Here is a 55,776-nt window from a genome sequence, read left to right as displayed (position 1 = left end):
GCTCACGACCGGCATCGAGGTCAGCGTGAAGCCCGCGGGCAAGAAGATCGAGCGGCTCTCGCTGCTCTCGGGCGGTGAGCGCTCGCTCGCCGCGGTCGCCCTGCTCATCGCGATCTTCAAGGCCCGCCCGAGCCCCTTCTACATCATGGACGAGGTCGAGGCAGCGCTCGACGACGCGAACCTCGGTCGCCTGCTGACGACCATGGAGTCCCTGCGCGAGGACTCCCAGCTCATCGTCATCACGCACCAGAAGCGCACCATGGAGATCGCCGACGCCCTCTACGGCGTCTCGATGCGGCAAGACGGGGTCTCGGCGGTCGTCGGGCAGCGCGTGCGCGAGGAGCGCGAGGCGAAGGCCAGCTGAGCCAGCGCCGGGTTTCCGAGCCGAGCGGATGCCGCGGCATCCGCTTCAGGTGAGGCGACGGTCTTCGGAGTCGACGATGCGGAACCAGCGGTAGCCGTACGCTCCGATCTCGATCTCGGTGCGGCCGTCGGCGTCGATCGGCACGACCGGCACGTCGAAGAGGTCGGAGAGCCGAGCCTCGTCGGCGACCTCGCCGAGCGAGAGTCGCACGGTCGCCGGCGTCGGAGCGAAGTTGTGCAGCGCGATGAAGCTGCCGAAGTCGGCCACCATGCGGTGCGCGAGCACCGCCGGCTCGTCGTGCTGCAGCAGCTCGAACGCGCCCCAGCCGATCTCGGGCGAGCTGCGGTAGCGGTGGGCGAAGCTGCGGATCGTGGAGAGCAGGGAATCCGGATCGTGCATCTGCGCCTCGACGTTGACATGCTCGGGCGCGTAGCCGTCGGTCGGGGGCTTGGCGACGAGGCGGCGCTTCGATGCGCGTGAAAAGCCGCCGTTCGCCTCATCCGACCACTGCATCGGCGTGCGCACCGTCATGCGCCCGCCGCGCTCGCGGTTCTCGCCCATGCCGATCTCCTCGCCGTAGAAGAGCACGGGGGTGCCCGGCAGCGAGAACATGAGGCTGTAGACCATGCGCACACGGCGCGGGTCGCCGTCGACCATCGGTGGCAACCGGCGTGCGATGCCGCGCCCGTAGACCCGCATCCACTCCTCGGGCGCGAGGGCGTCGAAGACCTCCTGGCGCTCCTCCTCGCTCAGCTGGTCGAGGGTGAGCTCGTCGTGGTTGCGCACGAAGTTCGCCCATTGCGCCTCGATGCGCAGCTCGGGCCGCGAGGCGAGCATCTCGGCGAGCGGGCTGGCGTCCTCCCGCACGAGCGAGAGGTACATGCGCTGCATCGCGGCGAAGTCGAACTGCATGGTGAGCTCGGAGGGCCGGTCGGGGTGGCCGAAGAACTCCAGCTGCTGCTCGTACGGGAGGTTCACCTCGCCGAGCAGGATCGCCTCGCTCGAGCGGCGCTGCAGGAACCGTCGCAGGTCGCGGAGGAACTCGTGCGGGTCGCCGACGTCGACGCCGTCGGGCGGCGTGATGAGGAACGGCACCGCGTCGACCCTGAACCCCGAGACGCCGAGCTCGAGCCAGAATCCGAGGGTCTTCGCGATCTCGTCGCGAACCTCGGGGTTCGCGACGTTCAGGTCGGGCTGATGCCGGTAGAACGAGTGCAGGTAGTACTGCCCGGATCGTTCGTCGAGCTCCCACGCGCTCGTCTCCTCGCCCGGGAAGACCAGCTGCTGCTGCTTCCTCGGCGGCCGGTCGCGCCAGACGTAGAAGTCGCGGAACTCGGAGTCGCGGCTGCGCCGGGCCGACCGGAACCACGGGTGCCGATCGGAGGTGTGGTTCATGACGAAGTCGATGATCACCCGCATGCCGCGATCGCGGGCCATGCGGATGAACTCGACGAAGTCGCCGAGTGTGCCGAGCCGCGGATCGATCGCCTGGAAGTCGGTGATGTCGTAGCCGTCGTCGAGGTTGGGAGTGGGCTGGAAGGGCATGAGCCACAGGCAGCTGACGCCGAGTTCGGCGAGGTGGTCGAGGCGGTGGGCGAGACCCTCGAAGTCACCGGAGCCGTCGTCGTTCCAGTCCATGTAGGTCTCGACGTCGAGGCAGTAGACGACCGCGGTCTTCCACCAGAGGTCGCCGCGCGCGGTGATCTTCATGCGGCGCTCCGCAGCTCGGGCAGCACGTGCTCGCCGAAGGCGTCGATGAACGCGTCCTGTTCCCGGCCGACGTGGTGCAGGAAGATCCGGTCGAATCCCAGGTCGACCAGGTCGCGGAGACGCTCGAGGTGTCGCCCGGTGTCGGCCGAGATCTGCACCGAGCGAGCCACGTCGTCGGCCGTGGCATCCGCGGTCCGTTCGTCGAATGACTCGGGGGAGTCGAGGTCCCAGGCGAGCGGTGGTGGCACCGTGCCGCTGCGCCACTGGTCGAGGGCGATCGCCCGCGCCTCGTCGTCGTCGGCCGCCCAGCTGAGGTGCACCTGCACGGCGAGCGGCCCGCGCCCGCCGGCATCCCGATACGCGTCGATGACGGCGCGCAGGGTCGCGCGCGGCTGATCGACCGTGATGAGTCCGTCGGCCCAAGCTGCACCCGAAGTCGCGGTCTCGGCGCTCACGGCTGCGGCGATCAGCGGGGGCGGCACCGCGGGCAGGCTCCAGATCCGTGCCCGATCGACGACGATGTCGCCGCGGATGCTGACCTCCTCGCCGGCGAGCAGCCGGCGCATGGCGTCGACCGATTCGAGCAGGCGCCCATCGCGAGCCTCCTTCGGCGGCCACGGGTCGCCCGTGATGTGCTCGTTGACGGCCTCGCCGCTGCCGAGGGCCGCCCAGAACCGGCCGGGGTACATCGACTCGAGCGTGGCGATCGCCTGCGCGCTCACGGCCGGGTGGTAACGCTGGACCGGAGCCGTGACGACGCCGAACGGCAGCCGGGTGGCCTGCAGGGCCGCACCGAGCCAGCTCCAGGCGAAGCCCGACTCGCCCTGCCGAACGCTCCACGGCGCGAAGTGGTCGCTGCACATCGCGGCGTCGAAGCCGGCCTCCTCGGCGCGCTGCACGTCGCGCAGCAGCACCTGCGGGGGGATCTGCTCGTGCGAGGCGTGGAATCCCACGGTCGTCATCCGCACTCCTTCCGTCTTCTCCGAGCTGTCGTTTCCGAGACTCGGCGCTCGGCAGCGCGCCGGCAACCCCTTGCGGGCCCCGACTGGATCGGTGTAGTCGACTCGCGCTCTAGGCTGGAGGCATGGCAGAACGCGCATCCTGGTCGCTCGGCGCGGCCCTCCGCGGGGTCTTCGGCGCGAAGACGATCGACGAGGACACGTGGGACGACCTCGAGTCCGCACTCATCAGGGCCGACTTCGGCCCCTCGGTCACCGAGGAGATCGTCGCGCAGATCCGCGCGCAGGTCGAGCGGTTCAAGACCACAGACCCGAAAGACGTGCAGCGGATGCTCCGCGAGATCGTCGAGGAGCGGCTCTCGAAGTACGACCCCACGCTGAAGCTCACCGAACGCCCGGCCGTCGTGCTGGTCGTCGGCGTCAACGGCGTCGGCAAGACGACGACGATCGGCAAGTTCGCACGGTTCCTCCGCACCTTCGACCGTTCGGTCGTGGTCGGTGCCGCCGACACGTTCCGCGCTGCCGCGGTCGACCAGCTCGCGACTTGGGCCGAACGCGCCGGTGTCGGCATCGTCCGCCCCGAGCGCGAGGGTCAAGATCCTGCGTCCGTCGCCTTCCAGACGGTCGAGCAGGCCAAGCGCGACGGCACCGAGATCGTGATCATCGACACCGCGGGCCGCCTGCACACCAAGGGCGGGCTCATGGACGAGCTCGGCAAGATCAAGCGCGTCGTCGAGAAGCAGGCGCCGATCAGCGAGGTGCTGCTCGTGCTCGACGCGACGACGGGGCAGAACGGCCTCGCGCAGGCCGAGGCGTTCATCGAACACGGCGGGGTCACCGGCCTCGTGCTCACGAAGCTCGACGGCAGCGCCAAGGGCGGCTTCGTGCTCGCGGTGCAGGAGAAGACGGGCCTGCCCATCAAGCTCATCGGACAGGGCGAGGGCATCGGCGACCTCACCGGATTCACGCCCCACGTCTTCGCGCAGAAGCTCGTCGGCTGAGAAGGAGAACGACATGGCGATCGAGCACGACTACTTCGGCCTCATCGGCGACTACTGGGCCGAGCGCAAGGAATACGGCGATCAAGACGTCGAGGTCGTGCTCGACGCCGACACCGACGACGTCTCGACCGCGTCGCTCGACGCGGCGGCGACGATGGTCGGCGAGCTCGAGCTCATCGACGACGAGTTGCGCGGCGTCTTCGTCGGCCAGCTCGACTCGGGCGGCAGCCCCGTCTCGCTGTTCCTCCGCTCCGTGCTGAACGGCGAAGAAGCGGATGCCGCGGGCGACGCGATCACGCGCGACTCGGGCGACCGCGACATCGACGCCCTGCGCTCGCTGAGCCTCGTGCGCGTCGACCTGAGGCCCGACGCCGACGGCGACGGCGAGACCTTCGCCGAGTTCGAGTTCGGCCTCGCGCCCGAAGACATCGACTCGCGCCTCGTCGCGTCGATCGACATCAACCGCGACCTGGTCGACCTCCGCTTCGACGCCTGAGCCCGGTCGCCGCCTGCGTTCCGGGCAAGGCGCGGAGGCGGCATCCGCTGTCGCTTAGAATCGAAGGCACCATGGCTACCTTCGGAAACCTGTCTGACCGCCTCGCCGAGACCTTCAAGAATCTCCGCACCAAGGGCAAGCTCTCCGCGTCCGACGTCGACGGCACGGTTCGCGAGATCCGTCGCGCGCTGCTCGACGCCGACGTCTCGCTCGACGTCGTCAAGGAGTTCACGGCGCACGTGCGCGAGCGCGCGCTCGGCGACGAGGTCAACAAGGCGCTGAATCCGGCGCAGCAGGTCGTGCAGATCGTCAACGAGGAGCTCATCCGCATCCTCGGCGGCGAGCAGCGGCGCCTGCAGTTCGCGAAGAACCCGCCGACGGTCATCATGCTCGCGGGCCTCCAGGGCGCCGGTAAGACCACCCTCGCGGGCAAGCTCGCGAAGTGGCTCGCGAAAGAGGGGCACACGCCCCTCCTCGTCGCGGCCGACCTCCAGCGCCCGAACGCCGTGAACCAGCTTCAGGTCGTGGGCGGCCAGGCCGGCGTGCCGGTCTTCGCCCCCGAGCCCGGCAACGGCGCAGGCGACCCCGTGAAGGTCGCGAAGGACGCCGTGAAGCACGCCGAGCGCGCGCTGCACGATGTCGTCATCATCGACACCGCGGGCCGCCTCGGTGTCGACGCCGAGCTCATGAAGCAGGCGTCGAACATCCGCAAGGCCACGAACCCCGACGAGGTGCTCTTCGTCATCGACGCGATGATCGGTCAAGACGCCGTCAACACCGCGAAGGCCTTCCAGGAGGGCGTCGACTTCACCGGTGTCGTGCTCACCAAGCTCGACGGCGACGCGCGCGGCGGCGCCGCGCTCAGCGTGGCATCCGTCACCGGTCGCCCCATCATCTTCGCGTCGACCGGTGAGAACCTCGACGACTTCGAGCCCTTCCACCCCGACCGCATGGCGAGCCGCATCCTCGACCTCGGTGACATCCTCACCCTGATCGAGCAGGCGCAGTCGGCGTTCGACGAAGAAGAGGCGATGAAGGTCGCCGAGAAGTTCGCGACCGACACGTTCACGCTGAACGACTTCCTCGGCCAGATGCAGCAACTGCGCGGTGCCGGCTCGATCAAGAAGATGCTCGGCATGCTGCCGGGCGCGGGTGGCATGAAGCAGCAGCTCGAGAACTTCGACGAGCGCGAGATCGTGCGCACCGAGGCGATCATCCAGTCGATGACCCCCGCCGAGCGCGAGAACACCAAGCTCCTGAACGGCTCGCGGCGCCTGCGCATCGCGAAGGGCTCGGGCATGACCGTCACCGACGTGAACCAGCTCGTCGCGCGGTTCGAGCAGGCCGCGAAGATGATGAAGACCGTCGCGCGCGGCGGCGTGCCGCAGATCCCCGGCATGGGGCCCCTGCCCGGCGGCGGCAGCCACGGCGGCGGCAAGCGCCAGGCAGCGAAGGGCAAGAAGAAGTCGGGCTCGCGCTCGGGCAACCCCGCGAAGCGGGCGACCGAGAACGCGGCGATCGCCTCTGGCGTGACGCCGGGCGCGGAGAGCGCACCGACCGGTTCGGGCTTCGGCCTGGGCGGCGGCGGCGCGAAGGCCGCGCCGAGCGAGGAAGAGCTCGCGGCGCTGCAGAAGATGCTGCGCCGGTAGCTCCGGCTCTTGGTCCAGGAGAAGCGCTACCCCGAGCGCCAGCGCTGCAGGAAGTGCGCGCAGAAGCTCGGCGGCCCCGGAGTTCCGGTCTACCAAGGTCTGTACTGCACGCCTCGGTGCGCGGGCATGGCAGAGCTGGTGCTCGACGCTGCGAGCGCGCCGCGCGAGTGCAAGACCGAGCGGGGCGGTCGATGGGAGTTCAAGCGCAGGTATCGGAGCGAGACCGAGATTCCGGGCAAGCTCCGCGAGGACCCGTCGACGAGCTGGTACACCTGCCAGCACTGCGGCCACCTCCACATCGGCCACAGCCGCATCGACCTCGCGACCGAGACGCATCGCGTCCTCGGTGACCGCGCGGCGCTGGCGGACTTCCTCGTCAAGAGCCGCGGCGCTGCGACGCACAAGCAGATCGCCGAGGTCGCGAAGATCCGTCCGATCCGGCTCAAGGAGCTCGAGGATCCGACCTCCGACAAGGTCGACCTGAACGCGTTCTTCGCAGTGCTCGCGGTCTACCGGATCAAGCTCGCAGCAGTGCTTCGCGAGGACCGGTCGACGCGATCGTCCCGCTGAGCGGCGAAGGCCGGGCCGGCGTGACGTGGATCGTCGAGCCGGTGCGCTCCGGTGCGTCGCGCGTACCTACTGGTGGTCGTGGCGCACAGTTCCGGCGAGCTCCTCGAGGGCCGGTCCGTCGACGACGGTCGCTCCGGTCGCGACCGAAAGCGGGTCGGTCGAGAGCCACTGCGCGATCGATTCCGGGTCGAGCGGATGCCGCGACGCCACGATGATCGTGTTGCCGGGCGCTACTCGCCGGAGCACGGCCTCCGAGCCGATCACGAGCGCACGAGGCAGCAGGTCGAGCACCGCAGCGAGGGTGTCGCTCGTCACCTGGGGTTCGGCGCCGTTCAGGCAGTTGACGATCAGCACGCCGCCTGGCGAGAGGAGCGTGACGAGTTCGGTGAAGAACTCGATGGTCGTGACGTGGCGCGGCACGAGGCCGCCCGAGAAGACGTCGACGAGCACGAGGTCCCACTGGTCGTCACCGTCGCCGGCGAGTCGTTGCACTTCGTCGCGGGCGTCGCCGATCGCGAGCTCGATCGTCGCGTCCGCCGGCAGCGGCACGTACCGCGTGACGTACGCGAGCAGGTCGGGGTGCAGTTCGACGACGCGCTGGCGGCTCGTCGGGTGCACGGCGTGCACATAGCGGGGAAGGGTGAGCGCGCCCGCACCCAGGTGCAGTACCGAGGGCGACTCGCCGGGAAGCGTGGCGAGCACGGCGGCGATGCGGCGCACGTACGGGAGCTGCAGGTCGCGCGGATCGTCGGGGTTGACGTGCGACTGGGTGACGTCGTCGATGACGAGGGAGTAGCCGCCGTTGGTTCCCCGCTCGGGCTGGAGCTCCGCTCGGAATGCGGCGGTCTCGAGGATCGGCGGAGTCTCCATTCCTCGACCCTAGGCGATGACGGAGGGCCGGATCCCGCCCGCGATACAGTGAGAGCGCAGCATCCCACCCGCGAGGACTGGAGCACTGACGATGGCGACCGACACGCCCGACTACCGCGACACGGGGCTCGAATTCGGTGAGGACTTCCTCTTCGGTTCCGCGACGGCGTCGTACCAGATCGAGGGTGCTGTGAACGAAGACGGAAGAGGGCCGTCGATCTGGGACACGTTCAGTCACACGCCCGGCAAGGTCTGGAACGGCGACACGGGCGATACGGCGTGCGATCACTACCACCGGCTCGATGAAGACCTCGACCTCATGCAGCGCCTCGGTCTCGAGGCCTACCGGTTCTCGATCGCGTGGCCGCGCATCCAGCCGACCGGCCGGGGAGAGGCCAACGCGGCGGGCCTCGCGTTCTACGAACGCCTCGTCGACGGGCTCATCGCCCGCGGCATCCGCCCGATCGCGACGCTGTACCACTGGGACCTGCCGCAGGCGCTCGAAGACGAGGGCGGCTGGGTGAGCCGCGACACCGCGTACGCCTTCGCCGATTACGCCCGCCTCGTCGGCGAACGGCTCGGCGACCGCGTCGCCGTGTGGACGACGCTCAACGAGCCGTGGTGCAGCGCGTACCTCGGCTACGGCTCGGGGGCGCACGCTCCGGGGCTCATGGACGGCGCGAAGGCGCTCGCCGCGGTGCACCACCTGAACCTCGCCCACGGCCTCGCGATCGAGGCGCTGCGCGGCGTCGTGACGAACGACCCCGGCTACTCGATCACCCTGAACCTCCACGTGATCCGGCCGTCGGGAGACGGCGGCGCCGAGGCCGCCCGCCGCATCGACGGCCTCGCGAACCGCGTGTTCCTCGGGCCGCTCCTCGGCGACGGCTACCCGGCCGACGTCATCGCCGACACGGCGTCGGTCACCGACTGGTCGTTCGTCGAGTCCGGCGACACCGAGATCATCGCCCAGCCGCTCGACCTGCTCGGCGTGAACTACTACTCCACGGTGACGGTCGACCTGTGGGACGGCGTCTCGCCGCGCGCGAACGCCGACGGACACAAGGACATGGGCGGCACGCCGTGGCCGGGATCTGAGCACGTCGAGTTTCTCGCGCAGCCGGGGCCGTACACCGACATGGGCTGGAACATCGACCCGTCGGGCCTCGAAGACCTGCTCGTCTCGCTCAGCGAACGCTACCCCGAACTACCGCTCATGGTCACCGAGAACGGCGCCGCGTTCGCCGACGTCGTCGTCGACGGCCCCGAGGGGCCAGCCGTTCACGATGTCGATCGCATCGACTACCTTCAGCGGCACTTCACGGCGGCGCATCGCGCCATGGCGCGCGGCGTCGACCTGCGCGGCTACCAGGTCTGGTCGTTCATGGACAACTTCGAGTGGGGCTACGGCTACTCGAAGCGCTTCGGCATCGTGCGCGTCGACTACGACACCTTCGAGCGGCTGCCGAAAGACAGCGCGCTCTGGTACGCCGAGCTGATCCGCACGCGTCGCCTGCCGGGGTGACCTGAGTCAACCGGCGACGGATGCCGCGGGCGGCCCGCTCTCGATGCCGTCGCGCAGCTCGCGGGCGAGGTGGGCGACCACCGCCGTGAGGTCGCCGCCCGCGGCGTCTGCGACGCGCAACTGCCGGGCGTAGCTCGCTCCGGAGTCGAGCATCGCGCGCACCTGCTGCAACTCGACGCCGCAGCCGAGGCGATCGGCGATCGGCGCCAAGGTGGTCAGGAGCTCCCGCAGGTCGTCGGCGACCGGGCGCTCGGTGCCCGCGACATCCGTGATCACCAATGCCTCGAGGCCGTAGCGCGCCGCCCGCCACTTGTTCTCGCGCACGTACCAGGGCTGCAGCACGGCGAGGGTGCCGCCTTCGTCGAGCCGGGTGCTCATCCACTCCACGAGGCACTGCACGAGGGCGCCGATCGCGGCGATCTCGGCGGCGGTGGAGAGCCCGTCGCAGACCCTCACCTCGACCGTGCCCCACTTCGGCGACGGGCGGATGTCCCACCGCACCTCGCTGTGATCCTCGATGACACCCGTGCGCACGAGATCGCCGACGTAGCGTTCGTAGGCCGGCCAGTCGGCGAGCGGATAGGGGAGTCCGGCGGTCGGCAGCTGCTGGAACATGAGCGCGCGGTTCGAGGCGTAGCCCGTGTCGACGCCCGCCCAGAACGGGCTCGAGGCCGAGAGCGCCTGCAGGTGCGGGAGGTAGGCGAGGAGGCCGTCGAGGATCGGCAGCGCCTTGTCGCGGTCCTCGATGCCGACGTGCACGTGCACGCCCCAGATCATCATGTTGCGACCCCACCAGCGGGTGCGCTCGATGAGCTTGTGGTACCTCGGCTTGTCGGTGAGGTGCTGGTCGTACCACTGGCTGAACGGGTGGGATCCGGCGCAGATCAGGTCGTACTCGCCGATCTCGTCGATGACGGCGCGCACCTCGGCGAGCTGGTGCTCGAGGTCGGCGACCGCGCCGCCGACCGTCTCGTGCACGTCGCTGACGAGTTCGACGGTGTTGGTCAGCAGTTCCGAGGTGATGAACGGATGATGCTCGCCCTCGCTGCCCGCATCGAGCGCGTCGAGCACCTGGCCGGCGACGGACGCGAGTTCACCGGTGCCGCGATCGACGATCGCGATCTCCCACTCGAGCCCCACCGTGGAACGCGCAGATCGTGCGAACTCGATCGCCATGCGGCACCCCCGTTCCGCGCCTGCGGGCGCACGGACATCATGACATGAGGGGCCGGATGCAGCGTGGCGCGCGGGTCACGGAGCGCCATCTCACGATGTGCGCGCGACTACGCTGTGGTGCATGACGTACCAGGGAGCCCGCATGAGTGACTCGTCGCCGCTGGCGCAGGTCGTGAGCCTGCGAGAGCAGGTGGAGCGCGCGATGTCCTCGCGCATCGTGGCGGGCGAGTACGAGCCCGGCGCGGTGCTCACGGTTCCCACGATGGCCGCCGAGTTCGGCGTCAGCGCCACACCGGTGCGCGAGGCCATGCTGAACCTCGCCCGGCGCGGATTCCTGGCCCCGATGCGCAATCGCGGGTTCCGGGTGACCGAGGTGTCGCTCGATGAACTCCGGCAGCTGCGCGAGGTGCGACTGCTGCTCGAGGTGCCGCCCATGCGCCAGCTCGCGGGGCAGGTCTCGGCGGAGGCGGCGGGGCGGCTCCGCGAACTCGCCGCCGAGATCGTGCGCGCCGGTGACGAGGGCCGGTTCCAGGACTACCTCGAGGCCGACACGGCCTTCCACCTGACGCTGCTCGGGCTGACCGGCAACCAGTTCCTGGTGTCGCTCGTCGGCGAGCTGCGCCAGCAGACGCGGCTGACCGGCCTCGTCGAGCTCGCCGAGCAGGGCGCCCTGACCGAGTCCGCGCTCGAGCACGCCGAGCTCGTGCAGCTCCTGCTCGACGGCGAGGCCGACGCGGCGACCGCGCTGATGCGTCGCCACATCGGGCACGTGGGCGGCATCTGGAGCGGCGAGCACGAGGACTGATCGGCGTTCGGCGATTCGTGCCGAGCCGACTTGCGCGCAGCGTCGCCGCAAGTAATATGTCACATATCGCCGCTCGGCGATTGAGGCACGGTACTCGAAGGAGAGTCACATGCAGTTCGGATCTCGGCGCCGCAAGCGCCTGCTCCACATCGCCGCCGCAGCCGGCGTGCTCGCACTGACCGCGGGCTGCTCGGGCGGCCTCGCCGGCGGAGGGTCGGAGGCGGCCACCGACGGCCCCATCAAGATCGGCATGCTCGCCCCCTTCTCGGGCAGCGAGTCGGCGTTCGGCGAGTACATGCAGAACGGCGCCCAGCTCGCCGTCAACGAGATCAACGCCGACGGCGGCGTGCTCGGCCGTGACCTCGAACTGCTCGTCGAAGACGACGCGTGCGACGCGACGACCGCGGTCTCGGGCGCCAACAAGCTCGTCACCGACGGCATCGTCGCCTCGGTCGGCGGCTACTGCTCGGGTGCGACGCTCCCGACGCTGCCGATCTTCGACGAGGCCGGCATCCCGATGGTGATCCCGGCGGCGAACTCGAACGAGCTCGTCGACCAGGGCCTGCCCGGCGTCTTCCTCATCAACGGCACCGGCGACCAGCAGGCCGAGGCTGCCGTGACCTACGCGACGCAGATCGGCGCGACGAACGTCGCGGTCGTCGACGACGCGACGAGCTACTCGGCCGACCTCGCCGGTGCGTTCACCGAGCAGGCCACCGCCGCCGGGCTCGACGTCGTCATGAGCGAGACCATCACCCCCGGTGAGAACGACTACTCCGCCGTCGCCACGGCGCTCGCAGCCCAGCAGCCCGCGCTCGTCTACTGGACCGGCTACTACCAGGAGGGCGGACTCATCGCCCGCCAGTCGCAGGACGCCGGATTCGAGGGCGTGTTCCTCGTCGCCGACGGATCGGTCGACGCCAAGTTCGCCGAGATCGCGGGCGAGGGCTACATCGACAACGTCGTGGGCACCTTCACGCAGACGCCCGACATGATCGAGGGCGCCGACCAGTGGATCGCCGACTACGAGGAGCTCGCCGGCGGCGCGCCCGGGCCCTACTCGACCCAGGCGTACGACGCGGTCCGCGTCATGGCGCAGGCCATCGAAGACGCCGGCGACACCGAGTTCGACAACGTGGTGGCCGGCCTCGAGGGGCTCTCGGACTTCGACACCTTCGCAGGACCGCTCACGTTCACCGACACCCGCACCCTGTCGGGCGGCGGCTTCGTGATCGTCTCCATCGACCCAGCGACCGGCGCGTTCGTCCTCGAGGACGACCTGCAGGGTTGACGCAGCGGGGCGGGGCCGAGGCCCCGCCCCGACTCGTCGGAAGGACTCCTCTGCAATGATGCAGCTCATCTGGAACGGTCTCATCGTCGGATCGTTCTACGCCCTCGTCGCGCTCGGCTACAGCATGGTCTACGGGATCATCAAGCTCCTGAACTTCGCGCACGGCGACATCTACATGCTCGGCGCGTTCGTCGGCTTCTTCACGCTCTCGGCGTTCGGCATCTCGAACGAGACCTCGATCCCGCTGCTGCTCGTGGTGCTCCTGCTCTCGATGGTCACCACCGGCCTCATCGGCGTCGGCATCGAGCGCATCGCCTACCGGCCGCTCCGCCGGAGCCCGCGGCTCGCGGTGCTGATCACGGCGATCGGCGTCTCGTTCACCCTGGAATACGGCGTGCGCCAGATCTTCGGCCCGAACCCCGAGGCGTTCCCCATCCGCCTGGAGTCGAGCGGGTTCGACGTGCTCGGCATGCGCGTCACCGCCTCGCAGATCGTGCTCGTCGTCATCGCCGCCGTGCTCATGCTCGTGCTCGCCCACATCGTGGAGCGCACACGGCAGGGCCGGGCGATGCGGGCCATCGCCCTCGACCCGACGGGTGCGCAGCTCATGGGCGTCAATGTCGACCGCGTCATCGCGATGGTGTTCTTCATCGGGTCGGCGCTCGCGGGGGCCGCCGGCGTCATGGCCGGCGCCTACTACGGGTCCATCGACTTCCTCATGGGCTTCATCATCGGCCTGAAGGCCTTCACCGCCGCTGTCATCGGCGGCATCGGCAACCTGTACGGCGCCATGCTCGGCGGGGTGCTGCTCGGCATGCTCGAGTCGTTCGGCTCGGCATGGTTCGGCGGCGAATGGCGGGATGTGTTCGCCTTCGGGTTCCTCATCCTCTTCCTGACGCTGAAACCCACGGGCCTGCTCGGCGCCCGCGTCGTGGAGAGGATGTGACATGGCGCGCGATCTGGATCACGCCCTGAAGCACGTGCCGTTGCGTGCCCCCGCACCGCTCTACGAGCGGCCGCAGCCGCCCAAGGGCGTCTTCACCTCCCAGCGCGGCTTCATGCGTGCGCTCGGCCTGGTGGCGGTGCTGCTGGTCGCGGTGCTGCCGTTCATGGACGCCTCCCGCTACACGATGTCGATCGCGACGAGCGCCCTCATCTACGTGATGCTCTGCATGGGCCTGAACGTCGTCGTCGGCTACGCGGGCCTCCTCGACCTCGGCTACATCGCCTTCTTCGCCGTCGGCGCCTACGTCTCGGGCATCTTCACGACCGTGCTCGGCTGGCCGATGTGGGCCGCGCTCATCGCGACGATCGTCGCGTGCATCACGGCGGGCATCATCATCGGGGCGCCGACGCTGCGCCTGCGCAGCGACTACCTCGCGATCGTGACCCTCGGGTTCGGCGAGATCATCCGCATCACCGCCAACAACCTGAAGATCACGGGCGGCCCGTCGGGCATCCACGGCATCCCGACCTGGAGCTTCGGCCCGTGGAGCTTCGACGACGGGTTCAGCCTGCTCGGCATCGACTTCCCCGAGCGCGTGGTGTTCTACTACTTCGTCGCAGCCGTGGTGATCGTCGTCGGCGTGATCGGTGCGGGGCGCCTTGCGAAGGGGCGGCTCGGGCGTGCGTGGAAGGCCGTGCGCGACGACGAGGACGCCGCCGAGGCGATGGGCATCAACACCTACATCGCCAAGATCTCGGCGTACATCATCGGCGCCGTGTGGGCCGGCATGGCCGGTCAGCTGATGGCCACCCACCTCTCGGCGATCAGCCCGAACAGCTTCCAGTTCCTGTACTCGGCGCTCATCCTCATGGCCGTAGTGCTCGGCGGCATGGGCTCGACGCCGGGCGTCATCATCGGCGCGCTGTTCGTATCGCTCGCCCCCGAGCTGCTGCGCGACTTCGCCGAGTGGCGCTACCTCATCTTCGGCGTGCTGCTCGTCGTCGTCATGCTGTTCCGCCCCTCGGGGCTCTGGCCCGCAACGGCCGTGCTGCCGTGGCTTCGGCGCAACCGCCCGACGCCGCCGGCCTTCACCGAGGCGACCGCCGTGCCGGCGAGCGTCATGGAATCGGTCGACGGCACCCCGACGCCCGACCCGCACGAAGGAGATCGCGCATGAGCGCCCTGCTCGAGGTCAGCGACCTCCGGCTGCAGTTCGGCGGCGTGACCGCCGTCGACGGCCTCAGCTTCGAGGTTCGAGAGGGCGAGATCCTCGCCGTCATCGGCCCGAACGGTGCCGGCAAGACGAGTGCGTTCAACTGCATCTCGGGCTTCTACCTGCCGACCGCGGGGTCGGTAGTCTTCGACGGCAAGGCGATCGTGCGGTCGGTGCCCGCGATCTGGCGCCGGCTCGGGCTCGTGAACCTGCTGCAGAGCTTCGGCTTCTACCGGGTGCTCCCGTCACGGGTGACGAAGTGGGGGATGGCACGCACCTTCCAGAACCTCCGGTTGTTCCGCGAGCTCTCGGTGCTCGAGAACGTCACCACCGCGATGCACGCGAACCTTCGAGAGGGCTTCTGGGCGACGCTGCTGCACACGCCCGGCTACCGCCGAGCCGAGGCGGCGTGCGTCCGCGAGGCGCGGGGCTGGCTCGACTTCGTCGGCTTCGAGGATGACGAGGCGCTCTACGTCACGCAGTTGCCGTACGGCGAGCAGCGCCGGGTCGAGATCGCGAGGGCGCTCGCCACGAGCCCCAAGCTTCTGCTGCTCGACGAACCCGCCGCAGGGCTGAACTTCAACGAGAAGCAGACGCTCATGCGGCTCATCCGCAAGATCAGGGGCCTCGGCGTCGCCGTGGTGCTCATCGAACACGACATGGGGCTCGTCATGGAACTCGCGGAGCGCATCGTGGTGCTGAACTACGGCAAGGAGATCGCCGACGGCTCCCCGGAGGACGTGAAGCGCAACCCGGCCGTGATCGAGGCCTACCTCGGCGTCGACGAGAGCGAGGACGCATCATGACGATGCTCGAGGTGAAGGACGCCGACGTCGTCTACGGCCGGGTGCATGCGCTCCGCGAGCTGAGCTTCACCGTCGGTGACGGCGAGATCGTGTGCCTGCTCGGCAACAACGGGGCGGGCAAGTCGACGACGATGAACATGCTCTCGGGGCTCGTGCGCCCGCGATCGGGCTCGGTGACCTGGCAGGGGATGGACCTCACGACGGCGAAGCCCTGGGACATCGTCGCGGCGGGGCTCATCCACGTGCCCGAGGGTCGGCGGATCTTCTCGACCATGACGGTGCACGAGAACCTGCTGCTCGGCGGCTACACGGTGCGAGACCAGAAGGCGATCGCGTCGCGCCTCGACGAGGTCTACGCCATGATGCCGCGGCTCGCGGAGCGGCGGACGCAGCAGGGTGGCACCCTCTCGGGCGGTGAGCAGCAGATGGTCGCGATCGGCCGGGCCCTCATCGGCGGGCCCAAGCTGCTGCTGCTCGACGAGCCCTCGATGGGGCTCGCGCCGCTCATCGTGAAGCAGGTCATGGAGATCGTCGCCGCGGTGAACGCGGCGGGTACGACGGTGCTGCTCGTCGAGCAGAACGCCCGTGCGGCGCTGAAGATCGCGCACCGCGCGTACGTCGTCGAGACCGGCAGTGCGACGCTCGAGGGGCCGGCGGCGGATCTCGCGAAGGATCCGCGGGTCATCGAGGCGTACCTCGGTGGTTGACTTGCGGCGAGGAGGTGCATCGTGCGCGTCGCGGTGATCGGTTCGGGCATCGTGGGTGCCGCGTGCGCGCTGGCGCTCGTCGAGGGCGGCGCCGAGGTCGTCGTGATCGACCGGGTCGGCGTGGCCGGCGAGACATCCAGTCGCTGCGAAGGCAACCTGCTCGTCAGCGACAAGGCACCCGGTGCGGAGGCCGACCTCGCGGTCGCCTCGAATGCGATGTGGCGGGTGCTCGCCGCACGGCTCGACGCCGAGCGGCCCGCCGGCCAGCCGGCGACGGAGTTCGAGGCCAAGGGCGGCATCGTCGTCGCGTTCGGCGGTGGTGAGGCCGCGCTCGAGCGGTTCGCCGAGGTGCAGCGGGCCACGGGCATCCGCGCCGAGGCGATGGATGTCGCGTCGCTCGCCGCCGCCGAGCCCTACCTGTCGCGCGAGGTCGTGCATGCCGTGCACTATCCGGATGACGCGCAGATCCAGCCCTCGGCGGCCACGCAGGCCCTGCTCGACACGGCGATCCGCTCGGGCGCCCGGCTCGTGATCGGCGACGTGACCGGGCCGCTCGACCGATCGGGCCGAGCTGACCGGTCGGGCCGTCTCGCGGGCGTGATGACGACCGCCGGGCCGATCGAGGCCGACGCGGTCGTGAACTGCGCGGGGCCGTGGGCCGGCGAAGTCGCGGCACGGCTCGGTGCCCGTCTCGACATCCGGCCGCGACGCGGGGTGATCCTCGTCACGACGCCGATGCCGCAGCGCGTCTTCCACAAGGTGTACGACAGCGACTACGTCGGCGCCGTGGGTTCCGGCGACGCTGCCCTGCAGACCTCGACGGTCGTCGAATCGACCCCGGGCGGCACGGTGCTGATCGGTTCGAGTCGTGAGCGGGTCGGTTTCGACGACCGGCCCGGCGTCGCCCCGGCGGCGGCGATCGCGGCGAAGGCGGTGCGCCTGTTCCCGTTCCTCGAGGAGACGTTGCTGCTGCGGAGCTACTTCGGGTTCCGTCCGTACGCGCCCGACCATCTGCCCGTGATCGGCGCCGACCCCGAGATCGCGGGGCTCGTGCACGCGACCGGCCACGAGGGGGCGGGCATCGGACTCGCACCCGCCACCGCCCAGCTTGTCGCGCACGCCGTGCTCGGCGCACCCACCGCCCTCGACCCGGCCCCGTTCCTTCCGGGCCGGGCCGGCCTGCAGGAGACCGCATGATCCGCATCACCGTCGACGACGAGGCCATCGAGGGGCGTGCCGGCCAGACCATCGCCGGCGTACTCATCGGCGCCGGCCGCACCGCGTGGCGCACGGCGCAGACCGGCGAGCGCGGCGTGTTCTGCGGCATCGGCGTCTGCCACGACTGCCTCGTGACCGTCAACGACGTCGAAGGGGTGCGCGCCTGCCAGCGCGAGGCCGTCGACGGCGACCGCGTCGAGCGCGAGGTGCGCGCATGACGGGCGTGACCGTGGCGACGGGCGTCACTGACACGACCCGGGCGCGCGGCGCACGTCGCGTTGCGATCCTCGGCGGCGGCCCCGCCGGGCTCGCCGCGGCGCAGGCCGCGCTCGCCGCCGGAGCCGACGTCACGCTCCTCGACGAGGGCGGCCGGCTCGGCGGCCAGTACTGGCGGCATCACGAGCAGCTCACCGACCGACGACTCCAGCACGGCTGGGGGCGGTTCGAGCGGCTTCGGGGTGTACTCGATCGCGCCGAGGTGCACTCCGGTGCGAGCGTCTGGTCCGCCGAGGCATCCGATGGCCTCGTTCGCCTGAGGGCCGTCGTCGGCGCTGCGGATGCCGCGGGGCGCACCGCCCTCGACATCGAGGCCGATGCCGTGGTCGTCGCGACGGGAGCCCACGACCTCGCCCTGCCCATGCCCGGCTGGACGCTCCCGGGCGTCACGACCGCCGGCGCCGCCCAGGCGCTCGCGAAGCGCGACGGCGTCACGGTCGGCCGGCGCACGGTCGTGAGCGGCGCCGGCCCCTTCCTGCTGCCGGTCGCCCAATCGCTCGCCATCGCGGGCTCCGAGGTCGTCGGCGTGCACGAGGCATCCCGTCTCACCGGTCTCGCGGCGGGCTGGCTGCCGCGGCCCTGGCAGCTCGCGGGCAAGGCGGGCGAACTCGTCGAGTACGTCGGCGCTCTCGCCCGGCACCGCATCCCGTACCGGATCGGCAGCGGAGTGGTTCGCGTGCTCGGGGCCGACCGGGTCGAAGGCGTCGTCATCGCCGCGCTCGACGCGCAGTGGCGGCCGATTCCGGGCACCGAGCGCGAGGTCGCGTGCGACTCGGTAGCGCTCGGGCACGGGTTCACGCCGCGCCTCGAGGTGGCGGTCGCACTGGGAGCGGTGGTCGAGGGGGATCGCCGAGGCCGATTCGTCGCCGTCGACGAGGCGCAGCGCACGAGCGTCGACGGCGTCTTCGCGGCCGGCGAGGTCACGGGCATCGGCGGTGCCGACGCCGCGCTCGCCGAGGGCGCCGTGGCCGGCTTCATGGCCGCGGGCGGCTCACTCGACGACGACCGCATGCGCGGCCCGCTCGCCGTGCGGCGGCGCATGCGCGCCTTCGCGGTGCGACTCGAGCGCGCCCACGGAATCCAGCCGGGATGGACGTCATGGCTCTCCGACGACACGGTCGTGTGTCGATGCGAGAACGTCACGCGCGCGACGATCGCCGATCGGGCCGATGTGCCGATGCGCGCCATGAAGCTGGCCACGCGAGCCGGCCTCGGCGCATGCCAGGGGCGCACGTGCGGCCGCGCAGTAGAGGCGATCGTCGCAGACGCCGGCGGTGCACCCGAGGGGTTCGATCGACGCCCGGTGCTGGCGCCCGTGCGGCTCGGTGAGGTCGCAGCGCTCGCGCCCGACCTCCACGCCCTCCACACTGGATCGACGGTTGCCGCTGCAGGACCAGAGCAGTAATATGTCACATATTACCGATCCGCCAACAGCGGACCAGAGAACGGAAGATCAGATGACCAGCACCATGGACCTCGGCGGCGTCGTCGTCGCCACGACGCTCGCCTTCACCGAAGACGACTCGGCGCCTGCCGGGCTCGCGGTGGACTACGACAAGTTCGCCGAGCACGTCGACTTCCTCATGAGCAACGGATGCCGCGGCGTCGGCCCCAACGGCTCGCTCGGCGAGTACTCGTCGCTGACCGACGAGGAGCGGCGCAAGGTGATCCAGGTCGCCGTCGAGGCCGTCGACGGCCGCGGCATCGTCATCGCCGGTGCGCACGGGGTCGGTAGCCACCAGGCCCGCATGTGGGCCGAGTGGGCCCGTGAAGACGGCGCCGACGGCGTGCTGCTGCTGCCGCCCACGCTCTACCGCGCGAACGAGGGCGAGGTCATCGCGCACTACGAGGAGGTCGCCAAGGTCGGCCTGCCGATCATGGCCTACAACAACCCCTTCGACACGAAGGTCGACCTCGTGCCGTCGCTCGTCGCGAAGCTCGCCGAGATCCCAGAGGTCGTCGCGATCAAGGAATTCACGGGCGACGTGCGCCGGGTCTACGAGATCAAGGAGCTCTGCGACATCGACATCATCGCCGGTGCCGACGACGTGCTCTTCGAGCTCATGGTCAACGGCGCCGTCGGCTGGTTCGCCGGCTACCCGAACGCCTTCCCGAAGGAGGCGGTCGAGCTCTACAACCTCCTCGTCGAGGGCAAGTGGCACGAGGCTCGTGACCTCTACACGCAGCTCGTCGCCGTCTTCCGCTGGGACTCGCGCACCGAGTTCGTGCAGGCGATCAAGCTCTCGATGGACATCTGCGGCAACTCCTACGGCGGACCCACCCGTCCGCCCCGCGGCCCGCTGAGCGACGAGCAGCGCGCCCAGGTCACGGTCGACACCGAGCGGGCGCTCGCCGCGCTGGCGACCCGGTCGGCGGCGGTCGCCTGATGCGTGCGCGCCGGGTGCTGTCCGCCGTCGACTCGCACACCGAGGGCATGCCGACGCGCGTCGTCACCGGCGGCGTCGGCCGGATCCCCGGCGCCACCATGAACGATCGGCGCCGGTACGCCATGGAGCACCTCGACGGGCTGCGCGGCCTCCTCATGAACGAGCCGCGCGGCCACGCCTCGATGTCGGGTGCCCTCCTGCAGCCGCCCGCGCGCGACGACGCCGACTGGGGTGTCGTCTTCATCGAGGCGAGCGGGTTCCTGCCCATGTGCGGCCACGGCACGATCGGCGTCGCGACGGTGCTCGTCGAGACGGGCATGGTCGAGGTCGTCGAACCCGTGACCGAGATCCGCCTCGATGTGCCCGCCGGGCTCGTCATCGCCCGCGTCGCGGTCGAAGGCGGCCGCGCCGTGCACGTCACGATCGAGAACGTGCCGAGCTTCGTCGAGCGACTGGATGCCTCGATCGAGGTGCCCGGCTACGGCACCGTGCCCTACTCGGTCGCCTTCGGCGGCAACTTCTACGCGCTCGTCGAGCTCGACGACGTCGGACTGCCGTTCGATCGCGCCCGGAAAGACGACATCGTCGCCGCCGGGCTCGCGATCATGGAGGCGATCAACAGGGAGGCTCCGCCGCGGCATCCGGAGCTCGACGGTGCGAACCACGTGCATCACGTGGAGTTCATCGCGCCCGGCTCCGACGCCGTGCGCTCGCAGCACGCGATGGCGATCCATCCGGGGTGGTTCGACCGTTCGCCGTGCGGCACGGGCACCTCGGCCCGCATGGCCGAGTTGCACGCCCGCGGCGAGCTCGCGCTCGACACCGACTTCGTCAACGAGTCGTTCATCGGCACCGAGTTCACGGGGCGGCTGCTCCGTGAGACGACCGTCGGCGGTGTGCCCGCCGTCGTGCCCACCATCACGGGGCGCGCGTGGGTGACGGGGCTCGGCCAGTACTTCCTCGACGACGACGACCCGTTCCCCGAGGGCTTCGTCTTCTGACCACCGTGACCGACGCCAGCAGAGAGCGGACCGACCCATGACGACCCCCACCGAAACCCAATCCGGATCCGAACCCGACCTCGACCGCGTCGCGCAACGGGCCGCCGCCGTCGCCCGCGACTTCGCCGCGACCGAACCGCGCGCCCGGGCGACGGCCCTCGTCGCCGTCGCCGACGCCCTCGACCGCAACGCGGCAGAACTCATCGCGATCGCGATGCGCGAGACCGGGCTCGCGGCGCCCCGCCTCATCGGCGAGGTGCGGCGCACCTCGAACCAGCTCCGCCTCTTCGCCGAGGCGATCGTCGACGGCGCCTACCTCGACGCCCGCATCGACGCAGCCGACCCCGAGTACGTCATCGGCCCGCGGCCCGACGTGCGCCGCGTGCTCGAGCCAGTCGGGCCCGTGCTGAACTTCGCGGCGTCGAACTTCCCGTTCGCCTTCTCGGTCGCAGGCGGCGACTCGGCCGCGGCGCTCGCCGCCGGCTGCCCGGTCGTCGTCAAGGCGCATTCGGGGCACCTCGAGCTCTCCCGCCGCACCGCCGAGATCGTCATCGACGCACTCGCCGGCGCCGGCATGCCCGCCGGCGTCTTCCAGCTCATCGCGGGGCAGCAGAATGGCGTCGCCCTCCTGAAGGACGACCGCATCCGCGCCGGAGCGTTCACCGGGTCGACGCACGTCGGCCGCCTGCTCGCCGACATCGCGGCGTCCCGGCCACGGCCGATCCCGTTCTACGGCGAGCTCGGCAGCGTGAACCCCGTCTACGCGACGCCCGGTGCCGTCGCGACCGAGCCCGAGCTGCTCCAAGGATTCCTGGCCTCGGTCGCGGGCTCGGCCGGCCAGCTCTGCACGAAGCCGGGCTTCCTCTTCGTGCCCGAGGGTGCCGAACTCGGCGCGATCACCGAGGGTGCGGCAACGGTCGGCGAGCACCGGCTGCTGAACCCCGGCATCGGCCGGGCGTTCGAGGAGCGCCGCAGCGCCGTCCTCGGCGCCGAAGGCGTCACGGTGCTCGCCGAGGGCGAGGTGCGCGTCGACGACGACGGCCAGCGGTTCGCGACGCCGACGGTCGTCGAGGTGTCGGTCGAGCAGCTGCGGGCACAGCCCGATGCGCTCCTCGAAGAGTCCTTCGGCCCGCTGTCGGTCATCGTGCGGTACTCGGATGCCGCCGCACTTCCCGAGCTCCATCGCGAGCTGTTCCCCGGCAACCTGACCTCCACGGTGCACGCCACCGATGCCGAGGCGGTGCAGCTCGGCGAACTCGTCGAGGCACTTGCCGAGACGAGCGGCCGCGTGCTCTTCGGGGGCTGGCCCACGGGCGTCTCGGTGACCGCCGCGATGCAGCACGGCGGCCCCTTCCCGGCCACGACCACCGATGCCACGAGCGTCGGCACGGCGGCGATCTCGCGGTTCCTCCGCGGCGTCGCCTACCAGAACGCACCTGAGGCCCTGCTGCCGCCTGCGCTGCGCGACGACAACCCCTGGGGTGTCCCGCAGCGTCGCAGCGCGGCAGGCCGGTCGAAGGGCTGGGGGAGCCTCACGGGCGAGTTCTGAGCGAGCGGATGTCGCGTGGCCGGTGACGCGCCGGCCACGCGGCATCCGTCAGCGCCCGCGTCGCGCGTGCAGAAGTTCGGAACGGAGAGCGGAAACGCCGCCCTGCGCCATCAGCGCGGCGCGGCGCCCTTTCGTTCCGAACTTGTGTGCGCGAGCAGCGCGGCCTGGATCTCGCTGATGACCGATCCGAGCGTTCCTGACGCGAGGAGCCCTGGGCCGAGGGGGCCGGCGGCGTCCTCGCCGACCGGCGGCAACTTCCGAAGCGCCGTCCGCGTTCGTTCGTCCATCTGCGCGAGCTGCCAGGCGACTTCGTCGTGGACGGCGCCGGGGCGCTCAGGAGCGGCGAGGCCGGCGGCCTTCGCGGCGTAGGCGGCGGCGCCGAGCGCGTGCGCACCCATGTGGGCGACGCCGGCAGCCTGTGCGGCGGCCTTGGCGGCGGCCACGGCCGCGGGGGATTCCACTGCCTTCGCAGCACGCCCGGCGACGAATCGTCGACGGATCTCTCCTGCGGCGTCGAGTTCACCGCGAGCGAAGGCACGGGTTCGCGCGATTGCGTCCCGTGGCCGGTCATCCGTCGGGGCCTCGGACTCGAAGACGGCCAGCACTCGCTCGGCGCAGTCCGCCGCCCACATTGCGACGAGACGGCGGTCGGTTTCACTCAGCGACTGCGGAGAAGGCACACCATCAGCCTCGCACGCAGGTCTGGAACTCTCCAGGCGCCTCGCATCGCGTGCACAACTTCGGATCTCTGGGCCGACACGCCGGCGAGAGGCCTCGTCGGCACGGCGTGGCGCACGTCCGGTCCGGAGTTGTGCACGCGATGGTCGACCCTCAGCGCAGGCTGAAGCCCTCGGCGAGCGGGTCGGAGGGGTCGAGCTCGAACTCGCAGGCGCCCACGCGGTACGCCTGGCCCGTGACCTCGGGCACGACGCCGCCCTCGACGCGCTCGGCGATCCGCGCGAGGAAGCGCGTGCCGATGATCGAGTCGTGCGTGAGCACCTCACCGTCGGCGAGTTCGCCGGTATGGGCGAGCAGGGCGACGCGGGCGGCCGTGCCGGAGCCGCACGGGCTGCGGTCGACCTCGCCGTCGGCGAAGACGGTGACGTTGCGCTGCCACGGGCCGTCGTCGTTGCGGCCGAGGTCGTCGACGAGGATCGTGCCGTATACCCCCGAGAGACGCTCGTCAGCGAGCTGCGCGGCCGGGTGGTCGTTCAGCGCCCACTTGATCTCGCGGCCGAGCCGGATGAGCTCGGTCGTGTCGGCCGGATCCACCGTGAGGCCGAGCGAGGCGGCGGGCAAGGTCGCGTAGGCGGCACCGCCGAACACGAGGTCGACGACGACGTCGCCGCGGCTCGTCGTGAGCGGGATGCCGGTCGCGAGCACCTGCGACGGGACGTTGCGGAACACGACTCCGGTCGTCCGCCCGGCGCTCCGCTGCACGCGGGCCTGCACGCGGCCGCTCGGCACGTCGATCGTGACGAGGGCCTCGCCGTCGTCGGGTGCTGCGACCCGGCCCGTGTGCACCGCCCAGGCGCCGAGCGCCATGGTGCCGTGCCCGCAGGCGGTCGAGAAGCCGTCCTTGTGCCAGAACAGCACGCCGAAGTCGGCGCGGTCGTCGTCGGGCGGGGTGATGAATCCGCCGTACATGTCGTCGTGTCCGCGCGGTTCGAGGCAGAGGAACCGGCGCACGGCATCGGCCTCACCGGTCATCGCCGCGACCCGGCGGGCGGCGACGGTGTCGCCCTCGGTCGGCACGTCGAGCACGATGCGGAAGGGCTCGCCCGCGGTGTGCCAGTCTTCGGTCGTCCAGTGCATCATGCGTTCCGTTCGTTCGTCAGAGGGAGTCGTCCGCGAGGGCGAGTTGGGCGACGGCGAGATCCTGCCAGCCCATGCCGCAGGTCTTGATCACGACGGGCCGAGCGGATGCCTCGAGCCCGCCGCCCTCGAACAGCCGCGCCATGGGGATGAGGGCTTCGGGGGAGAGGTGCCCCTCGGCGACGGCGAGGATGACGTCGCCGGCCTCGGCGAGGGCCACTCGCCGCGACTCGACGAGCACCCGTGCGCGGCCGAGGAGCTCGCCCGGCAGCTCGCGGGCATCGGGTTCGTGCGAGCCGACGGCGACGACCGCTGCGCGATCGCGCACGAGCGCGGCGTCGAAGAGCGGTTCGCGAGCGGTCGTGGCGCAGACGACGAGGTCGGCGTCCGCGACATCCGCTGCACTGCCGACGGCCACGTCGAGGCCGCTGCCGGCGACCGAGGCGACCGCCTGCTCGGCCCTCGCGCGGTCGCGGCCGACGAACCGCACGCGTTCGATGGGGCGGATGGCGCGCATCGCCTCGACGTGCCGTACGCCCTGCGGGCCGGTGCCGAAGACGACGAGCGATACCGCGTCGGGCGCGGCGACGACGTCGGCGGCGGCGGCCGACACGGCCGGCGTGCGCAGGCTCGTCAGCTCCGTGCCGTCGAGGAGGGCGACCGGCGAGAGGGTCTCGGCATCGAGCACGACGTAGATCGCCTGGATGCGTTCGAGACCGCGTGCGGGGTTCGCCGGCGCCACGGTCGCGAGCTTCTGGCCGGCGCAGGCGCCGAGGTCCGACGGCATGAGCAGGAGCTGGCCGTGCCGTACGTCGACGATCGCGCGTGCCGGGTCGTCGTCGGGGTCGAAGCCGCCGCGGAGGGCCTGCTGCAGGGCGTCGATGGCCTGGCGCATGGTGATGCGCCGGGCGATGGCGGGGCCGTCGAGCAGCTGGAGCGAATCGAAGATACCGGGCATGGACACATCGTACGGGTGATGCGTAATATGTCACACATTGCATAATGTCCTCGATCTTGGACTTCATGCGGACCCGCCGCCACGAGCGACGGAATCCGCTGCAGCGTTCGAGCACGGCAATGCGCGCGTCGTCCGACGTGCGGACACAGCGAATGACTCAAAGGTGACTCATGGCTCGATCCACTTCTCGCGTCGCGGCGGTGCTCGCCGTCTCGACGGCACTCATGCTGACCGCGTGCACGACCTCACCCGGTACCGAATCGAACGACGGCGAACCGCAATCCGGCGGCACGCTCAAGGTGCTCGCGAACGGCGACGTCGACCACCTCGACCCGCAGCTCGTCGCCTACGTGCCGACCTACAGCGTCATGCGCTCGGTCTCGCGGTCGCTGCTCAGCTACGCGGCGAGCGACGACGCGGCCGAGCGCATCGTGCTCCAGCCCGACCTCGTCGAGGAGGTGCCGACGCCGAGCGCCGACGGCCTCACGTACACCGTGACGCTCCGCGACGGTGTCACCTGGGGTGCACCCGACGGCGCGCGACCGATCGTCGCGGGCGATGTCTCCCGCGGCATCGAGCGCCTCTGCAACCCGCACATCTCGGGCGCACTCGCCGGCTACTTCCAGGGCCTCATCGTCGGCATGGAGGAGTTCTGCACCGGCTTCGCGGCCGTCGCGCCCGAGGTCGGCCCGATGAAGGACTACATCGAGGGCAACGACATCGCGGGCATCGCCACGCCCGACGACACGACGATCGAGTTCACGCTCGTCGAGCCGGCGAGCGACTTCCCGTTCATGCTCTCGCTCGACGCGGCCGACCCCGCACCGATCGAGGCGCTCGACGCGCTGCCCGACTCGCCCGAGTACCGTCGCGGCTTCGTGTCGTCCGGCCCCTACCAGGTGGCCGAGTACACGCCCGACGCGAAGCTCGTGCTCGAGCGCAACCCCGCGTGGGATCCCGAGAGCGACCCGCTCCGCAAGGCCTACGTCGACGGTATCGAGATGACGATGGGCGTCGAGGGCGACGCCGCCATGCAGCAGTTGCAGGCCGGATCGGCCGACATGCTCTTCGACCTCACGCCGAGCCCGGCGAACATCCAGCAGCTCAAGGCGACCGGCGACGAGAAGTTCTCGACCATGGAGAACGGCGGCGTCGACCAGTTCATGTGGATGAACACGGCCTCGACGAACAACGGCGGTGCGCTCGCGAAGCTCGAGGTCCGCCAGGCCCTCCAGTACGCGGTCGACAAGGCGGCCGTCGTGCAGACGATGGGCGGATCCGAGCTGGCCGGCGTCACGAACGGCATCTTCGGTCCCGGCATCCTCGGTTACGAGGAGTCCGACGAGTACGCGACCGACGGCGGCAAGGGCGACCCTGAGAAGGCGAAGCAACTCCTCGCCGCGGCAGGCTACCCCGACGGCCTCACCCTGAAGCTGCCGTACCGCAACGTCGGCACCCAGCCCGACATCGCCCAGACCGTGCAGGCGAGCCTCGAGCGCGCCGGCATCACCGTCGAGCTCACGCCCGTGCCGCCGACCGACTACTACGCGAACTTCATGACGAACCCCGACAACGCGACCTCCGGCGCCTGGGACATCGCGCTCGTCGGCTGGTCGCCCGACTGGCAGGGCGGCGCGGCGCGCAGCGTCTTCCAGCCGCAGTTCGTCTTCGACGGCACGCACCAGACGTACAACTACGTGGACTTCAACAGCGATGCCGCGAACGAGCTCGCCGCCGAGGCGCTCGCCGCCGCGACGCCCGAGGAGGCCGCGGATCTCTGGCACCAGGTCGACGAGGCCGTCATGGCCGACGCGCCGATCGTCAGCATCGCGTACCGCCTGAAGCCGAACTACCACTCGGCCCGCGTGGGCGGCTTCGAGCCGTACGCCCAGAGCCAGAACGGCGACTGGACGAACGTCTGGCTCACGAAGTAGCCCTTCGCCCCGTTCGCACACCCGCAACCGACATACCCGGTGGCCGGCCTCGGCCGGCCACCGGGTCAGATCGAGGGACCCCTATGACGATCCTCCTCGACGTGCGCGACCTCGCCGTCGACATTCCAACGGAAGACGGCACCGTGCACGCGGTGCAGCACGTCTCCTTCTCCGTCCACGAGGGCGAGTTCTTCGGCGTCGTCGGCGAATCCGGCTCCGGCAAGTCCGTGATGGTGCAGTCGATCATGGGCCTCGTGCCCGGTGCGCGCACGAGCGGCTCCGTGCTGTTCCGAGACCGCGACCTGCTCTCGCTCGCGCCCGAGCAGCTCCGTTCGGTGCGCGGGCGCGAGATCAGCATGATCTTCCAGGACCCGCTGTCGAGCCTGCATCCCCAGTACACGGTGGGCTGGCAGATCGTCGAGCAGATCCAGGCGCACGAGAAGGTCAGCGCGAAGGCCGCGAAGGCGCGCGCGATCGACCTGCTCGATCGAGTGCGCATTCCGGATGCCGCGGCGCGCTTCGATGCCTACCCGCACCAGTTCTCGGGGGGCATGCGACAGCGCGTGATGATCGCGATGGGCCTCTCGCTCGGCCCGGCGCTCATCATCGCCGATGAGCCGACCACGGCGCTCGACTCGACCGTGCAGGCGCAGATCCTCGACCTCCTCGGCGAGATGCGCAGCGAGTTCGGCACGACCGTGCTCATGATCAGCCACGACCTCGGCGTGCTCTCGCGCGTCGCCGACCGGGTCATGGTCATGTACGGCGGCCGGCGCATGGAACTCGGGGCTGCCGATGCGGTGCTGTGCGGCCCTGCGCACCCCTACACCGCCGGGCTCTTGCGGTCGTCGTCGTTCAACCGGGAGCCGGGCACGCCGCTCGTGCCCATCGGCGGGCGCCCGCCGAGCCTGCTCGCACCGCCCGCGGGCTGCGCGTTCCGCGACCGCTGCCCCGACGCGATGGCGATCTGCGGCACGACGCCGCCGGTCCGTCGCTACGACGACGGCACCGAGGCCGCCTGCTGGCTCGAGTCGACCCCGGTCGAGCCGGATCCACCGGTGCTCCCGCCGCCGAGTCTCCTCGCGAGCCCCGACGACCCCATCGTGACGATCGACGCCCTGCGGCTGGCCTTCCCGCAGCGCCGCGGCGAACCGCGTGTCGTGCTCGACGACATCTCACTCGAGGTGCGGCGGGGCGAGACGCTCGGTCTCGTCGGCGAGAGCGGGTGCGGCAAGACCACGCTCGCGCGAGCGATCGCCGGCCTCGTGGCGCCGACCGCGGGCAGCGTCGAGTTCGATGGTGCGCCGACGGCGAACCTCGACCGCGCGCAGTGGCGCGACCTCCGGCGGCGCGTGCAGCTCGTCTTCCAAGACCCGTTCGGCTCGCTGAACCCGCGGCGCCGCGTCGGCTCGATCATCGGCGACCCGTTCCGCATCCACCGGCTCGCGCGCGGCACCGAGCGACAGGCGAAGGTGCAGGAGCTCATGGAGCTCGTCGGGCTGAACCCCGAGCACTACAACCGCTTCCCCTCGCAGTTCTCGGGCGGGCAGCGCCAGCGCATCGGCATCGCCCGGGCGCTCGCCCTGAATCCCGAGCTCGTGATCCTCGACGAGCCGGTCTCGGCGCTCGACGTGTCGATCCAGGCGCAGGTGCTGAACCTCCTCGACGAGCTGCAGCGCCGGCTCGGCCTCACCTACCTGTTCATCTCGCACGACCTCGCGGTCGTGCGCCACGTCTGCGACCGCATCGCCGTCATGGAGGGCGGGCGCATCGTCGAGCTCGGCACCGCCGATCAGGTCTGGAACGATCCGCAGCAGCCGTTCACCCGGCGCCTCCTGGCCGCAGCCGCCCCCGAGATCCCGCGGGAGCCGCGCGATCGGGTGCTGCTGTCCCAGACGATCGCCCCCGGTGCCGACGATCAGCGCAGCACCGACCGCCTCGCCGTGGAGGTCGCCTCGTGAGCATCCTGCCGAAGACTCCGGCCGCGGCGGCGCGCGCCTCGACCGAGGTGCAGGCGCGCGGCTCCGGCCGGCTCACGCTCACCCGGCTCTTGCGCGATCCGGCGAGCATCGCCTCCCTGATCGCGATCCTCCTGATCATCGCGTTCGCGCTCTGCGCCCCGCTCATCGCCGCCTGGACCGGCCACGGCCCGACCGAGCAGTTCCGCGAGACCGGGCTCACGCCCGAGGGCATCCCGGTGGGCCCGAACTCCGAGTTCCTGCTCGGCACCGATCAGCTCGGCCGCGACGTGCTCGTGCGCCTCGCCTACGGCGCGCAGGTCTCGCTCCTCGTGGGCGTGTTCGCCTCGATCGTGGCCTCGGTGATCGGCATCGCGATCGGCACCGTCGCCGGGTTCTCGGGCGGGGTCGTCGACACGGTGCTCAGCCGCACCATGGACCTCGTGATGAGCGTGCCGTTTCTGCTCTGCGCGATCGCCCTCGTCTCGGTGCTCGGTCCGAGCCTCAGCCTGTCGATCGCCGTGATCGTGTTCTTCAGCTGGACGGGACTCGCCCGCGTCATCCGCGGTCAGGTGCTCGCGCTCCGCCACCGGGAGTTCGTCGAAGCGGCCCGTTCGCTCGGCGCGTCGCGCACCTCGATCATGTTCCGCGACATCCTGCCCAACCTGGTGGTGCCGATCATCGTCTACACGACCCTCATGATCCCGGCGGCGATCGTGTTCGAGGCGACGCTCTCGTTCCTCGGGCTCGGCATCGTGCCGCCGACGCCGAGCTGGGGCAACATGCTCGCGGATGCCGCGAACGGCTCGCTCTACCTCGTGGCGTGGTGGATGGTCGTCGTGCCGGGCGGCGCGCTGCTCGCGCTGACCCTCGCGTTCAACCTGCTGGGCGACGGACTCCGCGACGCCCTCGATCCCGCCGCCGTCTCGAAGGGCAAGCGCGCATGACCCGGTTCATCCTCTCCCGCATCGCGTTCAGCGTGCTCGTGCTCTTCCTCCTCAGCGTCTTCGTGTTCATGCTCTTCTACGTCTCGCCGTCGGACCCGGCCCGCATCATCGCGGGCGACAAGGCGACCGAGGAGCTCATGGCGCAGATCCGCTCGAACCTGGGGCTCGACCGGCCGATCACCGAGCAGTACGTGGCCTTCATCGGCAACCTGCTGCAGGGCGACCTCGGCTATTCGTACCGCTCGAGCATGCCGGTCTCCGAGCTTGTCGTCTCCCGCATCCCGGTGACGATGTCGCTCGTCTTCGGCGGCATGGTGTTCTGGCTCGCGATCGGCATCCCGATCGGCATCGTCTCGGCGAAGCATCCGGGCTCGGTGCGCGACCGGCTCGGACAGGGGTTCGCGATCGTCGGCATCAGCTTCCCGACCTTCGTGCTCGGCATGCTCGCGCTCTATCTGCTGTACTTCGTGCCGACGAAGCTCGGGTTCATGCTGTTCCCGCCGAGCGGCTACGTGCCGTTCGGCGAGAGCCCGCTGCAGTGGGCCTGGCATCTCCTCCTGCCGTGGCTCACGCTCGCCCTCGTCGTCGCGGCCGTCTACGCGCGGCTCACCCGCGGGCAGATGCTCGAGGTGCTCGGGCAGGACTACATCCGCACGGCACGCGCCAAGGGGGTCGACGAGCGGCGGGTCACCTACGTGCACGCGTTCCGCAGCGCGATGCCGCCGCTCGTCACGCAGCTCGGCATCGACATCGGGCTCATGCTCGGCGGCGTGATCGTCATCGAGCAGGTCTTCGGCCTGCTCGGCGTCGGCAGCCTCGCGGTGACCGCGGTCGCCATGCAGGATAGACCGGTGGTGATCGCGATCGTACTGCTCGGCGGCGTCTTCGTCGTCGTCTCGAACCTCATCGTCGACACGACGTACGCGCTGCTCGACTCGCGGGTGCGGACGGCGGCCCGATGAGCGCGCGCTGGTATCCGATCGGCCCGGATGTCGCGGCACGCGAGCTGTGGCTCGACGTGCCGCTCGACTGGGCCGATCCCGACGGCTCGACGATCCGCGTGTTCGCCCGCGAGCTCGTCGACGCCGCCCGTCGTGACGAAGACCTGCCGGTGCTCGTCTACCTGCAGGGCGGACCTGGCGGCAAGGCGCCGAGGCCGCTCGGCCGCGACGGCTTCCTCGACGAGGCGCTCGCGCGGTTCCGGGTGGTGCTGCCCGACCAGCGCGGCACCGGCCGCTCCACCCCGGTCGAGGGGCGGCAGCTCGAGGGGCTCGGCGCCGACGAGTCGGCGAGAATCCTCGAGCTGCACCGCGCCGATTCGATCGTGCGCGACCTCGAGGCACTGCGGCACGCGCACTACGACGGCCGGCCGTGGTGGACCCTCGGTCAGAGTTACGGCGGGTTCCTCACGCTGCACTACCTCTCGGTGGCGCCCGAGGCGATCACGGCCTCGGCGATCACCGGCGGACTGCCGAGCCTCGATCCGTCGGCCGACGAGGTGTACGCCCGCACGTTCCCGCGCGTGCGGGCGAAGAACCTCCGGTTCGCCGAGCGGCTGCCGCATCTCGGGGAGCGCATCGCACGCGTCGCCGACCTGCTCGACGCGGCCGACGTGCGCCTGCCCGACGGCGACCGGCTGACCGTGCGGCGCCTGCAGACCCTCGGCTTCGATTTCGGCATGGCACCGGGGTTCGACCGGGTGCACTGGCTGTTCGACGAGGCCTTCGCCGACGTCGACGAGACCGTGCTCGGCGAGACCTTCCTCTCGAGCGTCGGCGCCCTCACGGCCTTCGATCGCAACCCGCTCTTCATCGCGCTGCAGGAGAGCATCTACGGCTCCGGCCCCACGGCCTGGGCGGCCGAGTGGGCCCGAGGTGCGAACCCCGACTTCGCCCCAGACGCCCGCCCGTTGCGCTTCACGGGCGAGATGGTCTTTCCATGGATGTTCGAGGAGCTGCGGGCCCTCCGCGGATTCCGGGCGGGCGTCGAGCGGCTCGCCGAGACGGAGCGGCCGATCGAGCTCTACGACCACGCACGGCTCGCGGCGAACGCCGTGCCGATCGAGGCCGCCGTCTACCTCGACGACATGTACGTCGATGCCGCCCTCTCGCTCGAGACCGTCGACCGCGTCGCCGGTCTCGAAGCCTGGACCACCAACGAGTTCGAGCACGACGGGCTGCACACCGGAAAGGTCGCCGGACGCCTGTTCGACGCACTCGACCGGCGCGTCGCCGGCTCGGAACATGCACCGCGCGCTCGGACGCGCGCCCGAAAGGACCCCGAATGACCGAACAGACCCATGCACACACGCACACGCACCAGAGTGCGCCCGGCGGGAGGGCGGCCGCCTCGATGCCCGCTCCCGACGAGCGAGACCCGCGGATGCCGCGGCTCGCGCTGTCGCCGGGCTTCAACGAGTCCATGCGCTCCGGCTGGGGCACGCCCATTCGCACGCCCGTGATCCCGTCGGGCGCCGCGCTCGCCGCACACCACCACCGCGCGCGGCTCGCCGAGGCGCTGCCCGGCCGCACGATCGCCGTCTCGGCCGGCCGTGCCCCGGTGCGTGCGAACGACACGAGCTTCGAGTTCCGCGCCGACAGCGACTTCCTCTGGCTTCTCGGCTGCGGCATCGAAGACGCGGTGCTCGTGATCGAGGCGGTGCCTGGCGGCCACGACGCCACGCTGTACCTGCCTGCACCGTTCCGGCCGGGCGACGACGGCTTCCACGCCGACCCGCTCCGCGGCGAACTCTGGGTCGGGCCGATGCCCGGCCTCGCCGAGTACGCCGAGGCGCTCGATGTGCGCACGCGCCGCATCGAGGAGCTGGCACTCGGTGACGACGCCCTCGTCGCGGGTGCGCCGACACCCGCCGGACCGGCCGCAGCCGCGCTCGCGGCGGTTCCGCACTCGGCCGAACTGCGCCGCGTGCTCGCCGAGCTCCGCATGATCAAGGACGAGTGGGAGCTCGCCGAGCTCTCGGCCGCGGTCGCCTCGACCGAGCACGGGTTCGCCGCGATGGCGCGCGAGCTCTCGTCGGCCATCGAGTGGGGCGGCGAGCGGTGGCTGCAGGGCACCTTCGATCGCTACGCGCGCACCGTCGGCAACGGCCCGGGCTACGCGTCGATCGTGGGCTCGGGCGCCCATGCGCCGATCCTGCATTGGGTGCGCGCCGACGGCGGCATCAGCCCCGACGAACTGCTGCTGCTCGACGTCGGCGTCGAACGCCGGTCGGGGTTCACGGCCGACGTGACCCGTACGATCCCGGCCGGCGGCACGTTCACCTCGGCGCAGCGGGCCGTGCACGATCTCGTCGAGGCGTCGCACCGGGCCGGCCTCGCCGCGGTCGCCCCCGGCCGACCGTGGTCGGACTTCCACACGGCGAGCATGGAGGTCATCGCACGAGGTCTCCACGACTGGGGGCTGCTGCCCGTCTCGGTGGACGAGGCGCTCGCTCCCGACGGACAGCAGCACCGCCGCTACCTCGTGTGCGGCGTCGGCCACCACCTCGGCCTCGACGTGCACGACTGCGCCGGGTCGAGCTACGCCGCCTACCAGGGCGCCGTGATGCAGCCCGGCATGGCGCTCACGGTCGAGCCCGGCCTCTACTTCCACGCCTTCGACGAGACGGTGCCGCCCGAGCTCCGCGGCCTCGGAGTGCGCATCGAAGACGACCTCGTCGTGACGGCGACCGGCCACGAGGTGCTCTCGAGCGGGCTTCCGATCGATGCGGCGGGCCTCGAGGCCTGGCTGGCAGCGGTCCGCTCGGAGCGTCCCGCGCCGACCGCGGCGGAGGCGGCACCGGCCCGCTGACCGCACGGAGACCCCGTCGCGCACCGACTCCGGGACGCCCGGCACGGTTCGATTCTCGTTTCGGCGCGGAATCTGCAAGAATGATCAGTCGAGTTCTGTATCGCCCGACCCTCTATCAGGCGCGCAGAACCCCTTTGAGCTTCCGCCGAGTGTGCACCCCACGCTCACGGCTGTCAGTTCGCCAACTCACAACATTTCAGGAGAATTGTGGCTGTCAAGATTCGTCTCAAGCGTCTCGGCAAGATCCGTGCGCCGTACTACCGCATCGTCGTCGCCGACTCGCGCACCAAGCGCGACGGTCGCGTGATCGAGGAGATCGGCAAGTACCACCCCACCCAGAACCCCTCGTTCATCGAGGTCGACTCCGACCGTGCGCAGTACTGGCTCTCCGTCGGCGCGCAGCCGACCGAGCAGGTCGCGGCGATCCTCAAGCTCACGGGCGACTGGGGCAAGTTCAAGGGTGACAAGAACGCCGTCTCGACCGTCAAGGTCGCAGAGCCGAAGGCCGCCTTCGTCGCCGACGAGAAGAAGAAGCCGGTGCTGAAGCCCAAGGCCGAGAAGCCCGCGGCCAAGGTCGAAGAGGCTCCCGCCGAGACCGCGACGGACGAGGCGTAAGCCTTGCTCCAGTCCGCGCTCGAACACCTCGTCAAGGGGATCGTCGATCACCCTGACGAAGTGAAGGTCGTCTCCGCGTCGAGCGCACGTGGCGAGGTCCTCGAGGTTCACGTGAACCCCGAGGACCTCGGTCGCGTGATCGGCCGTGCCGGCCGCACCGCGAAGGCGCTCCGCACGCTCGTCACCGCCCTCGCCGACGGTCGCCGCGTTCGCGTCGACGTCGTCGACACCGACGACTGACGTGGCCGACACTTCCGGTACACAGCTCCGGGTCGGGCGCCTGCTGAAGGCGCACGGCCTGAAGGGCGCCATCAAGATCGAGCTCTACACCGACGACCCCGACCGGCGCTTCGTGCCCGGAGCCGAGTTCTCGCTGCAGGTGCCGGGCGATTCGCCGTGGCACGGCAAGAGCCTCACGCTCCGTGAGCTCCGCTGGTACAACGGGCACGCCGTCGGCTTCTTCGAGGGCGTCGACGACCGCACCGAGGCCGAGGGCCTCGCGAAGGCGATCCTCTGGGTCTCGCACGTCGAGGAAGAGGCGCCTGAAGACGACGCCTGGTACGACCACCAGCTCATCGGCCTCGCGGTCGTGCGCAACGGCGAGCGGGTCGGAGAGGTCTCGCACGTCGAGCACTTCCCCGCGCAAGACCTGCTGATCGTCAAGACCGGCAGCGGCGAGGTCATGGTGCCGTTCGTGTCGGCAATCGTGCCCGAGGTCGACCTCGCGGCGGGCACGGTCACCGTGACCCCGCCTCCGGGACTCTTCGAAGAGCTTCCCGAGGTCGAGGCGACGCCGGCAGCAGCGTCCGACGCCGCGCCGTCCGAGGCCGCGGCCGAGACGGCCGAGACCACTCCGGTCGAGACCGCCGAGACGGATGCCGCGGCGCCCGCCGAGGCCGACCGCGACGAGTAATCCGCCGATGCGCGTCGACATCGTCACGATCTTCCCCGAGTTCTTCTCGGTGCTCGACTTGTCACTGCTCGGCAAGGCGCGCCAGTCGGGCCTCATCGAGGTGACCGCGCACGACCTGCGCGACTCCACGCACGACCGTCACCGCACCGTCGACGACACGCCGTACGGCGGCGGCGCGGGCATGGTCATGAAGCCCGAGCCGTGGGGCGAGGCGATCGACGGCATCGTGGGCGACGGGGCATCCGATGCCCTGCTCATCGTGCCGTCGCCCGCCGGCGAGCCCTTCACGCAGCAGATCGCCCGGGAACTGGCCCTGGAGCAGCACCTCGTGTTCGCCTGCGGCCGCTACGAGGGCATCGACCAGCGCGTCGTCGACCACTACGCGACGCGCATGCGCGTGCGGCTCATCAGCCTCGGCGACTACGTGCTGAACGGCGGCGAGGTCGCCGTCATGGCGATGATCGAGGCCGCCGGGAGGCTCGTGCCCGGCGTCGTCGGCAATCCCGAGAGCCTCGTCGAGGAGTCCCACGAGGACGGCCTCCTCGAGTACCCGAGCTACACCAAGCCGGCATCCTGGCGCGGGCTCGAGGTGCCGCCCGTGCTGCTCTCGGGCAACCACGGGGCGATCGCCACATGGCGGCGCGAGCAGCAGATCGAGCGCACCCGGCGCGTGCGCCCCGAGCTGCTCGGCGAGTAGCCGGTCCGTACCCCCGGCTGCGCGGCGTGAGCCGTTCTTCACCTGCCCGAAACACGTGGGTGCGGTCCGCGAAACACGCCCTCCCTAGCGTCGAATCGGCGGGTGAGACCGGTTCCCGCCGGAGAGCGCGGGTCAGCAGATGGTCGGGTCGAGAGTCACCGGTGCGGCGACCGAACACGTCGAGGCCCCGCTCCGGCTCGTCGCCGTCACGCACGGTGCGCCGTCGAGCGCGAATCGCGAGGCCGTGATCCGGCTCGTCGACGGCGTCGCCTCCGCGCGCCCCGACCTCGACGTCTCCATCAGCTTCGTCGACGCCAGCCGGTCGGATGTCGCAGCAGCGCTCGGCCCCGACGACGGCACCGGGGCGGTCATCGTGCCGCTCGTGCTCTCGGCGGGGTTCCATGTGCGCACCGGACTCTCGCTCGGGCTCGATCGGCGCGGCTCCGCCTCCGGCTCAGGCGCCGGTTGGGCCACCGGAACGCGCCTCGCGGCCGAACTCGGCCCCGACGATCGCATCGTCGAGGTGCTGGCCGAGCGGCTGGGACGGCTCCGGCTCGCCGACACCGACGCCGTGGTGCTCGCGGCGGCCGGTTCCAACGATCCACGCGCAGTTCGAGAGTGCTTCGAGACGGCACGCCGACTCGGACATCACCTCGGCCGGTCGGTGACCGTCGGGTTCATCGCCGCGGCGATCCCGCGGCTGCCCGACGCCATCGAGATGATCCGCGAGGTGCACCCCGGGGTGCGGGTCATCGTCGGCAGCTATCTGCTTGCGCCCGGCACCTTCTACGACACCGCGGCGTCCGCGGGCGCCGACGCGGTTGCAGCGCCACTGCTCCTTCCCGACGAGGCGGCGCCCTACCAGCTCGTCGAGCTCGTGCTCGACCGCTACGCCGACGTCGGTGCGGCTCGACTGGAACGGGCATGACCGCGGCGGCAGCGGTGCCCGGCATCGGCGCGTACGACGACGCGGCGGCCACGGCACCCGATCGTGGTGCGTACGATGCGATCGTCCTGGCCGGGGGCCGCAGCTCACGGCTGGGCGGCATCGACAAGACGGCGCTCACGATCGACGGCACGAGCCTTGCCGCGCGCGCCGTCACCGCCGTGGGCGGCGCTCGCGCGGTCGCCTACGTCTCGAGTGCGCAGGCGCCCCGGTGGGTGCTCGCCGAGCGGCGCATCCGCGTCGCCGCTGAAGATCCACCGTGGAGCGGCCCGGTCACGGCGATCGCGGCGGGACTCGAAGGGCTCGCCGACCGTCCGCAGCGCTTCACGGTGGTGCTCGCGGGCGATCTGGTGGGGGCGGGGCCTGCTGTGGACCACCTGCTCGCCCGTGCCGTCCACACGATCGACGGCGTGGTCGGGGTCGACCCCGACGGCTTCTCTCAGCCACTGCTCGCGGTCTACCGCACGGCGGCGCTTCGCGGCGCCGTCGCCGAGGTGCTCGCGGCGACGGGCACCCCGTCGACGGCCGGTGGCAAGGGCGGTGCGTCGATGGGCGCGGTGCTCGCGCGCCTGCGATTGCGCGGGGTCGCGCTCCGCAGGAGCTGGTGCGCGGACGTCGACACTCCGGCCGACGCCGCCCGGCATGGCATCGTGCTGCCGATGGGGGAGGTGCGCCGTGTCCGCGTCGCCTGACGTCGAGCGTCGGGCGAGCGAGCTCGCCACCGCCCTCAGGCGGTGACGCTCGGCGTCTCGTCGGTCTCGGCCGCACGGGCGAGGATCTCGGCGATGCGCCCCTTGCACCCGCCGCACCCGGTGCCGGCGCGGGTCTCGCGACCCACGCCCTCGACCGTCGTGGCGCCGCACACGGCGGCCTCCTCGATGCGGCCCACCGTGACGCCGTTGCACCAGCAGACGGTCGAACCCGGGGCGAACGCGTCGGCGTCGGTGCTCGGGTCGTAGTCGGGGCCGTCGAAGCGCAGCAGCACCGATCGATCGGCCGGCAGCTCGCCCCTTCGCTCGAACAGCAGGGTGAGCTCGGCGGCGGTGCGCGGCATCCCGACGCTCACGAAGCCCGTGAGCGCGCCGTCCTCGGTGACCATCTTCACGTAGCGGAGGTGCTCGGGGTCGGCCCACTGCGAGACCCGCCGCCTCGGGTGCAGGGAGTCGTCGTCCCACGGATCCGCCGAGACGTCGCCCACGGCGACGACGTCGATGTGCTCGGCCTTCAGCATCACGATCGCGTCGCGTTCGGCGGGCGCCGCGGCATCCGCCGGGCCGCCGCTCGTCGTCGACGCCAGGAACTGCGCCGCGAGCCATTCCGCCTGTCGCCAGCCCGGCCCGATCAGCCCGGAGGGAGCACCCGGGAGCACGCGCTGCCCGGCGAGCTCCTCGGTGCGCTCGACGACCTGGGCGCAATCGCCGATCGCGTACACGTCGGGATCGCTCCAGCTCGCGAGCCCGGTTCCGACGACGACGCCGACGGCCGTGCGGAGGCCCGCGAGCGTCGCGAGCTCGTTCCGGGGGCTCACCCCGCACGAGAGCACGAGCAGGTCGCCGCGCAACTGCTTGCCGTCGGCGGTGACGACCATGTCGAAGCGGCGGCTGCCGTCCACGTCGGTGCGGAACGCCACGGCCTCTGCGCGGCTGTGGGCGACCACCGTGACGCCCGACCGGCGCAGGGCCGCGCGCAGCACGAGGCCTCCGCCACGGTCGAGGTTGCGCGGCATCGGGTGCGGGCCGTGGTGCACGACGCAGACCTGCGCGCCGGCGTGGGCGGCGGCGAGCGCGAGTTCGAGGCCGAGCACGCCGGCGCCGAGCACGATGATGCGCTTGCGCGCCCGCACCGCGGCGAGCACGCGTTCGGCATCCGCGAGGTCGCGGAGGGCGGTGATGCCCGCGGGCAGTTCGTCGTCGCGCGCGACGAGCTGCGCGGCGTACTTCCGGAGCGAGTCGGCGTCGCGGCGGTGCCGTTCGACCCCGTCGAGGGTCGGCACGTTCGCTCGTGACCCGGTCGCGAGCACGAGGCGGTCGTAGACCAGCTCCTCGCCCGAGTCGAGGTGCACGACATGAGCCGCTCGGTCGATCGAGGTCGCGGCGACGCCGAGCAGCACACGCGCGCCGGCCGCCTCCGCGGTCGCGCGATCGCCCACGAGCATGGCATCGAGCTCGGTGTTGCCGACGGCGTACTCGGCGACGAGCACCCGGTTGTACGCCTCGACGCCCTCACCCGCGACGACGGTGAGCGCGATGGAGCCGTTCTCGACACCCGGCAGCAATTGGTCGACGAACCGTGCGCCGACGGGGCCGTAGCCGATGAGCACGATCCTGAGCTGGCTCATGCCGGCACCTCGATCTCGATGAGGCGTGCGAGTCGCACGAGGTTGGTCTTGAACTCGGGCATCGCCGAGACGGGGTCGACGGCATCGGCGGTCAACAGGTTCGCCGCCTGCTCCTCGCCGTAGTGGAACGGCAGGAAGACGGCGTCGGGACGGATGTCGGTCGTCAGCCGTGCACGGCAGCGTACGGTTCCCCGGGAATTCGAGAGCTCGACGAGCTCGCCGTCGGAGACCCCGAGGCGCTCGGCGGTCGACGGATGCATCGCAGCCCGTGCCTCGGGCTGGGCGCCCGCGAGCTCGGGCACCCGACGGGTCTGCGCGCCGCTCTGGTAGTGCTCGAGCAACCGGCCCGTCACGAGCGTGAGTTCACCGGGCTGCGGTGCCGGATGGGCTGCCGACCGCACCGAGACCGAGACGAGTCGTGCGAGCCCGTCGGGGTGGGCGAAGCGATCGGCGAAGAGACGCGGGGTGCCGGCACCGCCGCGCGGGTAGGGCCAGTACGCGGCCTCGCCCCGGTCGAGCATGGCGTAGTCGATGCCCGAGTAGTCGGCGATGCCGCCCTCGGAGGCGCGGCGCAGTTCCTCGAAGACGAGTTCGGGCTCGGTGTCGAACGTCGCGGTGCACTCGAGGCGCCGGGCGAGCTCCGCGAGGATCCAGAGTTCGTCGCGCACGCCGTCGGGCGCGGTGATCGCACGGCGGCGACGGATGACTCGGCCTTCGAGCGAGGTCATCGTGCCCTCCTCCTCGGCCCACTGCGTGACCGGCAGCACGACGTCGGCGAGCGCGGCCGTCTCGGAGAGGAAGAAATCGCAGACGACGAGGAGGTCGAGGGCGGCGATGCGCTCGCGCACGTTCGCGACGTTCGGAGATGAGACGACGAGGTTCGACCCGTGCACGAGGAGCGCACGGACGCCGCCCGGCCGGCCCAGAGACTGCAGGAGCTCGACCGCCGGAACGCCGGGTCCGGGGATGTCGCTCGGCGACACGCCCCACACGCGCGCGACGTGGGCCCGGGCCTCGGGGTCGGTGATCTTGCGATATCCCGGCAGCTGGTCGCATTTCTGCCCGTGCTCGCGGCCGCCCTGCCCGTTGCCCTGCCCGGTGAGCGTGCCGTAGCCGCTGCCGACGCGACCGGGCAGGCCGAGGAGGAGCGCCAGGTTGATCGCCGCGGTCGCCGTGTCGGTGCCGTCGACGTGCTGTTCGACGCCGCGGCCGGTCAGGATGTACACGTTGCCGCCCGAGGCGAGTCGCCGCGCGAGACGGCGCAGCGTCAGGGCGGGCACCCCCGTCGTCGACTGCACGCGTTCGGGCCACCACGCTGCCACGCTGCGGCGGATCGCGTCGTACCCGACGGTGCGCGCCGTGACGTAGTCGAGGTCGACGAGCCGCTCGGCGATGACGATGTGGATGAGCCCGAGCAGCAGAGCGAGGTCGGTGCCGGGCATCGGCTGCAGGTGCAGGCCCTTGCCGTCGTCGGTGAGCCGGGCCGTCGCCGTGCGGCGCGGGTCGACGACGACGAGGCCGCCCGCGGACTGGGCGCCGGCCAGGTGTCCGATGAAGGGGGGCATGGTCTCGGCGACGTTCGTGCCGAGCAGCAGCACGGTGTCGGCGCCGTCGAGGTCGTCGAGCGGGAACGGCAGGCCGCGATCGACGCCGAAGGCGCGGTTGGACGCGGCCGCCGCCGACGACATGCAATATCGGCCGTTGTAGTCGATGCGGCTCGTGCCGAGCGCGAGCCGGGCGAACTTGCCGAGGAGGTACGCCTTCTCGTTCGTGAGGCCGCCGCCGCCGAAGACTCCTACGGCGTCGGCGCCGTGCACCGAGCGGATGCCGCGGAGCGACGCCGCGACGTGGTCGAGCGCGTCATCCCAGCTCGTCTCGTGGAACGCGCCGTCGGCGCCCCGCACGAGCGGGGCGCCGAGGCGGGATGGTGCCCGGAGGAGTTCCGCCGACGTCCAGCCCTTCTTGCAGAGCCCTCCCCGGTTGGTCGGGAAGTCGCGGCCCGCGACGGTCACCGGCGCGGTCGCGGCATCCGCTGCGATTGCGCTGTCTGCGCCCGCCCCTTCGACGGGCTCGGGGAGTGCCGTCGGGGTGAGGGTCATCGCGCACTGCAGTGCGCAGTACGGGCAGTGGGTGTCGGCGGAACGGCTCAAGCTGGTCTCGATTCAGATCTTGTGGGCGCTGAGCTTGCCCGACCGCACGTACACGGCCCAGGTCAGCACGAGCAGCAGCACGTATGCCGCGATGAAGCCGGCGAACGCGGCGCCGTAGCCGCCGGTCGACTGGTACGAGAGGTTCAGCGCCTGCGGGATGAGGAAGCCGCCGTAGGCGCCGATGGCCGAGATGAGGCCGAGCGCGGCCGCGGCCTTGCGCTGGGTCGAGACGTCGCCCGTTCCGCCGCCGCGCACCGCGAACACCACGGGCACCATGCGGTACGTCGAACCGTTGCCGATGCCCGCCGAGGTGAACAGCAGCAGGAAGAGGCCGAGGAAGAGCCAGAAGTTGCCGAGCGGCAGGGTGACGAGCACGGCGACCGTGATGAGGGCCATCGACGCGAAGGCGAGCATCGTGATGCGCGCCCCGCCGAACCGGTCGGAGAGTCGACCGCCGTAGGGGCGGGCGAGCGAGCCGACGAGGGCACCCAGGAACGCGAGGGAGACCGAGGCTCCGCCGACGGCGATTCCCGAGAACTCCGGGAACTGGTCGGCGATGAGCTTCGGGAAGACGCTGGCGAAGCCGATGAACGAGCCGAAGGTGCCGATGTAGAGCAGGGAGAGCAGCCAGAGGTGCGGTTCCTTGAGGGCGGCCGCCGAGCCGCTGAAGTCCGCCTTCGCGTTGGAGAGGTTGTCCATGTACCGCGCGGCGCCGAACATCGCGACGAGGATGAACGGGATCCAGATCCAGCCGGCGACCGGCAGGTTGAGCGTCGCAGCGGCGCCGATCGTGACCGCGATCGGCACGACGAACTGGGCGACGGCAGCGCCGAGGTTGCCGCCCGCTGCGTTCAGTCCGAGGGCCCAGCCCTTCTCGCGCTGCGGGTAGAAGAAGGTGATGTTCGACATGGAGCTGGCGAAGTTGCCGCCGCCGAAGCCTGCGAGCGCTGCCGCGCCGAGGAGCACCGGGAACGGCGTCTCGGGGTTGCCGACGCAGACGACCATCGCGATGACCGGTGCGAGCAGCAGCCCGGCCGAGATGATGGTCCAGTTGCGTCCGCCGAACTTCGGCACGAGGAACGAGTAGGGAATCCGCAGGGTCGCGCCGACGAGGCTCGGAATCGAGATGAGCCAGAAGATCTCGCTCGTGGTCAGTTCGAAGCCCGCCTTCGGGAGCATGACGGCGACGATCGACCAGAGCTGCCAGACGACGAACCCGAGGAACTCGGCGAAGATCGACCAGTTCAGGTTCCGCCGCGCGATCGCCTTGCCCTGCGACTCCCACTGCTCGGTGTTCTCGGCGTCCCAACCATCGATCCAGCGCCCGGGGCGCATGCTCAGTTCGGGTGCTGCGGCCGTCGTCTCAGGTGCTGCGGATGTCGCGGGGGGAGCGGTGCTCACGGTCTGGCTCATCGGTGCCTCCGGGGTTCGATCACGAGTGGATCCTTCGACTTCGAAGCTATTGACGTCGTGTTTCTGCGGATCGGTCGGGTCGTAAACCTTGCGTCTCCACCTGCTCACCGGGGACGGTGGCCGATGTGAGGCGGTGCTCACACGTCGATGCGGTACCCCCGCTTCACGACGGTCGCGATGAGGCCGCGCACTCCGAGCGTCTGGCGGAGGCGACTGAGGGCGACTTCGAGGGCGTGCTCGTCGTCGGTGCCGGGCAATGCCGCGGTGAGCCGGTCGCGTGCGACGACGGAGCCTCGCGCGAGCACGAGCGCTCGCAGGATCATGAGCGCGACGGGGGCGAGCGCCACGCGGCGCTCGTCGACGTCGACGACGGAGCCGCGGAGCTCGAGCGGGCCGTGGCGGGTGTCGAGTCGCAGCACACGCTCTGACTCGAGGTGCTCGCAGACGAGCCTGATGAGCGCGCCCATGCGGAACCGCTCGGGCTGGATCGGCTCGATGCCCGCGGCGATGAGCGGCGCCGCCGTGACCGGGCCGACCGCCGCGGCGACGACCGGGCCGCACATTGCGTCGATCAGGTCCTCGAGCCTGCCGCGCACCTCTGCGGCGGCGAAGAGGGCGTGCACGGCGGGTGCGCTCGTGAAGGTGATGCAGTCGAGCCCGCCGGTGCAGGCGGACTCGATGAGGCGATCGACCCGTTCGTCGCTCTCGTCGGGTTCGATCCATCGGTACGGCTCGACGGTCAGCACACGGTCGTGGGCGTCGCGCAGTCGGTCGAGCTGCGACGGGTTCAGGAACCCGTGCAGCTGCACGGCGACCGTGAGCCCCGCCGGCCGCGTCGCGAGCACCTCGTCGATGAGTGACTCGGTCGTTTCCTCCGCACTCATGCCGACGTCGTTCAGTCCGGCGGCACGGATGCCTCCGCGCGCCTTCGGCCCGCGCACGAGAATTGCCGTCTCGGAGAGCGCTTCGACGAGCGCATCGCCGAGCCCCGCGGCATCCGCGACCTCGAACCAGCGGCGCACCCCGTAGGCGGTCGTGGCGAGCAGCACGTCGGGCCGCGCCTCGATCACCGTGCGCGTGTCGGCGATGACGGGGTCGTCGCTGAGGGCGTTCGCCATGCGGAGCGTCGGAGCATGCTGCACCTGCGCACCGCGGCGAACGAGCGCGTCGATGAGGTCGCCCGAGCGTCGATCACTCGTGACGCCGATGCGGAAGCCCTCGAGCTGGTCAGGCCGGAAGCCGGGGGCGAGCTCGATGACGTCGGTCATGCCGGGACCGCCGCGAATCCGGCGGCCCGTTGCATGAGCTCGGCGGCGCTCGCGTCGCCGTCGTGAGCCAGACGCACGACCTCGCCGACGACGACGACCGCGGGGGAGGCGACGCGGGCTCGCCCGGCGGAGACGACGATGTCGGCCAGGTCGCCGATCGTCGTGCGCTGGTCGGCCCGGAAGCCGCGCTCGATGATCGCGACGGGCATCTGCGCCGGCATGCCGTACCGGGCGAGGCCCGCCGTCAGCGAGGGCAGCGAGTTCACGCCCATGAGCACCACGATCGTGCCACCGAGGCCTGCCAGGTGTTCCAGTTCGGTCTCGGTGAGCGGCGCGTGGCCGGAGACCACCGTGAACAGGTGGCTGATGCCCCGGTGCGTGAGCGGGATGCCCGCGGCGCCGGGAACGGCGACGGCGCTCGTGACGCCGGGGATCACCTCGACGGGCACGCCGGCTGCGTGGCAGGCGAGCACTTCCTCGCTGCCTCGGCCCAGCACGTAGGGGTCGCCGCCCTTCAGGCGCACGACATGCCGCCCCGCGAGCGCGTGTTCGACCAGGAGCGCCTCGATCTCGTGCTGCGGCACGGCGTGGTGGCCCGGCCGCTTGCCGACATCGACGAGCTCGGCACCGGGCGCGAGCTCGTGCAACCGCTCGTGCGGGGCGAGCCGGTCGAAGAGCACGACGTCGGCGACGGCGAGCGCGCGGGCACCGGCGAGCGTCAGCAGGTCCTCCCGGCCCGGTCCGCCGCCGACGAGGGTCACACGGCCCGTTGCGCGGCCGTTCTCGCGGCCGGTCATGCGTCCGCTCCGCGCACCGGGATGCTCGGTCCCGAGACGAGCACGGCCTCGCCGCGCTCCTGCTCCTCGGCGGTCGCCGGCCGGAACTGATCGCGTTCCGGCACGCGCGCGATCGGGAGTGCCGGCTCGTTCGGGGCGTTCACGAACGAGCGGAAGCGCCGGAGTCGCTCGGGATCGGCGAGGGTGGCCGCCCACTCGTCCTCGTAGGTGTCGACGTGCGCGGCCATCGCCTGCTCGAGTTCGTCGGCGAGACCGAGGGAGTCGTTCACGACGACGTCGCGCACGTGATCGAGTCCGCCCTCGACGTCCTCGATCCAGCGGGCCGTTCGCTGCAGCCGGTCGGCTGTGCGGATGTAGTACATGATGTAGCGATCGATGTAGCGAAGCAGCGTCTCGTCGTCGAGGTCGCTGGCCAGCAGCTGCGCGTGGGCGGGCTGGAAGCCGCCGTTGCCGCCGACGTACATGTTCCAGCCCTGGTCGGTCGCGATCACGCCGACATCCTTCGCCCTCGCCTCGGCGCACTCGCGCGCGCACCCCGAGACGCCGAACTTCAGCTTGTGCGGCGAGCGGAGTCCGCGGTACCGCAGCTCCAGCCGCACCGCCATCGACACGGAGTCCTGTACGCCGAAACGGCACCAGGTGGAGCCGACGCAGCTCTTCACGTTGCGCAGGGCCTTGCCGTACGCCTGCCCGGATTCGAATCCCGCGTCGACGAGCTGCTTCCAGATCTCGGGCAGCTGATCGAGCCTGGCGCCGAAGAGGTCGATGCGCTGGCCGCCCGTGATCTTCGTGTAGAGGCCGAAGTCGGTCGCCACCTGCGCGATCACGGCGAGCTTCTGCGGGGTGATCTCGCCGGCCGGGATGCGGGGGACCACCGAGTAGGTGCCGTCCTTCTGCATGTTCGCCATCGCCCGGTCGTTCGTGTCCTGCAGGCCACCGCGGCCGCCGTCGAGGATGTACGAGCCGTGCTGCGTGGCGAGGATCGAGCCGACGACCGGCTTGCAGACGTCGCAGCCGCGACCGGTGCCGAGCCGTGCGATGATCTCGTCGAACGAGGTCAGCTCGAGCACGCGGATCGACTCGAAGAGCTCCTGACGCGAGAGTTCGAAGTGCTCGCACAGGGCCCGCGAGGGCGTGATGCCCGATTTCGTGAGCTCCGACTCGAGCAGCTTCTTCACGAGCGGCACGCACGAGCCGCACTGCGTGCCGGCACGGGTGCAGGTCTTCAGGGCGCCGAGCTCGGTGCATCCTTCTGCATGATCGGCGTGTGCGCCCGAGACCGCGTCGCGGATGGTGCCCGCGCTCACGTTGTTGCATGCGCAGACGAGGGCGGCGGCCGGCAGCTCGTCGCCCGCCGGCGCCTCCATGCCCGACGCCGAGAGGTACGCGGCGGGCTCGCTCGAGAGCTGCGTGCCGAGCAGGGGCCGGAGCGACGCGTAGGGCGAGGCGTCGCCGACGAAGATGCCGCCGAGCAGCGTCTTCGCGTCGTCGGTCATGACGAGCTTCTGGTAGAGCCCTTGAGCCGGATCGGCGTAGACGATCTCGAGCGCCTGCTCGGTGCGCGCGAGCGCGTCGCCGAAGCTCGCGACATCGACGCCCGAGAGCTTCAGCTTCGTCGCGTCGTCGACGCTCGTGAACTCCGCCGCGCCGCCGAGCAGCCGGTCGGCGACGACCTCCGCCATCGCGTTGGCAGGGGCGACGAGCCCGGTGCAGCGCCCCTCGAAGCTCGCGACCTCGCCGATCGCCCAGATCCCGGCAGCGGATGCCGCGCACGCGGTGCTGATCGCGATGCCGCCGCGCGGGCCGAGCTCGAGTCCGAGGTCGCGCGCGAGCTCGTCGCGAGGGGCGATGCCGATCGCGAACACCACGAGGTCGGCGTCGATGCGGCGCCCGTTGGTCAGCTCGACCCCCACGACGACGTCGCCCTCGGTCAGCACGGCGGCGGGGCGGGTGCCGAGGTGGAGGCCGATGCCCTGGCCCGAGATGATGCGGCCGAGTGCGCGCCCGGCGCCCTCGTCGAGCTGCGCCGACATGAGCCAGCCGCCCGAGTGCACGACGGCGGCGTGCGCGCCGAGCTTCGCGAGGCCGCCAGCCGCCTCGAGGCCGAGGAGGCCGCCGCCGGCGACCACGACCTGCGCGGGGCGGCCGTGACGCTCCGCGAGCTCACGAGTCTCGGCCACGAGGGCGTCGACGTCGTCGATCGTTCGGTAGACGCGGGCGTGGTCGCGACCCGGCAGCTCGGGCACCGGTGCGCTCGACCCGGTGGCGAAGACGAGTTCGTCGAAGTGCAGGGCACGCCCGCTCGACGTCGTGGCCGTCTGCGCCTCGCGGTCGATCGCGACGACGCGTTCGCCGGTGACGAGCCTGATGTGGTCGTCGTCCCACATCGACGACGGCTGCAGGGTCAGGTCGGCCGCGCCATCCGCGAGCCTGGTGCTGAGTGCGACGCGGTCGTACGGGTCGTGCAGCTCTTCGCCGACGACCGTGACGCGCAGAGTGCGTTCGGTGTCGCGTGCGTGCAGACTGTCGGCGAGTCGGTGCGCCGCGGGCCCGCCGCCGATGACGACGACGTCTCGCACGCCGTCATGCTCTGGGGTGCTCTCGGTCATGGCTGCCTCCCGGGCTCGAATGGGGCGAGCACATGGGCCGCCTCCGGACTTCGAATGGGGCGAGCGTACGACCGGCCGGTTTCCGCCCTGTTTCGGGGCGGTAACCGAAGCGGTCCTCCGGCGCACGTGCGGCGACGAACCGTGTGAGCACGGTTTCACGTCGGCGAAACATGCGGATGCCGCGGAGGAAACACCCGGAACCTAGCGTCGGGAGCACACGAGAGGAGCCGGCATGTCGCTGACGATGGAGACCACCACGACCTGGGTGCCGACGTGCGAGGTCGCCGAGCTCGAGCCCGGCTGGGGCGAGGTCGCGCTGCTCGGGCGTGCGCAGGTCGCCCTGCTCCGCCTCGACGAGGAAGAGGTGTACGCCGTGGACCACCACGACCCGCACACGGGCGCGCCCGTGATGGCCAGGGGCATCGTCGGCTCGCGAGGCGATCGGCCGACGATCGCATCACCCCTGCACAAGGAGGTCTACGACCTCGGCACGGGCGAGTGCTTCACTGACAGCGCGCTGGCGCTGCGCACCTATCGAACGCGCATCGTGGGCGGCATGATCGAGGTCGAGCTCGAGCGCTGAGCTCGCCTACCGGCGCTCAGCGCTCAGGAGCGCTGCGTGAGCACGATCGGGTCGCCGTCGGTGATCGCGATCGTGTGCTCGGAGTGCGAACCGCGGGAGCCGTCGGCGCTGCGCAGGGTCCAGCCATCGGGGTCGGTGAAGATGCGATCGGTCGTCTCGAGGAACCACGGTTCGATCGCGACGACGAGTCCCGGCTTCAGCGGCAGCCCGCGGCCGGGTCGTCCGTTGTTCGGGATGTGCGGGTCGCCGTGCATCGTGCGCCCGACACCGTGACCGCCGAAATCGGTGTTGATCGAGTAGCCCTCGGCCTTCGCGACATCCGCGATCGCCCGTGAGATGTCGCCGATGCGGTTGCCGACGCGAGCGGCGGCGATGCCGGCGTCGAGCGCGCGCGCGGTCGTGTCGATGAGGCGCAGGTCGTCGCCCCGCGGCGTGCCGACGACGAGGGAGATCGCCGAGTCGGCGACCCAGCCGTTCACCGACGCCGCGAAGTCGAGACTCAGCAGGTCGCCGTCGCGCAGCGTGTAGTCGTGGGGGAGGCCGTGCAGCACTGCGTCGTTGACCGAGGTGCAGATGACCTTGCCGAACGGGCTCGCGCCGAACGAGGGGTGGTAGTCGATGTAGCAGCTCTCCGCGCCCGCCTTGCGGATCATCTCGTGCGCGAGCGCGTCGAGTTCGAGCAGGTTCACGCCCACCGCGGCCGCGGCCGACGTGGCCTCCAGCACGCTCGCCACGAAGCGGCCGGCGGGCCGCATCTCCTCGATCTCTGCAGGGGTCCGAAGTTCAATCACGAGTCCATTCTGTCGGCTCCGCCCTGAGTGAACACCCGGCGCGCGCGCAGCCGTGTCGGATTACGCTAAATCCATGCTTCTCCGGCGCGCCCTGTACAGATGGCAGATGATCGCGGTCGTCGTGCTGCCGATCTGGCTCGCGGTCGGCTGGGCGATCTTCGGCGGGGGCGGCTGGGGCACGCTCGGCCTCGTGCTCGTCGTGCCCATCGCCTTCGTCGTGCTCGGCATCGTCGCCCTGCTGACGAACGTGCGGCCGACCGTGCGTCACGAGCGCGCGCTGTCGTGGATCGACGTCGGCGTGCTCTCCGCCTGGCAGCTCTCGATCATCGGCACCGGGTTCTACGGCGCCACGGCCACGGGCTTCGGGGTGCTCGCGATCCTGCTCGGCATCGCCGCGTTCTGGGTCGCCGTGTGGCAGCTCGTGACCGACGGCGCCAACCGCATGAAGGCCTCGATGGCGGAGTTCGAGCGGCTCGCGGGTGAACAGCCGGGTGCTTCGACGGGCGGGGCGCCGGGCGCCGCGACACCGGGCGTGCGTCGACCGCCGTTCGACGACGGCAGCGACGACGTGATCGTCATCCACGAGTCCCGCGAGGACTGAGCGGCCTTCGAGGAGGCGCGCGGGCGGGGCATCCGCTGCGGCCTTTTGGTCAGTTGCCCTCTGGCATGGCAGAATAGAGGATTGTGCCGCCGCAGGTCTCTGCCTCCGGGGAGCACGCACGCACGATTCGTCGCGCGAGGCGGCACCAGAACTTCCATCCAATGATCCGCGTTCGACCGGTTGCGGGCGCAGAGAGCGAACCAACATGCATATCCTCGACCACGTCGATGCCGCGAGCCTGAGGTCGGATGTCCCCGACTTCCGCCCCGGCGACACCGTCAAGGTGCACGTCAACATCATCGAAGGCACACGCGCGCGCATCCAGGTCTTCCAGGGCGTCGTCATCGGCCGCCAGGGCGAAGGCGTGCGCGAGACCTTCACGGTCCGCAAGGTCAGCTTCCAGGTCGGCGTCGAGCGCAAGTTCCCGGTGCACTCGCCCGTGATCGACCACATCGAGGTCGTCACCCGCGGTGACGTGCGTCGCGCGAAGCTGTACTACCTGCGCAAGCTCCGCGGCAAGAAGGCGAAGATCAAGGAGAAGCGCGACGCCTGATCCGCTCCGCGGATCGCGTTCCACGCGAACTCTTCCCCGAGCTCCCCACCCCTAGACTGGGTGGGGAGCTCGGGCGGTTAAATGACAGAAGAAGACACAGGCACGCGAACGGATCGCGCGGATTCGGCGACGCCGAACAGACGACGCGGCGTTCTGCTGTTCCTCCGAGACCTGCTCGTCATCTTCGTGGTGGCCGTGCTGGTCTCGTTCCTCATCAAGACGTTCCTCATCAGGTCGTTCTTCATCCCATCGCAGTCGATGGAGGAGACGCTCGTGAAAGACGATCGCATCATCGTGAATCAGCTGGTTCCCGATGTCACGCCGCTCGAGCGCGGCGACGTCGTCGTGTTCCGCGACCCCGGCGGATGGCTGCCTGCTCGCGTCGAGGTCGATCAGCCGCCGCTCGTGGCCGCCGTCGACTGGTTCCTCGCCTTCGTGGGCCTCGCGGCCCCCGATTCCAACGACCATCTCGTCAAGCGCCTCATCGGCCTTCCCGGCGACCACGTGGTGTGCTGCAACGCACTCGGCCAGATGAGCGTCAACGACGTGCCGCTCGACGAGCCATACATCGCTCTGCCGCCGGGTGAGACGAAGGCCTCGAGAGACGACTTCGACGTGGTCGTGCCCGACGACTCGCTCTGGGTCATGGGCGACAACCGCAACAATTCGAAGGACTCGCGCTACAACGGCGAGACGCCGCTCGAGGGCTTCGTGCCGATCGAGAACGTCGTGGGCCGGGCATTCGTCGTGAGCTGGCCCGTCGACCACTGGGCGTGGCTCGGCAACTACCCCGAGGTCTTCGACGGGGTCGACGAGGCGGGCGAAGAGGCGGGCGACTGACATGACGCCCGCTGCCGTGCCGACCCTCCGGGTCGAACGAGAGTTCTTCGCAGAGTCGCCCATGATGCTCGCGTGCGACGAGGTGGGCCGCGGCGCGCTCGCGGGCCCCGTCACGATCGGACTCGTGCTCATCGACTCCGGCGTGCGACGCATGCCGGCGGGCCTCCGCGACTCGAAGCTCCTCAGCGAACCGCGCCGCGAGGCGATGGCTCCTCGTGCCGCTGCCTGGGTACGGGCCTCCGCCGTCGGCGAGGCGAGCGCAGCCGAGATCGACGAGCTCGGCATCATGGCCTGCCTCGGCCTCGCCGGCGCCCGGGCGTTCGCCGAGCTCTCGGCGGCCAACGAGCTCATCGCCGACGTGCCGCTCCTCCTCGACGGCAACCACGACTGGTTGAGCGCGTCGATCGAGCGGCGAGCGCGTGTCGTCACGCGCATCAAGGCCGACCGCGACTGCGCGTCCGTGGCCGCGGCATCCGTCATCGCGAAGGTGCACCGCGACCGCTTCATGCGCCGCGCGCACGACGAGCGCCCGCTGTACTCCTGGGATGAGAACAAGGGCTATTCGAGTCGGGCGCATTTCGCCGCGATCGCCGAACACGGCCCGAGCGAGCTCCACCGCGCGACGTGGCTGCACGAGCAGTCGCAACCCGCGCCGACGCTCTTCGACCTCAGCGTAGGATGAGTGCGATGGATGAGGACGAGTTCGAAGACTACGACCGCGAGGTCGAGCTGGCCCTGTATCGGGAGTACCGCGACATCGTGTCGCAGTTCAAGTACGTGGTCGAGACCGAGCGACGGTTCTACCTCGCGAACGAGGTCGAACTCGTGCGCCGAGACACCGAGCACGATTTCTACTTCGAGCTGACGATGAAAGACGTCTGGGTGTGGGACGTCTATCGTGCCGACCGGTTCGTGAAGTCGGTGCGCGTGCTCACCTTCAAAGACGTCAACGTCGAAGAGCTCGCCACGCGCGAGTTCGAGTTGCCGAAAGAGCTCGCGCTCGACGAGTAGTCGACTGCCCTGATCGAGGCTCGGCCGAGGCTGGCTCAGCTGAGGCGGCGTTCGAGGTGCACCGTCACGGTGTCGCCGAGGTCCTTGCCGAGCTGCCCGCGCAGCTTCGCGTTCAGCGAGAGCATGTGACCACCGGTGCCGGTGGCCATCAGGCCGACATTGCGCAGCGGCACGCCGTCGACGGTGGCGTCGACCCTGACGGCTTTGCCGGTACCGAAGAACTCGGCCGAGCCGGGCATCTCGACGCAGGCCCAGAGCTCGCCCTTGACGTCGACGCCGATCAGCGCGGTGAATTCGTGGTCGAGCGGTACTGGTTCGAACGGCATCTCGATCTCCTTCGACGGACACGTCGGGCTCTGGCCATCATCTCCCGGACCACCCCCACTCGGTCTCCCCACCTGCGATCATCCGGAGTTCTCCACGTCGGCGCAGTCGCCGCCCCGACGACGGGGCCCCGCCCGCGACGCTGGACGCGGAGGTGGTGCGGATGTCGCACAATGCAGAGCTCGGCCGTCGCGGCGAACAACTCGCGGTCGAGCATCTCGAGGCGCGGGGCATGCAGGTGCTCGAGCGTAACTGGCGGTGCCGCATCGGCGAGATCGACATCGTCGCCCGTGACGGCCGCGACACGGTGTTCGTCGAGGTCAAGACGCGCACCTCCGGCGACTACGGGCACCCGTTCGAGGCCATCACGCCGCTAAAGTTGGCACGCATGCGGCGCCTCGCGATCGCCTGGTGCGAGGCGACGGATGCCGCGGTGTCCCGCATCCGCATCGACGCCGTCGCGGTGCTCGCGCCCACCGAGGCGCCTGCGCTCATCGAGCACCTCGAGGGCCTCGACTGATGCCCGTCGCGCGCACGCGGTCCGTCGCCCTCCTCGGCCTGACCGGTTCGGTCGTCGAGGTCGAGGCCGACCTGTCCTCGCAGCTGCCGGCGTTCGTCATCATCGGCCTGCCCGACGCCGCCCTTGGCGAGGCGCGCGATCGCGTTCGCGCCGCTGCGGTGAATGCCGGTTGCCCGCTTCCGCAACGGCGGCTGACCGTGAACCTCTCGCCGGCGGCCCTGCCGAAGCACGGTTCGGGCTTCGACTTGGCGATCGCCGTCGCCTGCCTCGCGGCGGCGGGCGAGATCTCGGCGGAATCGGTCGAGCGGGTCGTGCATCTCGGCGAACTCGGGCTCGACGGCAGGCTCCGGCCGATCGACGGAATCCTCCCGGCCGTGCTCGCCGCCGTGCGTGCCGGCTACGACACCGTCATGGTGCCCGCCGCCAACGGTGACGAGGCCGGCCTCGTGCCCGGCGTGAACGTGATTCGCGTGGCCTCGCTGCTCGACGCCGCGACGCATCACGGGGGCGTGTACGACGAACGGGTCTTCGAGGCGGTGCCGGCGCCCGAACGGGCCGATCCCACCGGAGCGATGGAGGAGCCGCATGGAGATCTGGCCGACGTCTCGGGCAACGACGACGCCGTCGAGGCGCTGCTCGCGGCCGCGGCGGGTGGCCACCACGTCTTCCTGCTCGGTCCGCCCGGCGCCGGCAAGACGATGCTCGCATCCCGTCTGCCGGGCATCCTTCCCGATCTTGAGCCCGATGAGGCCCTCGAGGTCGCGTCGCTCCGTTCGCTGTCAGGTCGACCTCCGGTCGCGGGTCTCTCGCTCCGCCCGCCGTTCGAGGCGCCGCACCATACGGCCACGGCGGCGGCGATGGTCGGCGGCGGCAGTCGGCTCATCCGACCCGGTGCCGCGGCGCGCGCCTCGCACGGCGTGCTGTTCCTCGACGAGGCGCCCGAGTTCCCGTCGGCGGTGCTCGACGTGCTGCGTCAGCCGCTCGAATCCGGGTCGATCGCGATCCACCGGGCGAACGCCGTCGCCTCCTTCCCGGCGCGATTCCAACTCGTGCTGGCTGCGAACCCCTGCCCGTGCGGCAATCACGGGTCGAAGGCCGCGGAGTGCACCTGTCCGCCGAACGCCCGGCGACGCTACCTGGCGCGCATCTCGGGGCCCCTCCTCGACCGCATCGACGTGCAGCTCAAGGTGCCGCGCATCACCGCGGCGGGCCTTCGGGTCGCGGCCGAACGCCCCGGCATCTCCACCGCGATCGCGCGCGACCGGGTCGTCGAGGCCCGGGGTCGCGCGGCTCACCGGCTGCGCGAGACCCCGTGGCGTACCAATGCCCAGATGCCGGGCCCGTGGCTGCGCGGTGCGGGCGGGCTCCACCCCGGAGGACGCGCGACCGCCGACCTCGACCGTGCGCTCGAACTCGGCGGCGTGACGATGCGCGGCTACGACCGGATCCTGAAGGTCGCGTGGACCCTCGCCGACCTCGACGGCGCAGCGGTTCCCCGCCTCGACCACGTCGGCCGTGCACTCTTCCTCAGAAAGGGACTCCCACTGTGAACACCCTCCATCGTGAAGCGGCCGGATTTCGCGCCGCGCTCTCCGCAGTGCGATCCGCACCGATCGCCGACGACCCGGCTCTCGACGAGATCTTCGCCCGCGCGCTGCTCGGCTCGGTCGCCGAACCGGGCGACGGCCTCCTCGGCCGCGCGATCGACGCGATCGGTGCGGTCGGAGCGGCCTCGCTCATCCTCGAGTCCGTGACTCCGTTCGCCTTCGTCGACGCGCTCTCGCGCGCGGGCGGCTCGGTCGACGAACGGGAGGCGAGGTCGGGCCTCGAACGCTGGTCACCGAGGCTCGAACTCGGCGCCTTCGCCAGGTCGCTCGAGCAGGCGGCTCGGGTCAGGGCCCGCCTCATCGTCCCGACCGACGCATCCTGGCCTCTCGGGGTCGACGAGCTCGGCATCCACGCGCCGCTCGGGTTGTGGGTTCGGGGGCGCGAGCACGCGCTCGACGGTTCGTCCGCCTCGATCTCTCTCGTCGGCGCCCGCGCCGCGACCGGCTACGGCGAGCACGTCACGATGGAGGCATCCGCCGGGCTCGTCGATCGCGGATTCACGATCGTGAGCGGTGGGGCCTACGGCATCGACGGCATGGCGCACCGCTCAGCACTCGCGAGCCACGGCACCACGGTCGCCTTCCTCGCCGGGGGAGTCGACCGCTTCTACCCGATGGGCCACGAGACGCTGCTCTCGCGGATCGTCGACACCGGGGCGGTCATCTCCGAACTGCCCTGCGGCGCCGCGCCCACGAAATGGAGGTTCCTGCAGCAGATTCGTCGATCTATGTGACAGGTGAGTCGCCGAACGGGTCGAGGACGGAGTCGACGCCGTGCACCGGGCACGCGTACGCGACGACGACCCGGATGGCGGAGGCTATCGGCTCAGGCTCGAGCACGGCGCCGCACGTCGAGCACGTTGGTGCGGGAGGGAAGCCATCGACGTCGACCTCGTTGCTCATGCCTCGAGGCTACGGCGTGCGTGGGTCGCGCTCGAGCGCGATGGCGCGTTGGACGCCGACGACGATGGCCTCCCGTGCTGGGGAGGAGATGTCGGCGAGGTCGCCCGAGCGGACATCTACGCGGAAGTTGGTCGGGTCGACCGTGAGGACGAGCGAGCGGCCCGCCTCGGTGGTGAACCGGACGGCTACCTCGACGAGCGGCGAGGGTGTGGTCTGCATGAGGGCATCCTCGCGTGACCCACCGACTCGAGCCGCGTGAGTCGACTCGCGAACGTCGACTCTCGTAGTGCAACCATCGAGTTGCACTATGCTCCCGACTGCCCCTAGTGTCGCTCCCAGGGCGCCACGGTGGCGCC

At 70.8% G+C, this 55,776-nt stretch carries 56 protein-coding genes (1 of these 56 cut by a window edge); 39 read left to right on the top strand and 17 right to left on the bottom strand.

Annotation, left to right across the window (positions count from 1 at the left end; translation table 11 throughout):
- Positions 1–364, top strand: the 3' portion of a protein-coding gene (smc, locus tag VPH61_RS10175) for a chromosome segregation protein SMC (protein ID WP_332063377.1). Its footprint begins 3,155 nt before the window's first position; the window shows 364 of its 3,519 coding nt (coding positions 3,156–3,519); its start codon lies beyond the left edge, outside the window; its stop codon occupies positions 362–364.
- A 45-nt stretch (positions 365–409) separates the two neighbouring features.
- On the opposite strand, the gene VPH61_RS10170 is transcribed toward smc, so the two are convergent.
- Positions 410–2,074, bottom strand: coding sequence for an alpha-amylase family protein (locus VPH61_RS10170; protein ID WP_332063376.1), 1,665 nt, complete (start codon positions 2,072–2,074; stop codon positions 410–412).
- Positions 2,071–3,036, bottom strand: a complete 966-nt coding sequence (locus VPH61_RS10165; RefSeq protein ID WP_332063375.1) for a TIGR03885 family FMN-dependent LLM class oxidoreductase — start codon at positions 3,034–3,036, stop codon at positions 2,071–2,073. Before VPH61_RS10165 ends, VPH61_RS10170 begins: the two co-directional genes overlap by 4 nt.
- A 122-nt stretch (positions 3,037–3,158) precedes the next feature.
- Here VPH61_RS10165 and ftsY point away from each other — a divergent pair, with 122 nt between their 5' ends.
- The 4 genes from ftsY (at position 3,159) to VPH61_RS10145 (ending at position 6,749) form a co-directional block, all read left to right on the top strand.
- Positions 3,159–4,034, top strand: coding sequence for a signal recognition particle-docking protein FtsY (ftsY, locus tag VPH61_RS10160; RefSeq protein ID WP_332063374.1), 876 nt, complete (start codon positions 3,159–3,161; stop codon positions 4,032–4,034).
- A gap of 13 nt (positions 4,035–4,047) precedes the next feature.
- Positions 4,048–4,530 carry a DUF2004 domain-containing protein gene (locus VPH61_RS10155; protein ID WP_332063373.1) on the top strand — a complete coding sequence of 161 codons (483 nt, stop codon included), beginning with the start codon at positions 4,048–4,050 and terminating at the stop codon, positions 4,528–4,530.
- Between the two features lie 71 nt (positions 4,531–4,601).
- Positions 4,602–6,179, top strand: coding sequence for a signal recognition particle protein (ffh, locus tag VPH61_RS10150; RefSeq protein WP_332063372.1), 1,578 nt, complete (start codon positions 4,602–4,604; stop codon positions 6,177–6,179).
- Between the two features lie 126 nt (positions 6,180–6,305).
- Positions 6,306–6,749: a hypothetical protein gene (locus VPH61_RS10145; protein WP_332063371.1), complete on the top strand. Its 444-nt coding sequence runs from the start codon at positions 6,306–6,308 to the stop codon at positions 6,747–6,749.
- 66 nt (positions 6,750–6,815) lie between these two features.
- Here the strand turns inward: VPH61_RS10145 and VPH61_RS10140 are convergent, their stop codons facing one another.
- A complete protein-coding gene (locus VPH61_RS10140; RefSeq protein WP_332063370.1) occupies positions 6,816–7,619 on the bottom strand; it encodes a spermidine synthase in 804 nt (267 codons plus the stop codon).
- A gap of 91 nt (positions 7,620–7,710) precedes the next feature.
- On the opposite strand from VPH61_RS10140, the gene VPH61_RS10135 reads away from it, so the two are divergent.
- On the top strand, positions 7,711–9,144 hold the full coding sequence (locus VPH61_RS10135) for a GH1 family beta-glucosidase (protein ID WP_332063369.1): 1,434 nt from the start codon (positions 7,711–7,713) through the stop codon (positions 9,142–9,144).
- 6 nt (positions 9,145–9,150) lie between these two features.
- On the opposite strand, the gene VPH61_RS10130 is transcribed toward VPH61_RS10135, so the two are convergent.
- Positions 9,151–10,320, bottom strand: coding sequence for a glutamate--cysteine ligase (locus VPH61_RS10130; RefSeq protein WP_332063368.1), 1,170 nt, complete (start codon positions 10,318–10,320; stop codon positions 9,151–9,153).
- 121 nt (positions 10,321–10,441) lie between these two features.
- Between VPH61_RS10130 and VPH61_RS10125 the strand changes: the two genes are divergently transcribed.
- The 12 genes from VPH61_RS10125 (at position 10,442) to VPH61_RS10070 (ending at position 22,519) form a co-directional block, all read left to right on the top strand.
- Complete coding sequence (locus tag VPH61_RS10125; protein WP_332063367.1) at positions 10,442–11,125, top strand: GntR family transcriptional regulator; 684 nt, start codon at positions 10,442–10,444, stop codon at positions 11,123–11,125.
- A gap of 109 nt (positions 11,126–11,234) precedes the next feature.
- Positions 11,235–12,416, top strand: coding sequence for a branched-chain amino acid ABC transporter substrate-binding protein (locus VPH61_RS10120; RefSeq protein ID WP_332063366.1), 1,182 nt, complete (start codon positions 11,235–11,237; stop codon positions 12,414–12,416).
- Between the two features lie 55 nt (positions 12,417–12,471).
- Positions 12,472–13,362: a branched-chain amino acid ABC transporter permease gene (locus VPH61_RS10115; RefSeq protein ID WP_056009660.1), complete on the top strand. Its 891-nt coding sequence runs from the start codon at positions 12,472–12,474 to the stop codon at positions 13,360–13,362.
- Position 13,363: 1 nt separating this feature from the next.
- The gene (locus VPH61_RS10110; protein WP_332063365.1) at positions 13,364–14,539 is read left to right on the top strand and encodes a branched-chain amino acid ABC transporter permease; all 1,176 of its coding nucleotides are present in this window, start codon (positions 13,364–13,366) and stop codon (positions 14,537–14,539) included.
- A complete protein-coding gene (locus VPH61_RS10105; RefSeq protein ID WP_332063364.1) occupies positions 14,536–15,381 on the top strand; it encodes an ABC transporter ATP-binding protein in 846 nt (281 codons plus the stop codon). The genes VPH61_RS10110 and VPH61_RS10105 overlap by 4 nt, the downstream gene beginning before the upstream one ends.
- Positions 15,378–16,088: an ABC transporter ATP-binding protein gene (locus VPH61_RS10100; protein WP_332063363.1), complete on the top strand. Its 711-nt coding sequence runs from the start codon at positions 15,378–15,380 to the stop codon at positions 16,086–16,088. Before VPH61_RS10105 ends, VPH61_RS10100 begins: the two co-directional genes overlap by 4 nt.
- A gap of 21 nt (positions 16,089–16,109) precedes the next feature.
- Positions 16,110–17,285, top strand: coding sequence for an NAD(P)/FAD-dependent oxidoreductase (locus VPH61_RS10095; RefSeq protein WP_332063362.1), 1,176 nt, complete (start codon positions 16,110–16,112; stop codon positions 17,283–17,285).
- Positions 17,282–17,524: a (2Fe-2S)-binding protein gene (locus VPH61_RS10090; protein ID WP_332063361.1), complete on the top strand. Its 243-nt coding sequence runs from the start codon at positions 17,282–17,284 to the stop codon at positions 17,522–17,524. The genes VPH61_RS10095 and VPH61_RS10090 overlap by 4 nt, the downstream gene beginning before the upstream one ends.
- On the top strand, positions 17,521–18,987 hold the full coding sequence (locus VPH61_RS10085) for an FAD-dependent oxidoreductase (protein ID WP_332063360.1): 1,467 nt from the start codon (positions 17,521–17,523) through the stop codon (positions 18,985–18,987). The genes VPH61_RS10090 and VPH61_RS10085 overlap by 4 nt, the downstream gene beginning before the upstream one ends.
- A gap of 52 nt (positions 18,988–19,039) precedes the next feature.
- Positions 19,040–19,969, top strand: a complete 930-nt coding sequence (locus VPH61_RS10080; RefSeq protein WP_332063359.1) for a dihydrodipicolinate synthase family protein — start codon at positions 19,040–19,042, stop codon at positions 19,967–19,969.
- Positions 19,969–20,970 (top strand): proline racemase family protein, encoded by a 1,002-nt coding sequence (locus VPH61_RS10075; RefSeq protein WP_332063358.1) that lies wholly within the window; start codon positions 19,969–19,971, stop codon positions 20,968–20,970. Before VPH61_RS10080 ends, VPH61_RS10075 begins: the two co-directional genes overlap by 1 nt.
- A gap of 37 nt (positions 20,971–21,007) precedes the next feature.
- A complete protein-coding gene (locus VPH61_RS10070) occupies positions 21,008–22,519 on the top strand; it encodes an aldehyde dehydrogenase (NADP(+)) (RefSeq protein WP_332063357.1) in 1,512 nt (503 codons plus the stop codon).
- Between the two features lie 110 nt (positions 22,520–22,629).
- On the opposite strand, the gene VPH61_RS10065 is transcribed toward VPH61_RS10070, so the two are convergent.
- The 3 genes from VPH61_RS10065 to VPH61_RS10055 form a co-directional block, all read right to left on the bottom strand.
- Complete coding sequence (locus tag VPH61_RS10065) at positions 22,630–23,199, bottom strand: putative immunity protein (protein ID WP_332063356.1); 570 nt, start codon at positions 23,197–23,199, stop codon at positions 22,630–22,632.
- A gap of 151 nt (positions 23,200–23,350) precedes the next feature.
- Entirely contained in the window at positions 23,351–24,334 is a 984-nt protein-coding gene (locus VPH61_RS10060; RefSeq protein ID WP_332063355.1) for a proline racemase family protein, read from the bottom strand.
- Positions 24,335–24,353: 19 nt separating this feature from the next.
- On the bottom strand, positions 24,354–25,292 hold the full coding sequence (locus tag VPH61_RS10055; RefSeq protein WP_332063354.1) for an ornithine cyclodeaminase family protein: 939 nt from the start codon (positions 25,290–25,292) through the stop codon (positions 24,354–24,356).
- Positions 25,293–25,462: 170 nt separating this feature from the next.
- On the opposite strand from VPH61_RS10055, the gene VPH61_RS10050 reads away from it, so the two are divergent.
- The 12 genes from VPH61_RS10050 (at position 25,463) to mobA (ending at position 37,804) form a co-directional block, all read left to right on the top strand.
- Complete coding sequence (locus VPH61_RS10050; protein WP_332063353.1) at positions 25,463–27,226, top strand: ABC transporter substrate-binding protein; 1,764 nt, start codon at positions 25,463–25,465, stop codon at positions 27,224–27,226.
- Between the two features lie 83 nt (positions 27,227–27,309).
- A complete protein-coding gene (locus tag VPH61_RS10045; protein WP_332063352.1) occupies positions 27,310–29,187 on the top strand; it encodes an ABC transporter ATP-binding protein in 1,878 nt (625 codons plus the stop codon).
- A complete protein-coding gene (locus VPH61_RS10040; protein WP_332063351.1) occupies positions 29,184–30,131 on the top strand; it encodes an ABC transporter permease in 948 nt (315 codons plus the stop codon). Before VPH61_RS10045 ends, VPH61_RS10040 begins: the two co-directional genes overlap by 4 nt.
- Entirely contained in the window at positions 30,128–31,093 is a 966-nt protein-coding gene (locus tag VPH61_RS10035) for an ABC transporter permease (protein WP_332063350.1), read from the top strand. Before VPH61_RS10040 ends, VPH61_RS10035 begins: the two co-directional genes overlap by 4 nt.
- Positions 31,090–32,418, top strand: a complete 1,329-nt coding sequence (locus tag VPH61_RS10030) for an alpha/beta fold hydrolase (RefSeq protein WP_332063349.1) — start codon at positions 31,090–31,092, stop codon at positions 32,416–32,418. Before VPH61_RS10035 ends, VPH61_RS10030 begins: the two co-directional genes overlap by 4 nt.
- On the top strand, positions 32,415–33,941 hold the full coding sequence (locus VPH61_RS10025; RefSeq protein WP_332063348.1) for an aminopeptidase P family protein: 1,527 nt from the start codon (positions 32,415–32,417) through the stop codon (positions 33,939–33,941). Before VPH61_RS10030 ends, VPH61_RS10025 begins: the two co-directional genes overlap by 4 nt.
- Positions 33,942–34,148: 207 nt before the next feature.
- Positions 34,149–34,556 (top strand): 30S ribosomal protein S16, encoded by a 408-nt coding sequence (gene rpsP / locus VPH61_RS10020; protein ID WP_332063347.1) that lies wholly within the window; start codon positions 34,149–34,151, stop codon positions 34,554–34,556.
- A 3-nt stretch (positions 34,557–34,559) separates the two neighbouring features.
- On the top strand, positions 34,560–34,796 hold the full coding sequence (locus VPH61_RS10015; RefSeq protein ID WP_022891825.1) for an RNA-binding protein: 237 nt from the start codon (positions 34,560–34,562) through the stop codon (positions 34,794–34,796).
- A 1-nt stretch (position 34,797) separates the two neighbouring features.
- Positions 34,798–35,469, top strand: a complete 672-nt coding sequence (gene rimM, locus VPH61_RS10010) for a ribosome maturation factor RimM (RefSeq protein ID WP_332063346.1) — start codon at positions 34,798–34,800, stop codon at positions 35,467–35,469.
- Between the two features lie 7 nt (positions 35,470–35,476).
- Entirely contained in the window at positions 35,477–36,166 is a 690-nt protein-coding gene (gene trmD, locus VPH61_RS10005) for a tRNA (guanosine(37)-N1)-methyltransferase TrmD (protein ID WP_332063345.1), read from the top strand.
- Positions 36,167–36,305: 139 nt separating this feature from the next.
- Positions 36,306–37,094, top strand: a complete 789-nt coding sequence (locus tag VPH61_RS10000; protein WP_332063344.1) for a sirohydrochlorin chelatase — start codon at positions 36,306–36,308, stop codon at positions 37,092–37,094.
- Positions 37,091–37,804 (top strand): molybdenum cofactor guanylyltransferase, encoded by a 714-nt coding sequence (mobA, locus tag VPH61_RS09995; protein ID WP_332063343.1) that lies wholly within the window; start codon positions 37,091–37,093, stop codon positions 37,802–37,804. The genes VPH61_RS10000 and mobA overlap by 4 nt, the downstream gene beginning before the upstream one ends.
- A 35-nt stretch (positions 37,805–37,839) precedes the next feature.
- Here the strand turns inward: mobA and VPH61_RS09990 are convergent, their stop codons facing one another.
- From VPH61_RS09990 to nirB, 6 genes are all read right to left on the bottom strand, one after another.
- Positions 37,840–39,450 carry an FAD-dependent oxidoreductase gene (locus tag VPH61_RS09990; protein ID WP_332063342.1) on the bottom strand — a complete coding sequence of 537 codons (1,611 nt, stop codon included), beginning with the start codon at positions 39,448–39,450 and terminating at the stop codon, positions 37,840–37,842.
- Complete coding sequence (locus VPH61_RS09985) at positions 39,447–41,600, bottom strand: molybdopterin oxidoreductase family protein (protein ID WP_332063341.1); 2,154 nt, start codon at positions 41,598–41,600, stop codon at positions 39,447–39,449. Before VPH61_RS09985 ends, VPH61_RS09990 begins: the two co-directional genes overlap by 4 nt.
- Positions 41,601–41,612: 12 nt before the next feature.
- A complete protein-coding gene (locus VPH61_RS09980) occupies positions 41,613–43,013 on the bottom strand; it encodes an MFS transporter (protein ID WP_332063340.1) in 1,401 nt (466 codons plus the stop codon).
- 137 nt (positions 43,014–43,150) lie between these two features.
- A complete protein-coding gene (locus VPH61_RS09975; RefSeq protein WP_332063339.1) occupies positions 43,151–44,281 on the bottom strand; it encodes a uroporphyrinogen-III synthase in 1,131 nt (376 codons plus the stop codon).
- The gene (cobA, locus tag VPH61_RS09970) at positions 44,278–45,078 is read right to left on the bottom strand and encodes a uroporphyrinogen-III C-methyltransferase (RefSeq protein WP_332063338.1); all 801 of its coding nucleotides are present in this window, start codon (positions 45,076–45,078) and stop codon (positions 44,278–44,280) included. The genes VPH61_RS09975 and cobA overlap by 4 nt, the downstream gene beginning before the upstream one ends.
- Positions 45,075–47,687, bottom strand: a complete 2,613-nt coding sequence (gene nirB, locus VPH61_RS09965; protein WP_332063337.1) for a nitrite reductase large subunit NirB — start codon at positions 47,685–47,687, stop codon at positions 45,075–45,077. Before nirB ends, cobA begins: the two co-directional genes overlap by 4 nt.
- A gap of 232 nt (positions 47,688–47,919) precedes the next feature.
- Between nirB and nirD the strand changes: the two genes are divergently transcribed.
- A complete protein-coding gene (gene nirD, locus VPH61_RS09960; RefSeq protein ID WP_332063336.1) occupies positions 47,920–48,270 on the top strand; it encodes a nitrite reductase small subunit NirD in 351 nt (116 codons plus the stop codon).
- 23 nt (positions 48,271–48,293) lie between these two features.
- Here nirD and map read toward each other — a convergent pair whose 3' ends face one another.
- Complete coding sequence (gene map / locus VPH61_RS09955) at positions 48,294–49,061, bottom strand: type I methionyl aminopeptidase (protein WP_332063335.1); 768 nt, start codon at positions 49,059–49,061, stop codon at positions 48,294–48,296.
- Between the two features lie 73 nt (positions 49,062–49,134).
- Between map and VPH61_RS09950 the strand changes: the two genes are divergently transcribed.
- From VPH61_RS09950 to VPH61_RS09930, 5 genes are all read left to right on the top strand, one after another.
- On the top strand, positions 49,135–49,662 hold the full coding sequence (locus tag VPH61_RS09950; RefSeq protein ID WP_332063334.1) for a hypothetical protein: 528 nt from the start codon (positions 49,135–49,137) through the stop codon (positions 49,660–49,662).
- Between the two features lie 205 nt (positions 49,663–49,867).
- Positions 49,868–50,215 (top strand): 50S ribosomal protein L19, encoded by a 348-nt coding sequence (rplS, locus tag VPH61_RS09945; protein WP_056009567.1) that lies wholly within the window; start codon positions 49,868–49,870, stop codon positions 50,213–50,215.
- A gap of 81 nt (positions 50,216–50,296) precedes the next feature.
- Complete coding sequence (gene lepB / locus VPH61_RS09940; protein WP_332063333.1) at positions 50,297–51,055, top strand: signal peptidase I; 759 nt, start codon at positions 50,297–50,299, stop codon at positions 51,053–51,055.
- A 1-nt stretch (position 51,056) separates the two neighbouring features.
- Entirely contained in the window at positions 51,057–51,737 is a 681-nt protein-coding gene (locus VPH61_RS09935) for a ribonuclease HII (RefSeq protein WP_332063332.1), read from the top strand.
- Positions 51,738–51,742: 5 nt separating this feature from the next.
- A complete protein-coding gene (locus tag VPH61_RS09930; RefSeq protein WP_022891843.1) occupies positions 51,743–52,066 on the top strand; it encodes a DUF2469 family protein in 324 nt (107 codons plus the stop codon).
- Positions 52,067–52,101: 35 nt separating this feature from the next.
- Here the strand turns inward: VPH61_RS09930 and VPH61_RS09925 are convergent, their stop codons facing one another.
- The gene (locus VPH61_RS09925) at positions 52,102–52,392 is read right to left on the bottom strand and encodes a DUF1905 domain-containing protein (protein WP_332063331.1); all 291 of its coding nucleotides are present in this window, start codon (positions 52,390–52,392) and stop codon (positions 52,102–52,104) included.
- Positions 52,393–52,553: 161 nt separating this feature from the next.
- On the opposite strand from VPH61_RS09925, the gene VPH61_RS09920 reads away from it, so the two are divergent.
- The 3 genes from VPH61_RS09920 to VPH61_RS09910 are packed head-to-tail and all read left to right on the top strand — an operon-like array spanning position 52,554 to position 55,251.
- Positions 52,554–52,910, top strand: a complete 357-nt coding sequence (locus tag VPH61_RS09920; protein ID WP_332063330.1) for a YraN family protein — start codon at positions 52,554–52,556, stop codon at positions 52,908–52,910.
- A complete protein-coding gene (locus tag VPH61_RS09915) occupies positions 52,910–54,460 on the top strand; it encodes a YifB family Mg chelatase-like AAA ATPase (RefSeq protein WP_332063329.1) in 1,551 nt (516 codons plus the stop codon). Before VPH61_RS09920 ends, VPH61_RS09915 begins: the two co-directional genes overlap by 1 nt.
- Before the next feature lie 47 nt (positions 54,461–54,507).
- On the top strand, positions 54,508–55,251 hold the full coding sequence (locus tag VPH61_RS09910; protein ID WP_332063328.1) for a DNA-processing protein DprA: 744 nt from the start codon (positions 54,508–54,510) through the stop codon (positions 55,249–55,251).
- Here VPH61_RS09910 and VPH61_RS09905 read toward each other — a convergent pair.
- Together VPH61_RS09905 and VPH61_RS09900 are read right to left on the bottom strand one after the other, a co-directional pair.
- Entirely contained in the window at positions 55,244–55,420 is a 177-nt protein-coding gene (locus VPH61_RS09905; protein WP_332063327.1) for a hypothetical protein, read from the bottom strand. The genes VPH61_RS09910 and VPH61_RS09905 overlap by 8 nt on opposite strands.
- 9 nt (positions 55,421–55,429) lie before the next feature.
- Positions 55,430–55,639 carry a hypothetical protein gene (locus tag VPH61_RS09900; RefSeq protein ID WP_332063326.1) on the bottom strand — a complete coding sequence of 70 codons (210 nt, stop codon included), beginning with the start codon at positions 55,637–55,639 and terminating at the stop codon, positions 55,430–55,432.
- Between the last annotated feature and the right edge of the window lie 137 nt (positions 55,640–55,776).

The sequence above is a fragment of the Agromyces sp. CCNWLW203 genome (genome assembly GCF_036576125.1).
GTDB lineage: Bacteria > Actinomycetota > Actinomycetes > Actinomycetales > Microbacteriaceae > Agromyces.
Note: the sequence above shows the minus strand (reverse complement) of the source record. Positions and strands in the feature narration are given on the sequence as shown.

Bases quoted from the DNA above. Each gene is read 5' to 3' on its own strand.
- VPH61_RS10120 (WP_332063366.1), top strand. From the start codon at position 11,235: ATGCAGTTCGGATCTCGGCGCCGCAAGCGCCTGCTCCACATCGCCGCC.
- VPH61_RS10070 (WP_332063357.1), top strand. From the start codon at position 21,008: ATGACGACCCCCACCGAAACCCAATCCGGATCCGAACCCGACCTCGAC.
- nirD (WP_332063336.1), top strand. From the start codon at position 47,920: ATGTCGCTGACGATGGAGACCACCACGACCTGGGTGCCGACGTGCGAG.
- VPH61_RS10035 (WP_332063350.1), top strand. From the start codon at position 30,128: ATGACCCGGTTCATCCTCTCCCGCATCGCGTTCAGCGTGCTCGTGCTC.
- VPH61_RS10100 (WP_332063363.1), top strand. From the start codon at position 15,378: ATGACGATGCTCGAGGTGAAGGACGCCGACGTCGTCTACGGCCGGGTG.
- VPH61_RS09900 (WP_332063326.1), bottom strand. From the start codon at position 55,639: ATGCAGACCACACCCTCGCCGCTCGTCGAGGTAGCCGTCCGGTTCACC.
- ftsY (WP_332063374.1), top strand. From the start codon at position 3,159: ATGGCAGAACGCGCATCCTGGTCGCTCGGCGCGGCCCTCCGCGGGGTC.
- VPH61_RS10060 (WP_332063355.1), bottom strand. From the start codon at position 24,334: ATGCACTGGACGACCGAAGACTGGCACACCGCGGGCGAGCCCTTCCGC.
- nirB (WP_332063337.1), bottom strand. From the start codon at position 47,687: ATGACCGAGAGCACCCCAGAGCATGACGGCGTGCGAGACGTCGTCGTC.
- VPH61_RS10130 (WP_332063368.1), bottom strand. From the start codon at position 10,320: ATGGCGATCGAGTTCGCACGATCTGCGCGTTCCACGGTGGGGCTCGAG.
- mobA (WP_332063343.1), top strand. From the start codon at position 37,091: ATGACCGCGGCGGCAGCGGTGCCCGGCATCGGCGCGTACGACGACGCG.
- VPH61_RS09925 (WP_332063331.1), bottom strand. From the start codon at position 52,392: ATGCCGTTCGAACCAGTACCGCTCGACCACGAATTCACCGCGCTGATC.
- VPH61_RS09990 (WP_332063342.1), bottom strand. From the start codon at position 39,450: ATGAGCCAGCTCAGGATCGTGCTCATCGGCTACGGCCCCGTCGGCGCA.
- VPH61_RS09950 (WP_332063334.1), top strand. From the start codon at position 49,135: ATGCTTCTCCGGCGCGCCCTGTACAGATGGCAGATGATCGCGGTCGTC.
- VPH61_RS09915 (WP_332063329.1), top strand. From the start codon at position 52,910: ATGCCCGTCGCGCGCACGCGGTCCGTCGCCCTCCTCGGCCTGACCGGT.
- VPH61_RS09905 (WP_332063327.1), bottom strand. From the start codon at position 55,420: ATGAGCAACGAGGTCGACGTCGATGGCTTCCCTCCCGCACCAACGTGC.
- VPH61_RS10140 (WP_332063370.1), bottom strand. From the start codon at position 7,619: ATGGAGACTCCGCCGATCCTCGAGACCGCCGCATTCCGAGCGGAGCTC.
- VPH61_RS10030 (WP_332063349.1), top strand. From the start codon at position 31,090: ATGAGCGCGCGCTGGTATCCGATCGGCCCGGATGTCGCGGCACGCGAG.
- VPH61_RS10170 (WP_332063376.1), bottom strand. From the start codon at position 2,074: ATGAAGATCACCGCGCGCGGCGACCTCTGGTGGAAGACCGCGGTCGTC.
- VPH61_RS10090 (WP_332063361.1), top strand. From the start codon at position 17,282: ATGATCCGCATCACCGTCGACGACGAGGCCATCGAGGGGCGTGCCGGC.
- VPH61_RS10025 (WP_332063348.1), top strand. From the start codon at position 32,415: ATGACCGAACAGACCCATGCACACACGCACACGCACCAGAGTGCGCCC.
- VPH61_RS10045 (WP_332063352.1), top strand. From the start codon at position 27,310: ATGACGATCCTCCTCGACGTGCGCGACCTCGCCGTCGACATTCCAACG.
- VPH61_RS10165 (WP_332063375.1), bottom strand. From the start codon at position 3,036: ATGACGACCGTGGGATTCCACGCCTCGCACGAGCAGATCCCCCCGCAG.
- VPH61_RS10145 (WP_332063371.1), top strand. From the start codon at position 6,306: ATGGCAGAGCTGGTGCTCGACGCTGCGAGCGCGCCGCGCGAGTGCAAG.
- VPH61_RS09935 (WP_332063332.1), top strand. From the start codon at position 51,057: ATGACGCCCGCTGCCGTGCCGACCCTCCGGGTCGAACGAGAGTTCTTC.
- VPH61_RS10115 (WP_056009660.1), top strand. From the start codon at position 12,472: ATGATGCAGCTCATCTGGAACGGTCTCATCGTCGGATCGTTCTACGCC.
- VPH61_RS10000 (WP_332063344.1), top strand. From the start codon at position 36,306: ATGGTCGGGTCGAGAGTCACCGGTGCGGCGACCGAACACGTCGAGGCC.
- VPH61_RS10135 (WP_332063369.1), top strand. From the start codon at position 7,711: ATGGCGACCGACACGCCCGACTACCGCGACACGGGGCTCGAATTCGGT.
- VPH61_RS10085 (WP_332063360.1), top strand. From the start codon at position 17,521: ATGACGGGCGTGACCGTGGCGACGGGCGTCACTGACACGACCCGGGCG.
- VPH61_RS10105 (WP_332063364.1), top strand. From the start codon at position 14,536: ATGAGCGCCCTGCTCGAGGTCAGCGACCTCCGGCTGCAGTTCGGCGGC.
- cobA (WP_332063338.1), bottom strand. From the start codon at position 45,078: ATGACCGGCCGCGAGAACGGCCGCGCAACGGGCCGTGTGACCCTCGTC.
- lepB (WP_332063333.1), top strand. From the start codon at position 50,297: ATGACAGAAGAAGACACAGGCACGCGAACGGATCGCGCGGATTCGGCG.
- VPH61_RS09975 (WP_332063339.1), bottom strand. From the start codon at position 44,281: ATGACCGACGTCATCGAGCTCGCCCCCGGCTTCCGGCCTGACCAGCTC.
- trmD (WP_332063345.1), top strand. From the start codon at position 35,477: ATGCGCGTCGACATCGTCACGATCTTCCCCGAGTTCTTCTCGGTGCTC.
- VPH61_RS10055 (WP_332063354.1), bottom strand. From the start codon at position 25,292: ATGCCCGGTATCTTCGATTCGCTCCAGCTGCTCGACGGCCCCGCCATC.
- VPH61_RS10075 (WP_332063358.1), top strand. From the start codon at position 19,969: ATGCGTGCGCGCCGGGTGCTGTCCGCCGTCGACTCGCACACCGAGGGC.
- VPH61_RS10050 (WP_332063353.1), top strand. From the start codon at position 25,463: ATGGCTCGATCCACTTCTCGCGTCGCGGCGGTGCTCGCCGTCTCGACG.
- VPH61_RS10125 (WP_332063367.1), top strand. From the start codon at position 10,442: ATGACGTACCAGGGAGCCCGCATGAGTGACTCGTCGCCGCTGGCGCAG.
- VPH61_RS10080 (WP_332063359.1), top strand. From the start codon at position 19,040: ATGACCAGCACCATGGACCTCGGCGGCGTCGTCGTCGCCACGACGCTC.
- VPH61_RS10110 (WP_332063365.1), top strand. From the start codon at position 13,364: ATGGCGCGCGATCTGGATCACGCCCTGAAGCACGTGCCGTTGCGTGCC.
- ffh (WP_332063372.1), top strand. From the start codon at position 4,602: ATGGCTACCTTCGGAAACCTGTCTGACCGCCTCGCCGAGACCTTCAAG.
- VPH61_RS09930 (WP_022891843.1), top strand. From the start codon at position 51,743: ATGGATGAGGACGAGTTCGAAGACTACGACCGCGAGGTCGAGCTGGCC.
- VPH61_RS09980 (WP_332063340.1), bottom strand. From the start codon at position 43,013: ATGAGCCAGACCGTGAGCACCGCTCCCCCCGCGACATCCGCAGCACCT.
- rplS (WP_056009567.1), top strand. From the start codon at position 49,868: ATGCATATCCTCGACCACGTCGATGCCGCGAGCCTGAGGTCGGATGTC.
- VPH61_RS09920 (WP_332063330.1), top strand. From the start codon at position 52,554: ATGTCGCACAATGCAGAGCTCGGCCGTCGCGGCGAACAACTCGCGGTC.
- VPH61_RS10155 (WP_332063373.1), top strand. From the start codon at position 4,048: ATGGCGATCGAGCACGACTACTTCGGCCTCATCGGCGACTACTGGGCC.